At 63.2% G+C, this 57,322-nt stretch carries 54 protein-coding genes, 1 tRNA gene and 2 pseudogenes (1 of these 57 only partly in view); 35 read left to right on the top strand and 22 right to left on the bottom strand.

Annotated elements, in window-relative coordinates; genetic code table 11:
• Positions 1-16 precede the first annotated feature (16 nt).
• A pseudogene (locus H490_RS33045) lies at positions 17-166 on the bottom strand (helix-turn-helix domain-containing protein); the annotation flags it as partial.
• Positions 167-351: 185 nt separating this feature from the next.
• On the opposite strand from H490_RS33045, the gene H490_RS19220 reads away from it, so the two are divergent.
• From H490_RS19220 to H490_RS33040, 12 genes are all read left to right on the top strand, one after another.
• Positions 352-1,464, top strand: a complete 1,113-nt coding sequence (locus H490_RS19220; RefSeq protein WP_202950818.1) for a sugar ABC transporter substrate-binding protein — start codon at positions 352-354, stop codon at positions 1,462-1,464.
• A 2-nt stretch (positions 1,465-1,466) separates the two neighbouring features.
• Positions 1,467-2,294 (top strand): ATP-binding cassette domain-containing protein, encoded by an 828-nt coding sequence (locus H490_RS19215; RefSeq protein WP_238560289.1) that lies wholly within the window; start codon positions 1,467-1,469, stop codon positions 2,292-2,294.
• Entirely contained in the window at positions 2,291-3,523 is a 1,233-nt protein-coding gene (locus H490_RS19210; protein WP_017883039.1) for a sugar ABC transporter permease, read from the top strand. The genes H490_RS19215 and H490_RS19210 overlap by 4 nt, the downstream gene beginning before the upstream one ends.
• A 49-nt stretch (positions 3,524-3,572) precedes the next feature.
• A complete protein-coding gene (locus tag H490_RS19205) occupies positions 3,573-4,550 on the top strand; it encodes an aldo/keto reductase (protein WP_017883038.1) in 978 nt (325 codons plus the stop codon).
• A gap of 24 nt (positions 4,551-4,574) precedes the next feature.
• Positions 4,575-6,071 (top strand): NAD-dependent succinate-semialdehyde dehydrogenase, encoded by a 1,497-nt coding sequence (locus H490_RS19200; RefSeq protein ID WP_017883037.1) that lies wholly within the window; start codon positions 4,575-4,577, stop codon positions 6,069-6,071.
• Positions 6,072-6,105: 34 nt separating this feature from the next.
• Positions 6,106-7,263 carry a mandelate racemase/muconate lactonizing enzyme family protein gene (locus H490_RS19195; RefSeq protein ID WP_017883036.1) on the top strand — a complete coding sequence of 386 codons (1,158 nt, stop codon included), beginning with the start codon at positions 6,106-6,108 and terminating at the stop codon, positions 7,261-7,263.
• Between the two features lie 15 nt (positions 7,264-7,278).
• Entirely contained in the window at positions 7,279-8,187 is a 909-nt protein-coding gene (locus H490_RS19190; protein WP_017883035.1) for a 2-dehydro-3-deoxygalactonokinase, read from the top strand.
• On the top strand, positions 8,177-8,797 hold the full coding sequence (locus H490_RS31610) for a 2-dehydro-3-deoxy-6-phosphogalactonate aldolase (protein ID WP_202950817.1): 621 nt from the start codon (positions 8,177-8,179) through the stop codon (positions 8,795-8,797). The genes H490_RS19190 and H490_RS31610 overlap by 11 nt, the downstream gene beginning before the upstream one ends.
• 125 nt (positions 8,798-8,922) lie before the next feature.
• Positions 8,923-9,879 carry a C-terminal binding protein gene (locus tag H490_RS19185; RefSeq protein WP_017883034.1) on the top strand — a complete coding sequence of 319 codons (957 nt, stop codon included), beginning with the start codon at positions 8,923-8,925 and terminating at the stop codon, positions 9,877-9,879.
• The gene (locus H490_RS31605; RefSeq protein WP_081611593.1) at positions 9,876-10,940 is read left to right on the top strand and encodes a zinc-dependent alcohol dehydrogenase; all 1,065 of its coding nucleotides are present in this window, start codon (positions 9,876-9,878) and stop codon (positions 10,938-10,940) included. The genes H490_RS19185 and H490_RS31605 overlap by 4 nt, the downstream gene beginning before the upstream one ends.
• Complete coding sequence (locus H490_RS31600) at positions 10,933-11,700, top strand: SDR family oxidoreductase (RefSeq protein WP_081611592.1); 768 nt, start codon at positions 10,933-10,935, stop codon at positions 11,698-11,700. Before H490_RS31605 ends, H490_RS31600 begins: the two co-directional genes overlap by 8 nt.
• 251 nt (positions 11,701-11,951) lie before the next feature.
• On the top strand, positions 11,952-12,866 hold the full coding sequence (locus tag H490_RS33040) for an AraC family transcriptional regulator (protein WP_081611591.1): 915 nt from the start codon (positions 11,952-11,954) through the stop codon (positions 12,864-12,866).
• Between the two features lie 206 nt (positions 12,867-13,072).
• On the opposite strand, the gene H490_RS19180 is transcribed toward H490_RS33040, so the two are convergent.
• Both H490_RS19180 and H490_RS31590 read right to left on the bottom strand, forming a co-directional pair.
• Positions 13,073-13,849 (bottom strand): SDR family NAD(P)-dependent oxidoreductase, encoded by a 777-nt coding sequence (locus H490_RS19180; RefSeq protein ID WP_031289654.1) that lies wholly within the window; start codon positions 13,847-13,849, stop codon positions 13,073-13,075.
• Positions 13,850-14,740: an aldo/keto reductase gene (locus tag H490_RS31590; RefSeq protein WP_081611590.1), complete on the bottom strand. Its 891-nt coding sequence runs from the start codon at positions 14,738-14,740 to the stop codon at positions 13,850-13,852. It lies immediately after the preceding gene.
• A gap of 620 nt (positions 14,741-15,360) precedes the next feature.
• Here H490_RS31590 and H490_RS31585 point away from each other — a divergent pair.
• The gene (locus H490_RS31585; RefSeq protein WP_081611589.1) at positions 15,361-15,948 is read left to right on the top strand and encodes a DUF1349 domain-containing protein; all 588 of its coding nucleotides are present in this window, start codon (positions 15,361-15,363) and stop codon (positions 15,946-15,948) included.
• A gap of 271 nt (positions 15,949-16,219) precedes the next feature.
• Here H490_RS31585 and H490_RS19175 read toward each other — a convergent pair whose 3' ends face one another.
• Together H490_RS19175 and istA are read right to left on the bottom strand one after the other, a co-directional pair.
• Positions 16,220-16,987, bottom strand: a complete 768-nt coding sequence (locus tag H490_RS19175) for an ATP-binding protein (RefSeq protein WP_017883032.1) — start codon at positions 16,985-16,987, stop codon at positions 16,220-16,222.
• Between the two features lie 3 nt (positions 16,988-16,990).
• The gene (gene istA, locus H490_RS19170) at positions 16,991-18,592 is read right to left on the bottom strand and encodes an IS21 family transposase (RefSeq protein ID WP_238560288.1); all 1,602 of its coding nucleotides are present in this window, start codon (positions 18,590-18,592) and stop codon (positions 16,991-16,993) included.
• A gap of 506 nt (positions 18,593-19,098) precedes the next feature.
• Here istA and H490_RS19165 point away from each other — a divergent pair.
• The 3 genes from H490_RS19165 (at position 19,099) to H490_RS19160 (ending at position 22,350) form a co-directional block, all read left to right on the top strand.
• A complete protein-coding gene (locus H490_RS19165) occupies positions 19,099-20,247 on the top strand; it encodes a sugar ABC transporter substrate-binding protein (RefSeq protein ID WP_152424172.1) in 1,149 nt (382 codons plus the stop codon).
• A 94-nt stretch (positions 20,248-20,341) separates the two neighbouring features.
• Positions 20,342-21,127 carry an ATP-binding cassette domain-containing protein gene (locus H490_RS31580; RefSeq protein WP_081611587.1) on the top strand — a complete coding sequence of 262 codons (786 nt, stop codon included), beginning with the start codon at positions 20,342-20,344 and terminating at the stop codon, positions 21,125-21,127.
• Between the two features lie 119 nt (positions 21,128-21,246).
• Positions 21,247-22,350, top strand: coding sequence for a sugar ABC transporter permease (locus H490_RS19160; protein WP_017883029.1), 1,104 nt, complete (start codon positions 21,247-21,249; stop codon positions 22,348-22,350).
• Between the two features lie 114 nt (positions 22,351-22,464).
• On the opposite strand, the gene H490_RS31300 is transcribed toward H490_RS19160, so the two are convergent.
• From H490_RS31300 to H490_RS30995, 6 genes and pseudogenes are all read right to left on the bottom strand, one after another.
• The gene (locus H490_RS31300) at positions 22,465-23,037 is read right to left on the bottom strand and encodes an IclR family transcriptional regulator (RefSeq protein ID WP_152424170.1); all 573 of its coding nucleotides are present in this window, start codon (positions 23,035-23,037) and stop codon (positions 22,465-22,467) included.
• 39 nt (positions 23,038-23,076) lie between these two features.
• Positions 23,077-23,199 (bottom strand): annotated as a pseudogene (locus H490_RS33035) (helix-turn-helix domain-containing protein); the annotation flags it as partial.
• A gap of 1,008 nt (positions 23,200-24,207) precedes the next feature.
• Positions 24,208-24,699, bottom strand: coding sequence for a hypothetical protein (locus H490_RS33030; RefSeq protein WP_416371686.1), 492 nt, complete (start codon positions 24,697-24,699; stop codon positions 24,208-24,210).
• Between the two features lie 32 nt (positions 24,700-24,731).
• Positions 24,732-25,151 carry a hypothetical protein gene (locus tag H490_RS31950; protein WP_152424169.1) on the bottom strand — a complete coding sequence of 140 codons (420 nt, stop codon included), beginning with the start codon at positions 25,149-25,151 and terminating at the stop codon, positions 24,732-24,734.
• Positions 25,152-25,436: 285 nt separating this feature from the next.
• Positions 25,437-26,480 carry a DNA-processing protein DprA gene (locus H490_RS19150; RefSeq protein ID WP_017883026.1) on the bottom strand — a complete coding sequence of 348 codons (1,044 nt, stop codon included), beginning with the start codon at positions 26,478-26,480 and terminating at the stop codon, positions 25,437-25,439.
• 69 nt (positions 26,481-26,549) lie between these two features.
• Positions 26,550-28,133 (bottom strand): ParB/RepB/Spo0J family partition protein, encoded by a 1,584-nt coding sequence (locus tag H490_RS30995; protein ID WP_017883025.1) that lies wholly within the window; start codon positions 28,131-28,133, stop codon positions 26,550-26,552.
• Positions 28,134-28,661: 528 nt separating this feature from the next.
• On the opposite strand from H490_RS30995, the gene H490_RS19145 reads away from it, so the two are divergent.
• The 8 genes from H490_RS19145 (at position 28,662) to H490_RS19115 (ending at position 34,993) form a co-directional block, all read left to right on the top strand.
• Complete coding sequence (locus tag H490_RS19145; RefSeq protein WP_041205011.1) at positions 28,662-29,741, top strand: ArdC-like ssDNA-binding domain-containing protein; 1,080 nt, start codon at positions 28,662-28,664, stop codon at positions 29,739-29,741.
• The gene (locus H490_RS19140) at positions 29,738-30,547 is read left to right on the top strand and encodes a DUF2637 domain-containing protein (protein WP_017883023.1); all 810 of its coding nucleotides are present in this window, start codon (positions 29,738-29,740) and stop codon (positions 30,545-30,547) included. Before H490_RS19145 ends, H490_RS19140 begins: the two co-directional genes overlap by 4 nt.
• A 217-nt stretch (positions 30,548-30,764) precedes the next feature.
• Positions 30,765-30,959, top strand: coding sequence for a hypothetical protein (locus H490_RS19135; protein ID WP_017883022.1), 195 nt, complete (start codon positions 30,765-30,767; stop codon positions 30,957-30,959).
• 56 nt (positions 30,960-31,015) lie between these two features.
• Positions 31,016-31,834: a hypothetical protein gene (locus H490_RS19130; RefSeq protein WP_017883021.1), complete on the top strand. Its 819-nt coding sequence runs from the start codon at positions 31,016-31,018 to the stop codon at positions 31,832-31,834.
• Positions 31,785-32,858: a ParB/RepB/Spo0J family partition protein gene (locus tag H490_RS30990; RefSeq protein WP_152424168.1), complete on the top strand. Its 1,074-nt coding sequence runs from the start codon at positions 31,785-31,787 to the stop codon at positions 32,856-32,858. The genes H490_RS19130 and H490_RS30990 overlap by 50 nt, the downstream gene beginning before the upstream one ends.
• A 40-nt stretch (positions 32,859-32,898) precedes the next feature.
• Positions 32,899-33,558, top strand: a complete 660-nt coding sequence (locus H490_RS19125; protein WP_031289644.1) for a hypothetical protein — start codon at positions 32,899-32,901, stop codon at positions 33,556-33,558.
• Positions 33,555-34,721, top strand: coding sequence for a M23 family metallopeptidase (locus H490_RS19120; RefSeq protein ID WP_017883018.1), 1,167 nt, complete (start codon positions 33,555-33,557; stop codon positions 34,719-34,721). Before H490_RS19125 ends, H490_RS19120 begins: the two co-directional genes overlap by 4 nt.
• Positions 34,718-34,993: a DUF6112 family protein gene (locus H490_RS19115; RefSeq protein WP_041205009.1), complete on the top strand. Its 276-nt coding sequence runs from the start codon at positions 34,718-34,720 to the stop codon at positions 34,991-34,993. The genes H490_RS19120 and H490_RS19115 overlap by 4 nt, the downstream gene beginning before the upstream one ends.
• Positions 34,994-35,047: 54 nt before the next feature.
• Here H490_RS19115 and H490_RS32260 read toward each other — a convergent pair whose 3' ends face one another.
• A complete protein-coding gene (locus H490_RS32260; RefSeq protein ID WP_017883016.1) occupies positions 35,048-35,476 on the bottom strand; it encodes a DUF3846 domain-containing protein in 429 nt (142 codons plus the stop codon).
• 300 nt (positions 35,477-35,776) lie between these two features.
• Between H490_RS32260 and H490_RS19110 the strand changes: the two genes are divergently transcribed.
• The 5 genes from H490_RS19110 to H490_RS30980 all read left to right on the top strand — a co-directional run bounded on the left by H490_RS19110 (position 35,777) and on the right by H490_RS30980 (position 41,450).
• The gene (locus tag H490_RS19110; protein ID WP_017883015.1) at positions 35,777-36,094 is read left to right on the top strand and encodes a DUF6112 family protein; all 318 of its coding nucleotides are present in this window, start codon (positions 35,777-35,779) and stop codon (positions 36,092-36,094) included.
• A 27-nt stretch (positions 36,095-36,121) separates the two neighbouring features.
• Positions 36,122-37,489, top strand: coding sequence for a hypothetical protein (locus H490_RS19105; protein ID WP_017883014.1), 1,368 nt, complete (start codon positions 36,122-36,124; stop codon positions 37,487-37,489).
• Positions 37,486-38,949: an SCO6880 family protein gene (locus tag H490_RS19100; protein ID WP_031289640.1), complete on the top strand. Its 1,464-nt coding sequence runs from the start codon at positions 37,486-37,488 to the stop codon at positions 38,947-38,949. Before H490_RS19105 ends, H490_RS19100 begins: the two co-directional genes overlap by 4 nt.
• A gap of 35 nt (positions 38,950-38,984) precedes the next feature.
• Positions 38,985-40,457, top strand: a complete 1,473-nt coding sequence (locus H490_RS19095; protein ID WP_017883012.1) for a hypothetical protein — start codon at positions 38,985-38,987, stop codon at positions 40,455-40,457.
• A 147-nt stretch (positions 40,458-40,604) separates the two neighbouring features.
• On the top strand, positions 40,605-41,450 hold the full coding sequence (locus H490_RS30980) for a hypothetical protein (RefSeq protein ID WP_152424167.1): 846 nt from the start codon (positions 40,605-40,607) through the stop codon (positions 41,448-41,450).
• 3 nt (positions 41,451-41,453) lie between these two features.
• On the opposite strand, the gene H490_RS19085 is transcribed toward H490_RS30980, so the two are convergent.
• A complete protein-coding gene (locus tag H490_RS19085; protein WP_152424166.1) occupies positions 41,454-42,158 on the bottom strand; it encodes a hypothetical protein in 705 nt (234 codons plus the stop codon).
• Here H490_RS19085 and H490_RS31565 point away from each other — a divergent pair.
• From H490_RS31565 to H490_RS19070, 5 genes are all read left to right on the top strand, one after another.
• Positions 42,157-42,582 (top strand): hypothetical protein, encoded by a 426-nt coding sequence (locus tag H490_RS31565; RefSeq protein ID WP_152424165.1) that lies wholly within the window; start codon positions 42,157-42,159, stop codon positions 42,580-42,582. The two genes, H490_RS19085 and H490_RS31565, sit on opposite strands and share 2 nt — an antisense overlap.
• A gap of 117 nt (positions 42,583-42,699) precedes the next feature.
• The gene (locus H490_RS31945) at positions 42,700-43,407 is read left to right on the top strand and encodes a hypothetical protein (protein ID WP_152424164.1); all 708 of its coding nucleotides are present in this window, start codon (positions 42,700-42,702) and stop codon (positions 43,405-43,407) included.
• Positions 43,404-45,167, top strand: a complete 1,764-nt coding sequence (locus H490_RS19075; RefSeq protein ID WP_017883008.1) for a type IV secretory system conjugative DNA transfer family protein — start codon at positions 43,404-43,406, stop codon at positions 45,165-45,167. The genes H490_RS31945 and H490_RS19075 overlap by 4 nt, the downstream gene beginning before the upstream one ends.
• Before the next feature lie 83 nt (positions 45,168-45,250).
• A complete protein-coding gene (locus H490_RS30975) occupies positions 45,251-46,018 on the top strand; it encodes a single-stranded DNA-binding protein (protein ID WP_017883007.1) in 768 nt (255 codons plus the stop codon).
• 91 nt (positions 46,019-46,109) lie between these two features.
• Entirely contained in the window at positions 46,110-46,754 is a 645-nt protein-coding gene (locus H490_RS19070) for a hypothetical protein (RefSeq protein ID WP_017883006.1), read from the top strand.
• 22 nt (positions 46,755-46,776) lie between these two features.
• Here the strand turns inward: H490_RS19070 and H490_RS19065 are convergent, their stop codons facing one another.
• The 5 genes from H490_RS19065 to typA form a co-directional block, all read right to left on the bottom strand.
• Entirely contained in the window at positions 46,777-47,958 is a 1,182-nt protein-coding gene (locus H490_RS19065) for a tyrosine-type recombinase/integrase (RefSeq protein ID WP_031289637.1), read from the bottom strand.
• 4 nt (positions 47,959-47,962) lie between these two features.
• Positions 47,963-48,202, bottom strand: a complete 240-nt coding sequence (locus H490_RS19060) for a helix-turn-helix domain-containing protein (protein WP_031289635.1) — start codon at positions 48,200-48,202, stop codon at positions 47,963-47,965.
• A 191-nt stretch (positions 48,203-48,393) separates the two neighbouring features.
• Positions 48,394-48,470: transfer RNA gene (locus H490_RS19055), tRNA-Pro, on the bottom strand.
• A 340-nt stretch (positions 48,471-48,810) separates the two neighbouring features.
• Positions 48,811-49,176: a GntR family transcriptional regulator gene (locus H490_RS19050; protein ID WP_017883003.1), complete on the bottom strand. Its 366-nt coding sequence runs from the start codon at positions 49,174-49,176 to the stop codon at positions 48,811-48,813.
• Positions 49,177-49,390: 214 nt separating this feature from the next.
• Complete coding sequence (gene typA, locus H490_RS19045; RefSeq protein ID WP_017883002.1) at positions 49,391-51,295, bottom strand: translational GTPase TypA; 1,905 nt, start codon at positions 51,293-51,295, stop codon at positions 49,391-49,393.
• Between the two features lie 151 nt (positions 51,296-51,446).
• Between typA and H490_RS19040 the strand changes: the two genes are divergently transcribed.
• On the top strand, positions 51,447-52,634 hold the full coding sequence (locus tag H490_RS19040; protein WP_041205002.1) for a multidrug effflux MFS transporter: 1,188 nt from the start codon (positions 51,447-51,449) through the stop codon (positions 52,632-52,634).
• Positions 52,635-52,713: 79 nt separating this feature from the next.
• Here the strand turns inward: H490_RS19040 and H490_RS19035 are convergent, their stop codons facing one another.
• The 4 genes from H490_RS19035 to H490_RS19020 all read right to left on the bottom strand — a co-directional run.
• On the bottom strand, positions 52,714-54,435 hold the full coding sequence (locus H490_RS19035; protein WP_017883000.1) for a dipeptide ABC transporter ATP-binding protein: 1,722 nt from the start codon (positions 54,433-54,435) through the stop codon (positions 52,714-52,716).
• Positions 54,432-55,415, bottom strand: coding sequence for an ABC transporter permease (locus H490_RS19030; protein ID WP_017882999.1), 984 nt, complete (start codon positions 55,413-55,415; stop codon positions 54,432-54,434). The genes H490_RS19035 and H490_RS19030 overlap by 4 nt, the downstream gene beginning before the upstream one ends.
• Positions 55,408-56,334 (bottom strand): ABC transporter permease, encoded by a 927-nt coding sequence (locus H490_RS19025; protein ID WP_017882998.1) that lies wholly within the window; start codon positions 56,332-56,334, stop codon positions 55,408-55,410. Before H490_RS19025 ends, H490_RS19030 begins: the two co-directional genes overlap by 8 nt.
• 179 nt (positions 56,335-56,513) lie before the next feature.
• On the bottom strand, positions 56,514-57,322 hold the 3' portion of the coding sequence (locus H490_RS19020; protein ID WP_017882997.1) for a peptide ABC transporter substrate-binding protein. Its footprint extends 802 nt past the window's final position; 809 of the gene's 1,611 nt are visible here — the last part of the coding sequence; its start codon lies off the right edge, out of view — the gene reads right to left on this strand; the stop codon is at positions 56,514-56,516.

Raw genomic sequence — 57,322 nt, 5'->3', positions numbered from 1 at the left:
AGTCATCTTGCCGTCGTGCGAATCCTCGATCTTCTAGTGTCCGCAGGACACGGAGTGCCGTGGATCGATGGACCATGATCTCACGCGCTACTTCACTGATCGAGCGGGGACCGTCGGCCAGTAGAGCAAGAGCGGTGAGTGCTCGGTCGACTCCCTGTGGGCCCATTTCACTGCTGTTACGCCCCATAACCATCTCCCTGATTATCTGAAGGTTGAACCTAGCAGGCTCATTTGCTCAGCCGGTGCCCGCCAACCATGCAGTTCGTTGACGAAGCTTCGACATCATGATATTGTTGCATCTACTCAAACAGTGTTGCGGAAAATGCAACAAAATCCAACAAAGGAGTTGATGTGATTCTCAAGAACCGATCTCTTCGCCTGCTGGCGATCGTGGGTACCATCACTACGGCCGGGATGCTCTCAGCTTGCAGTGGTTTGACGACTTCAGGAGCCCCGACCGGCGGTGGCCAGGACGGTCCTCCCACTGTGGCCATGCTCCTCCCTGAGAACGTCAACCCTCGGTGGGAGAGCCAGGACGCGACCTTCTTTGAAGAGCAGCTGAAGAAGCTCGTTCCCGATGCGACCGTGGAGGTGTACAACGCCAATAACGACGCGTCGAAGCAGCAGCAGCAGGCAGAGCAGGCGCTGACAAAGGGAGCGGATGTTCTCGTTGTGATTCCTGTCGATGCAGCTGCTTCGGGCGTCATCGCAGACTCCGCGGCCAGCTCAGGCATCCCCACCGTCGCCTACGACCGCATGATCGATTCCGAAAACGTCGCTGCCTGGATTCAGGCTGACATGGTTGCTGTGGGAGAAGCGCAGGCCCAATGGCTCGTCGACCACACGGAGGATGGGGACAACCTCATCCAGATCAAGGGTTCGCCCACTGACACCAATGCTCGGCTTTTCGATGAGGGCTATCAGAACGTGCTTTCGCCGCTGTACGACAGTGGCGAGCGAGTAAAGGCCTACGATACTTGGACCCAGGGGTGGGATCCGGCGATCGCGCGCACGTCGGTAGACCAGGCCTTGACCCGGCTCAACAACAATGTCCAGGGCATCCTTGCGTCTAGCGACGGTAACGCGGCCGCCGCCATCGCGTCTCTCGAGGAGCAGAACATGGCCGGCGAAGTTCCGGTTACCGGACTGGATGGCACCGTACAGGCCCTGCAGCTCATGCTTCAGGGAAAGCAGGGCATGACCGTTTGGCGGCCTTTCGACCAGATGGGTGAGAAGACCGCAGAGGTCGTCCAGCGTCTGCTCGAAGGCAAGGACATTGACGACATCGTCACTGGCACCGTCACCAATGGCGTGGACGCTGAGGTTCCGCAGATTCAGACCGAATTCTACGTCGCAACCGACGAGGAAGGCATTCAGTACATCATCGACAAGGATCCCTCCATCGAGATGTCGGATGTATGCACTGGCGCCACCGCCTCGCTTCCCTTCTGCGCAGGGTCGTGATGATGAACAGCATCAACGACGGCAGTGAAATGCATGACGTGTCGACTTCCAAGACGGCAGAATCAGGGCCAGAACCGCTGCTGAGGGCTAGCGGCATTCGGAAGCGCTTCGGCGCGGTTCAGGCTCTGCGCGGTGTTGATTTCGAAGTTCGTGCCGGTGAGGTGATGGCTCTTCTCGGCGACAATGGCGCTGGCAAGTCGACGCTTGTCAAGACTCTTTCCGGTCACCATCAGCCCGACGAAGGCGAGCTCACCTTCGATGGGGAGAAGATCGAGTTGAAATCCCCCCATGAGGCAACGGCGCTGGGAATCGAGACCGTCTACCAGGATCTGGCATTGTGCGACAACCTTGATGTCGTCGCCAACATGTTCCTCGGCCGCGAGCGGCACTGGATGCCGGGCTTGCTCGGACCTCTTCGTGAGGTCGCTATGGAAAAGCGAGCCCGAGAGGTGCTGGCATCGCTGGGTGTCCGAACCCTACAGGATCCGCGCACGAAAGTGTCGGTCCTCTCGGGCGGCCAGAGGCAGTCGGTGGCGATCGCGCGTGCGACGATGTGGAATTCTCGCATCGTAATGCTTGACGAACCGACCGCCGCTCTGGGCGTAGAGCAAACCGCACAAGTGCTCAACCTCGTCCGCACGCTGCGCGAGAACGGACACGGCGTCGTCCTCATTACGCACAACATGGGTGATGTCTTCGCGGTGGCTGATCGAATTACCGTCCTGCGACTCGGCGCCACCGCTGATGTCTTCAACGTAAAGGATACGAACCCAGAGACGGTCGTCTCCTCCATCACTGGTGGACGAGCTCTCGCCGGAGGAATGGCATGACTACAAACGCCCGAGCCGCGAAAGAACCGGCAACCGACACGACCACCTTCCCGCTCGTGCCGGAACGTCAAGGCTTCCTGCAGAGGCAGATCACGAACATCCGTCATGGTGAGCTGGGCGCAATGCCCGTCATTCTCGCCTTGGCCGCCATCTGGATCTTCTTCTCGATCAACCAGCCTCTCTTCCTGTCCTCGCGCAACCTCACCAACCTGCTTCTCCAAGCCGCAGTGGTTGGGACGCTCGCAATGGGCCTCACCATCGTCCTACTGCTCGGCGAGATCGATCTGTCTATCGCAGCCGTCGCGGGAGTCTGTGCAGCTCTCATGGCGCAACTCCTCACTGGGGATATGCCAGTCTGGCTTGTCCTGGGTGTGACGCTGGTGACAGGTATCGCCATAGGCGCGTTTCAAGGCTTCTTCGTCTCAGTAGCCAGAGTTCCATCGTTCGTAGTCACACTGGCCGGCCTGCTGGGCTTCCAGGGACTCATGCTGATCCTGCTGGGCGACAACGGCGCTATCAACGTCGACAACCCGTTCGTGCGCTCCCTCACCACCACGTTCCTTTCGCCGGTCGCAGGATATGGACTAGCCGTTATCGTGCTGCTCGTCTACATTGGCACCAGCCTTTGGAACCGCAAGCAGCGTACAGCAGCCGATTTGCCTGTGGTCCCGCTGCAGAGCCTGTTCGTGAAGGTCATCGTGCTCGCCGTGCTCTCGTTGGCGGTCATTACTCTTCTCAATAGCTATGCGGGTCTGCCGTTGATCGTCGTACTCGTACTGGCACTCTGCGGCATCCTGACTTGGGTGCTGCAGCGCACCAAGTATGGACGGTACGTCTATGCCGTTGGCGGCAACCCCGAGGCGGCACGTCGCGCGGGCATCAACCTCATTGGTATGCGCATGAGCGCATTTATGATCCTCGGCCTTGTCATTGCCCTCGGCGGCATCTTCGGTGCTTCACGGTACGCTTCTGTCTCCTTCAACGCTTTCGCGGGAGGCTCGCTCATGCTGGAAGCGATTGGAGCAGCCGTCATCGGGGGAACGAGCCTCTTCGGAGGGCGTGGCCGCATCATGAATGCGATTCTGGGTGCCTTGGTCATCGGCAGCCTTTCCAACGGCCTGGACCTGCAGGGTGCCGGTTCGGCACAGAAGCTGATGTTCTCCGGCGGGATTCTGCTACTGGCTGTCACTCTCGACGCCGTCTCACGACGAGGTCGTAGTCGAGCCTGAGTATCGGCCATCTCACCCTGACGTCTTCCATCAGAAAGGATCACTCGTAATGCGTTACGTCACTCTCCCATCTGTTCCGGTGAAAGCATCGGTCATCGGACTCGGCACCATGATTTTTCATACGGATACCCAAGATCGAGATTTCGCCCTGCTCGATGCCTTTGTCGACGGCGGTGGCACGTATGTCGACACCGCGGAGATCTACGGTGCAGTTGAACAACTCGGTCTGTCCGAGATCGTGATCGGCCGTTGGCTTCAGGCACGCCCTGGTATGCGCGACAAGATCGTCCTCGGCAGCAAGGGACTCATCCCCGGCACCTGCGAGGAAATGCACCCGGGCGGAGCGCAGGTCACCCCGGAGTGTATTGATCAGGCGATCTTGGGATCGCTTGAGCGTCTGCAGACTGATCGTCTGGATATCTGGATGTTCCATCGGGACAATCCGGATGTACCTGTCGGTCCCCTCGTGGAAGCACTTCATCGCCACGTCGAGGCTGGACGCATTCTTAGCTATGGGGCCTCCAACTGGAGTACCGCCCGCATCGACGAAGCGATCAGGTACGCCGAAGAGAACGGACTGACCCCGATGCAGTCCGCAAGCCCCCAGTTCTCACTCGCAAAGGCCAAGGAGCCCTACTGGCCTGAGACTGTTGTAACCACGGACGACGATCAGAAGTGGTTCGCTAAGCGCAACATGCCCCTTATCGCGTGGTCAGCTCTGGGTCGGGGGTTCTTCGCCTTGGCAGATCCCGAGAATCTCACGGATCAGGATCTGGTGCGGGTCTTCTACAACGATGAGAACTTCGCACGGAAGGAGCGTGCCGAGGAACTCGGTCGCCGAAAGGGACTGTCAATGTTCGAAGTCGCCCTCGCCTACGTCACGAGCCAGAGTTTCCCAGTGATCGCTCTGAACGGTGCGGTTACTCCTGGCGAGCTGTCCACGTCGCTGAGAGCCGGCGACCTCGAGCTGACCGCGGCCGAGCGCGACTGGCTGGATCTGCACACCGACGATCAGCCGTTCAACTGACACATCCGCATACGGAGATAAGCAATGAGCAACGTGAAGCATATGTACATCGGTGGTGAGCTGGTTGAGTCCGGCGAAACCCACGACGTGATTTCGCCTGCGACGGGCAAGGTCGTCGGCACGATCGCCTGGGGCGGCGAGAAGGAGACCCTCGCGGCCCTTGATGCCGCCAAGGCTGCCCTGGATTTCTGGCCCGCAACTCCCGTTGAGGAGCGCATCTCATGGATGCTGAAGCTCCGCGACGAGGTGGTGGCTCATGCCGACCAGCTGCGCACTGCGGTCGCAAACGAGGCCGGCAAGCCTTGGGAGGAGACTGCCGAAGACGTCGACGGGGTTATCGATTCCCTCACCTACTATGCCGAGGAGATCCGCGGCTTCCTTACACCTACCGAACTCCCGGATCTTGATGGTTCTTACCGCAATGAGATGATCTACGAGCCGGTCGGTGTCGTGGGAGCGTTCCTCGCCTGGAACTTCCCGCTGCTGAACCTCGGGTACAAGCTGGGGCCCGCGATGGCCGCCGGCTGCCCCATCGTCATAAAGCCATCCAGCAAGACCCCGCTATCGGCGTACCTGGTAGGCGAACTGTGCGAGAAGATCGGCTTGCCCGCCGGCATCGTCAACATCATTTCGGGCGACAACGCCGCGGTCGGCGACACACTGTCGCGGAGCACAATCCCTTCGATGCTCACCCTCATCGGTTCTGGAAACGTCGCCCGGCGCATCATGGAACTCGGTTCCTCGTCGATCAAGCGCTACTCCATGGAGCTCGGCGGCAACGCTCCGGCCCTGGTGTTTAACGACGCCGATCTTGACCTCGCCGTTGACATCGTCGCCGGATTGAAATTCAAGAACGCCGGCCAGATCTGTGTAACGCCGAACCGCGTCTTCGTGCACACCGACATCGCCGATACCTTCACCGACATGGTCGTTCAGCGCGCCGAAACCGTCCGCATCGGCTTCGGGCCTGAAGGTACCGTTGATATGGGACCGCTGATCGAGGGCAGTGCCCTCAACCGCATCAAGGGCCTCGTTGACGACGCTGTGGCTAAGGGCGCAACGGTACTTACCGGCGGCGGCCGCGCTGAGTCCGAGAACGGTGGCACGTACTTCCAGCCAACGGTACTCCGGGATGTGACACCCGACATGCGCATCTATCGAGAAGAGATCTTCGGTCCGGTAGTCAGCATCCTCACGTTCGAGGATGAACAGGAAGCACTTTCGCAGGCCAATGACACCGACGCCGGCCTGTCATCATTCATCTTCACCCCCGATGCGGACCGCATTGATCGTGTTTCCCGAGGCCTGCGCTTTGGCGAAGTACAGGTGAACGGAGTCAAATACGGGATGGACATGCCGCACGGCGGCATCAAGCAGTCGGGACTCGGGCACGACGGTTCGCGCTACGCCCTCCACGACTACCTCGCACTCAAGCGGGTGAGCTATGGCATCACCGACGCGGCGAACCCGTTCAAGAATGCCGTATCTGCCGACGAGGCTGACGCCTCGACCATCAACTAATGAGAGGTATGAAGCACTCGCTTCTGGTCATCACATGAAAATCACCAGTGTTAAGAGCCGCATCCTTTCTTACGATCTCGACGAGGAGCTGGGCTACTCACAGCAGTATTACAACCGCCGTACGGCGCATCTGGTCGAAGTCCGCACTGACGACGGTCTCGTCGGCTGGGGTGAATGTTTTGGTGCTGGCAACTTTGCCTTGGGCAACAAGGCAATCGTCGAGCAGGTTCTCGCGCCGTTGTTTATCGGCCAGGACCCACTGGACCGCGAGGTTCTGTGGCACCGCGCCTACAAGATGATGCGCGACCATGGTCAGAAAGGCATGCCGCTGGAGTCCCTCTCCGGCATCGATATTGCCCTCTGGGACATTGCTGGCAAGGCAGCAGGTCTCCCATTGCACAAGCTGCTTGGTGGCGCGTTCCGCACCGAACTTCCGGTGTACGGCTACGGCATGATGCTCAAACGCGGCGAAGATCTTCCCCAGCGTTTCCACGATGAGGCGCTGGAGCTGAAGGACCGTGGGTATGCGGGTCTGAAGATGAAAGTTGGTATTGGGCCGCGGGAAGACATCAAGCTCGTAGAGGCTGTGCGTGACGCGCTGGGGCCAGATGGCATGCTCATGGTCGATGCGAATCACGCCTACACGGCGACGGAGGCCTTCGTCGTGGGCAAAGCCCTCGGTGACCTCAACGTGGAATGGTTCGAGGAGCCTGTAGCTCCTGAAGACCGTGACGGCTATCGCTTCCTCACTTCCAAGCTGGATGTGAAGATCGCCGGCGGCGAGGTTGAGTTCTCCCGATGGGGATGGCGCGACCTCTTGGAAGGGCGTGGCGTCGACATTGCTCAGCCTGAAGTTTGCGCCGTCGGAGGCGTCAGCGAGTATCTGAAGGTCCTCACCTTGGCACACACGAACTTCATCCCAGTGATCAACCATGTCTGGGGATCAGGGATCGCGATCGCCACAAACTTGCATCTGCTGGCGGCAATGCCGGATCTGCCTGGCGCAATGAGTGCCGTACAGCCCATGCTCGAGTGCGACACCACTCCGCACTTGTTCCAAGACGAGATCCTCACCGAACCGCTGGACGTGCATGGGCAAGTCGCAAGACGAGGGACAGCGCGCGTGCCTGACAAGCCCGGGATCGGCGTCGAGATCGATCTCGACGCTATCAAGCGGTTTGAGATTTCGTGAGGAAGGGCAGGGGCCATGAGCTTCGTCGGCGTTGACTGGGGCACCAGCTCGCTCCGCGCTTACCTGATCGATGACACGGGTGCGATTCTCGACCAACGCTCCGGGCGCGACGGGATATCCAAGACCTCTGGACAGTGGGAGCAGACCCTGCTGCGTTACATCGGCGACTGGGTCGATACCGGAGTTCACGATGTCGTCCTATCAGGGATGATCACTAGCCGCCAGGGGTGGGTCGAGACCCCGTATGTGTCCCTCCCGGCCGACGCGATGCGTATCGCCGAGGAGATGGTGCACCGTCGAGTTGCTGGGCTCGACCTCTGGTTCGCGCCAGGCCTGGCATTCGAGCGCGACGCTTCAACAGTGGATGTGATTCGCGGCGAGGAAACTCAGATACTTGGCCAACTCGCTGAGGACAGCTCCGGCACCTCCCTGATCATCCTCCCCGGCAGCCATTCAAAATGGGTGCTCATCGATGGCGGCACAGTGACCTGGTTCTCAACCTTCTTGACCGGGGAACTGTTCAATGCGATCGCCGAGCATACTCTGTTGCGGACGACACTGAGCGACAAATCTAGCAAGAAGGCATTCGTCGAAGGTGTGACGCTGGGATCAGCATCGGAAACCGGCGAGGGAGGCATACTGCACAAGCTCTTCTCCCTGCGGGTGCGCGCTCTTGACAATCCCAATGGGGCGGTCTCAAAGGACCTCCTCGCCGGGCTTATCCTCGGTACGGAGATTCGTGAGGCCACCCAACAGCTAGCAAGGTTGCCGAGCGCCTATGTGATCGGTAATTCCGTCCTTGCTCGGCAGTACATCACAGCGATGGAGACTAGCGGTCTCGCTGTCGAACTCGGCAACGAGGATGCAGCAGCAGCCGGACTCTTCAAACTTTTCCAAGATCGGAAGGTACCCAGTGGACTTTGAAACCGCTTTTGCAGAACTACCCCTTGTGGCCATCCTGCGCGGCCTCACCCCAGTCGATGCCCTTGAGGTCGCAGAAGGGCTCATTAGCACCGGATTTCGCGCGATCGAGGTACCGCTGAACTCCCCAGATCCGCTACGCAGCATCCACGATATCGCTGCAGCGTTTGGCGAAACGATCGCAATAGGTGCGGGGACGGTATATACCAGCGACGAGGTTCGTGCCGTGCAGCAAGCAGGCGGGACCTTCATTGTTTCCCCGCACCTTTCGCCCGAGGTTATGTCCGCCGCGAATGAACTGGGTATGCAGACGTGCCCCGGTGCTCAGACAATGACCGAGATCACCAACGCAACTGCAGCCGGCGCAACTGTCGTCAAGCTCTTCCCCTCTCAAGTGCTCTCGCTCGGCGCGTTCAAGGCGATGATCGAGGTCACCCCGCCAACCACAAGGCTGGTCCCAGTTGGTGGAATTGATGTCACCAATATTGGCGAATACAAGCGAGCTGGCGCCGCCGGAATCGGTTTGGGTTCGTCAATCTACAAGGCCGGTCGATCCGCCGACGAAGTCGTCCGACGCGGCAACGACCTCGTTCATGCCTGGAATGCGGCGTAACCCGCCCATTCAGTGCTTCTGGTTCTTGCCGAAATCGCTACCCAAACATGACATGCGAAGTTACCCATAGCTAGCCAGCTTCGATTTGAGAACTTATCCGCAGCGCCCCCAAGAGGAGAACGACCGTGCACACCATCGTCATCACCGACGCAGATTATGAATCACTCGAACCTGAGTTCGATGAGGCCCGATCCGCTGGGGTGCAGCTTGAGGTCCGCTCATGCCGCACCGAGGACGACGTCATCCGGGCCGGACAGAGTGCTGATGCACTCATCGTTCAGTACGCCCCGATCACTGCCCGCGTGCTCGATGCGTTGCCGAACGTACGAGCAATCGGAAGGTATGGCGTCGGTCTCGACATGATCGACCTCGAGGCTGCCGCCGCTCGCGGTGTGCAAGTTCGTGGAGTACCTGACTACGGCGTGGAGGAGGTCAGCGATCACGCAATCGCACTGACTCTGGCAACGGTTCGGGGTATCGCACAGTTGGACAGGGCAATGCGGCTTGGGGAGTACGACGTAACCGCCGTAAAGCCTCTCTATCGCATCCAGGGTCGAACGTTCGTCGTGCTGGGCCTAGGCCGTATCGGTGCGGCCACCGCTCGGAAAGCACTTGGCCTCGGCTACCACGTCAGAGCTCACGACCCCAACATCTCAAGTAGTACCTTGCAGGGTCCGCTCGCAGGCATCGAGCTGGTTTCTTTCGACGAAGCCATAGAGTCCGCACACGTGCTATCGCTTCACCTTCCGCTAAGCGCGGATACAGCCCACCTGATCGATGCGGCCGTACTGAAACGAATGCGCTCAGACTCAGTTCTGGTTAACACCTGCCGCGGAGGCGTCGTCGACACCGATGCGCTTGTGACGGCGCTGAGTGATCGAACGATCGCAGGAGCTGGCATCGATGTCTTCGAGGAGGAGCCTGTGCCCGCCGCGCACCCACTGCTCGCCCTCGACAACGTCGTGCTCACACCGCATGCCGCATGGTACTCCGAACAGTCGTTCGAGACGCTCAAACGACGCACGGTGCAGAACACCATTAGCGCTCTCCGTGAGGTCCTCCAGGAAGAGGTAACGGCATGAACCCGATCATCGGTCAAACTGGCACAAGTACCCTTCCGAGTACGATGCGCGCCGCAGTTTGGTACGGGCCGGGAGATGTGCGAGTGGCCGATGCCCCGACGCCCATACGCGAAACAGGTGAGACGCTGATCCAGGTCGAACGTGTTGGACTCTGCGGAACCGACATTGGAATCGTCGGCGGGACACATCCACGGGCTCAGGCCCCCCTCATCTTCGGCCACGAGATAGTCGGGCGAGTCGCTGAGTCTGACGACCCGCGATTGCCCGTCGGCACTCGTGTTGTCCCAGAACCGCTGATCAGTTGTGGCCGGTGCCGCGCCTGCCGCACTGGAGATGCACACGTGTGCCGACAATTGACCATGTACGGCATTGACCAGCCTGGCGGACTGGCGAGATACGCCTCTTTCCCCTCAGAGTTGCTTCATGTCGTTCCTGCTCATCTGGCACCAGAGATTGCGGTGCTTGCCGAACCTCTCGCCGTTGCTCTGCATTCTGTTGCCGACATAGATGAGCGTAGTGGGGTCGTTGCGGTCGTTGGCGGTGGACCGATCGGCCTACTGACAGCTATTGCGGCCCGGGCCCGCGGCCTCGGAGAGGTGATCATTGCCGAACCTAATGAGAGCCGACGACAGACGGCTCAATCCTTGGGATTCACTAGTGTTGAATCTACTGACGACCTACACTCGCTACTTCTCGACCGCACAGGCGGGGAGGGAGCCGATGTCACGTTCGACTGCGCTGGGCACCCGTCTGTTGCCCTTGAGTTGAGCGCACTAACGCGGGTACGTGGCGTCATTGTCCTGGTCGCTGTGTACAAGAAGCCCGCAGCCCTCGATCTCCGGGCTATTAACTTCGCTGAACAGCGTCTGCTCGGCACTCGAGTTTACCGTTCAGCCGATATCGACGAGGCCATCGACTTGCTTGCGAGCGCGAGCGTCGACTGGACCAATTTCGGAGTAGTCGAGTTCGCCTTGGCGGATGTGGAGAATGCAATCAACGCCGCATCGACCGGATCCGTTGGAACAAAGATCATTGTGGACTGCGGAGGCAACGATGACTAAGACCTTGAATCTTCCATACCAACTGATTGGTTCAGAAGCGCTTGTCACTGGTGGCAATACCGGTCTCGGCGCAGGAGTCACAGCCGGACTTCTACAGGCCGGGGCGAACGTGACAGTCCTGAGCCGATCCGCGCCTGGAGCCGAGCTCTACCAGGCTGCCGATTCGGTGAGGAGCACCCTGCGTCATATCGCCGTTGACCTCTCCGATGCTGAACAGACCAGGCGCGAACTCGACAAGTTGCTCCTAGAACGCGAAGTGCACATTCTCGTCAATAACGCTGGCGTTCAACGCCGCTACCCTGCTGAGGAATTTCCCATGGCAGAGTTCGACGCTGTGCTGGATGTCAATCTACGTGCCGTATTTCAGGTCTCTCAGCTCGTCGCCCAACAGATGCTGAAGCGTGGAAGCGGGCGCATAATTTCGATTGCGTCGCTTCTCAGCTATCAAGGAGGGATCAACGTTGCGGCGTACGCAGCAAGCAAAGGTGCGGTTGCTCAACTCACAAAGGCGCTATCCAACGAATGGTCGGGGCGCGGCGTGAACGTCAACGCTATCGCACCTGGCTACATGGATACCGCCCTCAACGAACAGCTGATCTCGGATCCCGTCAGATCAAGGCAGATTTCCGAAAGGATCCCTATCGGCCGTTGGGGGCAATCAGAAGACGTAGCTGGAGCGGCGTGCTTTCTGGCCTCGACTGCAGCAGACTACGTCACTGGGATCGTCCTGCCCGTCGACGGAGGATGGCTCGCCCGTTAGTACTCAGTATGCCTGCCCTCCTGCGTTGGTTTTTTCGCTGGGGCCAGTGTGAACCGCGTCAGACACGCAGGAATCCAGGCGGTAAGCGGCACCGGTAGGGCTAGCTGCTGCGGGCGATGCTGCTGGCATGTGACAAATTGCTTGGACGGCCGGGCGCAAAGCGTGAAAGAGCTCTAGATGTACTTCCACCTATCTCTTAAGTGGTCACCAGACGAGAAGTGGCGGCGCTGACCTAGCCGCTACTATCCACCATGTCGCTGCCCTCCTACGTCCCACTAATGCGAATGCCCAACCCTGTCGAAGCGTTCGAAGCGGGTATCTCGACCGGGGTGCCGGACTTTCTCGTGACTAGTTTCAAGGCAACACTGATTCGGGAGGGGTCGGCGTTGATAGAAGGCAACTTTTCACCGATGACCGTTTCTGCTGGTGATTTGGTACTAATGCGGCCAGGCACGCGATGCTCGAGCGTGTCGATCAGCCCATTGGAGATCGCAGCACTGCACATACACCCATCATTTCTCGTCGATCAAGTGCGATGGGCGAGACCATCTGAGCACCGCGCAAAACGGGTCATATATCAGAGCCTCTTGGGCCGCTCTCATAGGCCGCGGCGGATAGGGCTTGCCGAGCCAGATTTCTTTCGTCTATCTGAGCTGTTCGGACAGCTGGTGCACCTCTCGGAGAGACCTCCTGCGTTGGGGAGGATGATCACCCGGTCAACGGAATTGATCTGGGAGATCGAAGACCTGCTCCAGATTTCTCGTTCTGCGGCTGCTCGCTTGGAGCTCGCTCGAAAGGTGCCTTCGGCGCGGGAGGAAGTGTTGATCGCAGTTGAGGCCATGCATGAGCGGTACGCCTCGGATCTGTCAATAGGCACTCTGGCTCGAGAAGTATCTCTTTCTGAGTCAGCTTTCCGACGTGCCATTTCGGCGGCCACCGGTCTTTCGCCCCGCGCGTATCTGCATCGAATCCGGCTCCTTCGATTCGAGCAACTCGTCGCGGACACAGATCTGCCCCTTGCTGAGATAACGCGTTTGGTAGGTTGGTCTTCGACCTCATATGCGCGCACTGTGTTCGCCCGCTCGCAGGGGATATCCCCGAGCGCATTCCGCGCCGAAGCCCAGCTTGCGCGTCAGGCCGACTGGCTTCACGAACTCGGGAGATGAACCGAACTGCAGAGGAATCGAAAGAAGTTTCAGTCTGCGGAGTTCAGCTTCATTCGTAAATAGCCGGCTGTGTCTGACGTGACGAAAATGACAAAAAGAAAGGAAAGTGGCGAGACATAGTGGGCAACTATGTCTCGCCACGTTGTGTCCGGAACTCCGCAGTTTGAGCACACATTCTGCTTCAAGGAGACCCGTCAGCTAGGCGTCTACCACAATGTGTATCCCGCGTCAGCCATGACGATAGATCCCGTCATAAGGCTGGCAGCGTCACTAGCAAGGAAGAGGACCACAGAAGCAATTTCATCTGGTTGACCGACTCGCCCCATTGGCGTCATATCTAGCCAAACTTCTGCCATCTCTGGGTTCTCGGTCATGCCGAAAGCCGTGAGCTTCGTCTCAATGTATGTCGGGGCCACGCAGTTGACGCGTACGCCCTCCGCCGCCCATTCTGCCGCTAGCGACTTCGTCAGGTGGTGGACGCCCGCCTTGGAGATGTTATAGGGACTATGGTCCTGCGGGATATTGCTGATAACCCCAGACATCGAGCCGATGTTGACGATTGACCCAGTTCCGCGCTTCAGCATTGCGGCGCCGAAGCTTCGACTGCACCAGAAAACGCCGTTGAGGTTGACGTCCAGAACCTTTAGGTAGAGTTCGTCAGGTGTGCTTTCGGCCCCGATGAACGCCGGCGAGATTGCTGCATTGTTCACGAGAATGTCAACCGCGCCGACTTCACTTTCGATCTGAGCAGCCATGTCGGCCACCGCAGTTGAGTTCGTGACGTCGAGAACTCTCGCTTCATACTCGTAGCCCAGTTCAGTCATTCGTTCTGTCGCAGAAGGAATCTGATCTTGATCATTGGTTAGGGCCACGACTCGCGATCCCGCCTCGGCTAAAGCCTCTGCGATGGCGAGCCCGATGCCCTGGGTTCCTCCTGTCACTACCGAGATTTTGCCATCAAGGTTGTACTTTTCGAGATACATTCATACTCCTTTGGATGATGCTGCCGGTCGCGTAAACGAGGCTGCCGGTCGATTTTCACGTGGTGTCGGGGTGTCCCAGCGCGGAGCCCACGGAGCCTCCTCCAGGGAGATGACTCGGTAGTTTTCAGCACGCATGGCCTCGATCTTCTCGACATCTGAATGGGACAACTCAAAGTCGACGATGTCGAAATTGGATTTGATGTTCTTGTAGCTGGTCGACATCGTGATTACCGGAATCCCCTTTTGCAAGATCCATCTGAGCGCTACCTGCGTGCCAGTCTTGCCATAGGCTCGCCCGATCTCTTCGAACTCTGGCCTGCCTGCGATAGCTCCTCGGGCGAGGGAGCAATATGAAGATAGCGGGATGCCCGTTTCTAGGGCGCCAGCCTCCAGCGGCGACTGATCGATGAGCGGATGGAATTCAACTTGATTCACTGCAAGCGGTACCTCCACGGCAGCTGCCGCTGTATGCATCATCTGACGCGTGTAGTTGGAGATACCAATATGCTCAGCAAATCCGCGCTGAAGTGCCTGTTGCAAGTAGTCAAGCGATGGGAGGATATCCTCCCCAATGGGGGGCCAATGCACAAGGAGTACATTTACTCGCTCGACGCGCAATCTTTCGAGACTCTTTTCTACCGAGGAGAGGAACTCTGTCGCGCTTCCGAAATTGGCCGGCATCACCTTGGTCGTTAGGTGCGCCCCATCTGCTTCAGGCCCCACGGAAGCAAGGAAGTCACCAATCACCGACTCATTCTCGTACTCCTGAGCGGTATCAAACGCCCGATACCCCACGGCGTAGGCATCTTCAAGCGCGCTTCGGAGCGTGTCTCCGGTGAGCGGGTAGGTTCCAAAAATACGTTCGTGGCTGCTATCCGTGTAGACGTTCATTGGCGGGTCTCCTTTCCAGGGAGATCGTTAGTTGCTTCTCGAGAAGAGCAGTTCCCGAGGACACCGTAATAAAAAGACTCAGGTCAATCCGAAGACGCATGATGCGTCTCATGCAACAATGTTGATCTAACAGCAACAACCTTAGGGTCCGCGAACGAACATTGTCAATGAATTGCTCCGCCCCGCCTGAGATGGAAGCGCAGGGGCGCCTCGAGTTGCTCATTCGATTTGGCGCACAGCGCGGGCGAGCACCCATGTGCGTGAATATGCAGGTGCTCAAGAGCCCCAGCTGCAGCGGCAGCTACATGACTCCCCCAGACTCGCCCCGTTTGGTTCGGAACGAATCGATCACAGTTTGTTGGCTCGAGCCTCAACCTTTAACCGTCTCAGCTAGAAGTTGGCGAGGAACTCGCACGTTCTACAACATCGCTCGGCGCGGGAGCCTGCCGTTTCCGGCATACGGACCGCTGAATTCCTGTCTAGTGCGAGGTCTCATTCAAGGTGACCTTAATGACCAGATGCGCCTTGTCAGCGTCTAAGGTTGGTGGAGATTTCTCTGACGAAGAGAGACCTTCCAGACTTGCAGTTGACCGTGGGACCAGATAGCGGTGCGTGATCGAATGAGCAGTATTGAGAACATTCAATGGGTGGACGGGACATGGACCCACCCACCAGCACGGATCAGCAAGAGCGACGTCGGTCTATGCATTACCGCGAAAAAAGGAAGTGACGCTTGGCGAAACACCTCTTACGGATTCATACACGACAGTGAGCACGCACTCGTTGTTGAGTTTGCGAACAATACCGCGATGGAAGTTGAGTTCACCGCCAACTTTGCCGAAGAGTTCGACCAAGCAGGAATTTTCATCAAGTCAACACCCGCAAACTGGATCAAGGCGGGTGTTGAGTACGCAGACGGGCAGGCGCAGCTCGGCGCCGTCGTCACCAATCCAAACTCCGATTGGTCACTTGCCCCAGTACCTGACTGGAACCAGCAACGTATTCTGATCCGAGCGAGTCGAGTCGGGGGCGCAATAACCATTCGAGCGTGTATCAATGGAAATGAGCTTCAGCTCGTTCGCGTTATCCCGTTCAGCTCGGATTTAAACGCGCAAGCTGGGCCGTTTGTCTGCGCACCAACCCGGGCAGGGTTGACAGTCCCATTCCACACGTGGCAAGTCGTCGCGCCGGACAGTTCTCTTCACTGACCACGCAACAGCGTTAGTGAAGGATACGGTCGTTGGGGGGGGTCGGCAGCTAACCCTGGCGACTGCCCTACGGAGCACCTTCATGTCCCGAGACGGGGCATATATCTCTAGCGATCGACCGACGTGACACCGTGGGGTCGGGAGCAGTATTCCTTTGCTAGCCCAAAGACGGCCACCATGGCGAGTAGGGGTTTCGGGAAGTGGTAGTCCACCTATCGGGAAGCACGGTTCTGGCGACCGTGAAGCGCCCGGCCGCCAGAACCTCTGACTGCTACTCCCAGTAGCCCTCGCTATGCCTCGCTCGCTCGGCGAGTTCGGCCCGCATATCGACCTCGCCGAGAGTGATCTTCTTGGCGTGGTTCACGAGCCGGTTCACGATTGAGTCCGCAGCGACTTTGTCGGGCAGTACATCAACCCAATAGTCCGGCCCTGACTGCGACGCGATCACGGTCGCGGTCCGGTGCTCCCGGTTTGCGAGGATCGTGAAGAGATCCGCTGCCGCGTCGGGATCGATACCGACGGTCAGGAAGTCATCAATGATGAGCAGGTCCGTGTTCGAGTAGTCGTTCAGCAGGGCCTGATGCTTGATACTGTCTCCTCGGGCGATGACGAGCGCTCGGGCAAGGTCGTCCATGCGGGTGTAGATCACGGTGTGCCCGTTCTGGCAGGCAGCGATACCGAGAGCGCATACGAGATACGTTTTCCCGCCGCCCGACGGCGAGGTCACGATGACGTTCAACGTCTCACTACTCCAGTCATGCGCGGCGTAGCGGCGCATCCTCACTTTCGTGATGCCTCGCCCTTCCCGGTAGTCAATCTCCGCGACCGATGCCTGAGGCAATGGGAACCCGGCTTTCTTGATCAGCCCGGTGACCTGGTTCTCGCGTCGCAACTCGAGGGCGTCGTCTGCGGCAGTGAGGAACAGCTGCTCCGGCGTGAGGTCATCATTTGCTTCGTCGCTGATGAGCGCGGCGAATCTCGTGGCGAGATGAGTGACGCGCAGTTCACGGAACTTCTCGTAATCAGTGCTAGTGAACATGTTTCACTGCTCCCGCTGCGCATCAAGACGACGGTAATAGTCCGCTCCGCGCACCAACGCACCCGCAGGCACCCCTGAGGCGCTGTCGGCGTCGTGTGTTTCTTCGAACCTGACATTGCTCTTCCGAGTAGACGCTGCTGGCCTGGATTTAGCGGGCTTCTTCGTATCGGAATCGATCGCCGCCATCACACGCTTGATCGTCGTGTATGACGGCGTCACCCTGGTGTCGATGATCTGCTGGCAGGCAGCCTCCAACCGCTGCTTGTTGTGTTTGCCGAGCCCGTCGAGCACGTTCCGGCAGTCCAAAAACCCTTGCGCTTCAAGCGTCCGCTGATCGATGAGCTGCTCGATCACGCTCACTGTCGCCGGCCCGTAAGCCTGCGCCCTCCGGATGAACCATTGCCTCGACCAGAGCCCGTCAATGTTTCGGTACTCGTCAGGCAGATGCGCGCCCTCGGTCGAGTACCCACCCTTCCGCCCGGTGAGCCTCACGTGCTCACACACGATCTGCTGCCCATCAAACACCGTCACCCGGCTACTGGTGAGTCTCACCCGGAGGAGCTTCCCAACATGCTCGTGCGGGACCGAGTAGTGCTGCGAATCGCAGGTGACATGCGAGTTCCGTTGCACTTTCACCTCGCGCCAGTCGACCTCTTCGAAGCTGTCGGACGGGAGCGGGCCGAGCAGCCCGGCTTCCTCTTGGCTGAACCGTTCCCACCTCGTCGATCCATCTACCCGGCGAATATCGTGGTTGATCTCCCGCACCCGTTCACCGATCGCAGCGTTGAGGTCATCGAGGCGGGTCCACACGTCTTCGGCGAGGTAGCCAATCACGCGCAGGTTCACGACGTTCACGCCCGACTCGACGGCGGCTTTCTCTTTCGGTGATCTCACGTTCGTGGGCAGCACCGAAGTGCCGTAATGATCAGCGAGCTGCTGATACCTGCCCGTCACCCACCTGACCGTATCCCCACGTTCTCTGCGCTGCGACGCGGTCAACGCGTTATCCGGGATCAAGAGTTGCGGCACCCCGCCATAGAACTCAAACGCTGCAACGTGAGCAGCAAGCCACGACGGCATTCGCATGTCAGTGAACGCCTGACACCAGAGATACCCCGAATACGGGAGCACCGTCACGAACAAGTAGGCCCTCGTTACCTCACCGGTGACCTCGTCGACGAGATCGATCGTGTCGCCAGCCCAGTCGATGAACATCGTCTTCCCTGGCTCATGATGGAGCACCGCCGTCAAATCATGCGACTGCACATACCTGTTGAACAGTGCGCAATACTGCGAATACCCATACTTCCGCAGGCTCGACGGTCTTGACGTGTACATGCGCCAGCCCTGCAGCAGGGTGTAGTGGCGGTTCTTCTTGAACGACGCCACGACCTTCGCATAGTCAGGGTCGTCATACTCGCTCTTCACCCGGGAACGCCCATCAGGGAACAATTCAGCCAGAGCAGTATCGCTCAGCTGCGCCAGACGATCACTCGTGAGCGCCTCTGCCTTGATCACACGCCTGGCCGCAGCGATACTTTTCGGCGCGCACTCCAGCATGGCGCTGATCTCTCGGTAGCTGCGACTTTCGAGCAGCAGGCTCATGATTCTCCGGTAGTCCGTGTGCAACACGACCACCCCTCTCAAACTCGAAATGGTGGCCGTCACGGACATGACGACCACCACCCAGCCGAGCAGAGATCACCCGAGCACTTCCCGATAGGCAGAACTATGCTTCCCGATAGGTGGACTAGCACTTCCCAATAGAGCTACACGCCACACCATGGGCTACCAAGCGACGGCAAGGCGATTTCGATTCCTCTCAGAAACCTGGCGATCAGTTAGCCCTATAGGCCGACAGCCTGGTCGGTAGATGCAATTCCGTAGCGCTCGAACCTCGTACACCGACCAGCCGAGCTTCATCACAGCGGGTTCATCGGGCCCGGAGGGCGCTTCTCTTCGGCGGTAAGTTGCGCTATTTCACTCGGGCGCGGAGGCGGCGTAGAGACATTGACATATTCGCGACCTTAATTGTAAAGTGTTGCCTACCCCCCAGCAGCGTTGCTGTGACTGCAACATCTATTGATCATCACTGTTTGATAGTCGCGGCCATGGGTGACGTTGATTCAACAAAAACGCGGAGCCCAATTGAGCTACGCATCACATGGAAAGGCCTCAGTTCGATGAAGCACAGAGGAAAGTTGTTCGCAGCGGCGTTAGTGCCACTTGCTCTAGTCATCTCCGGTTGCGGAGCCAATGCTGATGCAGCCGATGGAGAAGAATCATTCAAGTTCGGCTTCATCATGCCGGATCACGGTTCCCCTCGCTACACCCAGTTCGACTATCCGGGCTTCGAGACAGAGATCCTGCGACAGTGCCCTTCGTGCGAGGTTCTTTTTGCGGACTCCAATCATGACCCTTCCGAGCAACAGCGACAGGTAGAGTCGATGCTCACACAGGGTATCGATGTACTGGTCCTTGATCCGGTCGACAGCAAAGGCGCCGCTTCCTTCGTTAACAGCGCAGATCGCGCGGGTGTCCCAGTGATCGCGTACGACCGTACGATCGAGAGTGACAAAGTCTCCTTCGCTGTGGGAGTCAACTGGCCCGAGGTCGGCAAGGTGCAAGCCGAATCACTTGTGGCTGCGCTCGAGGCCAAGGATGTTCCTAAAGACTCCGATGCGGGGATCGCCGTAATTTGGGGTGACCTGCAGTCTGAGGCGGGATTTGGAATGAAGGAGGGCGCCCTTCCAGTTCTCGAAGCTAGCGGATACCCTCTCCTCGGTGAGACCGATACTTGGGACGGGCCGACGGTACAGAGCTTCGTCTCGAGCCAGATCTCCCGGGTTGGAGCGGATCAGATCGTGGGTGTCTTCGCGGCAAATGACGGGAATGCCGGGGCCACGATTGCTGCGTTCCGGAGTAGCGGTTTCGACGGCACTCTGCCGCCGATCACCGGCCTGGACGCTACGTTGGCCGGTGTGCAACAGGTGATCGAGGGCAATCAATACATGACCACCTATACCGACCCGCTTGGCGAAGGTGCCATTGCCGCAGACGTTGCGCTCAAACTCGCCAAGGGTGAGCCAATCGACTACCCGGAGGTCGACGGTGTTCCTACTCAGTTGGTCGAACCCGTTGCCGTAACCGTCGACAAGATTCAATCTGAGCTTATCGATTCAGGTGCTTACACGGCTGAAGACCTCTGCTCCGCTGAGAAGGACCTCGTCGCGGAATGCGAGGCGGCAGGGATCAAATGAGCCGTCCGCTACGCGCGGTACCAAACCTCGTCGGTGACCAGTTGCCACGCAACTGGTCACCGACCATCCGTCAGCTTCGCCAAGGAGAGTCCTTGTGGAAAATGAACCACTACTGCAGTTGAGCAACGTCTTCAAGCGCTACGGCGCTGTTCAGGCGCTTAACAATGTTTCCATTGAACTTCGAAAGGGAGAAGTCACAGCGCTTCTCGGTGACAACGGCGCAGGGAAATCCACCCTAGTCAAGGTGTTGTCAGGTGCGATCTCCCCCGATTCGGGTGACTTCCGGATGAGGGGCGAGAAAGTACATGTCAGCTCACCCGCGGAAGCGCAGGCACATGGAATTGCGACCGTCTACCAGGACCTAGCGCTGTGCGACAATCTCGATGTCGTCGGCAACCTATTTCTCGGCAGGCCAAGGGGCCGATTCGTGCTTGACGAAGAGACAATGGAGAAAGAGTCGTATGCGCTCCTGGAACGACTCGCTGTGCGCCTACCCTCGGCTCGCGTGAAAGTTGCATCAATGTCGGGTGGACAACGGCAAAGCATCGCGATCACCCGCTCACTGTTGGGCGATCCTTCAGTTGTCCTCCTCGATGAGCCGACGGCCGCCCTCGGGGTGTCTCAAACAAAGCAGGTTCTAGATCTCATCCTGCAGTTAAAAGACCATGGCTACGCCGTCGTTCTCATTACACACAATATGTTGGATGCAAAGTCGGTAGCCGACCGAGCAGTCGTGCTTCGGCTCGGACAGAACAACGGCGTCTTCCGAATGAGTGATGTCACTGGTGCTGACCTCGTCGCGGCGATTACCGGTGCTTCGACGCAGGATTCGGACACATCCGCGAAAGATAAGCACGGCGCTGAGAGGCTTTCAAAATGACGTCAGATAGCGGGAATCAGACAACCCTGGAAGTTTCAGGTTCAATAGCCGAGGATCCGACACCCCCGCCTCCGAGGTCACTCAAACAGTTGCTCCGCCGTGACTATGGCGTGCTTCCGATGCTGCTCGGCTTCGTTATTATCGGTGTGATCTTCCAGAGCATGTCACCGACTTTCCTTACTAGTCGGAACCTTGCGAATCTCGGAACTGAAGCCGCGGCAGTCGGCATCATCGCGCTGGGTATGGTGTTTGTCCTGCTTGTAGCTCAGATCGACCTTTCAGTGGGCTCAATGGCCGGAGTATCGTCCGCGATCATTGGCGTATTGATTGTCCAACAAGGATGGTCGCTTGGAATCGCTTTCCTGGTTGTTGTGGCCACTGCGCTGTTGACCGGAGCCACCTATGGGTTCCTGTACGTTCGGTTTCGAGTTGCAAGCTTTGTTAGCAGTATGGCCGGGCTCCTTGTTTTGGCTGGAATCCATCTCCTGCTCCTCAAGGACGGATCCATCAATCTGCCGTACGACAGCCTGCTTGTAGAAGCATCGCAGGACTGGTACTTGCCTGCTTGGCTCTCCTACGGCTTGGTAGCCGTCGGCGTGCTTGTCTGGACTATCTCAACGTTGGCGCGTCGGCACCGGCGCATCGCAATGGGCTTGAAGTCGATTTCACTAGTCTTGGCCATTGTGCGCGCGGTCATCGTGCTGCTCGTACTCGAGCTAGTTGTTTGGTATCTCAACCTCAGTATGGGAGTCAGCTTTCAGTTCACTCTCTTGATCGTGGCTATCCTCGGCGCAAACTTCTTTCTCGTTCGCACTCGCTGGGGACGCGATCTCTATGCCGTCGGCGGTAACGCCGAAGCTGCCCGACGAGCAGGTATCAACACCAGCATGGTCACGATGGGCGCTTTCATGACTTGCTCAGTGTTGGCAGCAATAGGCGGCATGATGATCGCTGGTCGCCTCGCGTCCTCGAGTCTTACGCTTGGCGCCGGCGACCTAAATCTGCAAGCGATTGCAGCTGCGGTGATCGGAGGGACAAGTCTCTTTGGCGGCCGCGGCAACGCGCTGACAGCCTTGCTCGGAGTCATGATTATCACCTCAATCTCAAGCGGATTGAACCTGCTCAGTCTTGGTGCACCGATTCAGAACATCGTCACCGGCACTGTCCTGGTACTCGCAGTCGTGGCAGACGCTGTAGCCAACAAGTCGCGGGAAAGATCTTAGCGATTACAGAAGACTGACCGCCCTGAGCCGGCTTTGGTTTGGGGCGGTTGGTCTTTTCTTCAGAAAGAGCATGAGGCAAGACACCGGTCAGTGACCAGCAATCATGGCTTTGGGTCAAGTAGGAAGCGCGTCGGTGAAGGGCTCCCCGCCGAGATCTCGCGTGATTGCTTCAGCAGCGGCCAGCATCTGCGGGGCGTACGCAATCAGCTCATCCAGCGGGGTGACGGGCGATGCGATGGAGATAGCAGAGACGACGCCGTCCGCTTGTCGGATTGGTGCTGCGATGCAGTGGACCATCGCTTCGTGCTCGGCATCATCGACGACCCAGCCCCGCTCGCGATTCTCATCAGCGTCCAATAAGAATGCGTCGAGATCGCTCAAGGTAGTTTCCGTGAACTGCTCGAACTGCGTGTGCGCCAACAACTCCTTTAGCTCGTCGCGCGGCATAAACGCGCTGATTGCCTTACCGAGGCCGGTGGCATAGATTGGTGCCCTCTTGCCGATCCTCGACCGCATCCGCACTGCGGCAAGCCCATCGATTTTGTCAAGGTAAACGACCGCATCATCATCAATCGTGCCCAAGTGGATCGTGTCGCGTGTGAGATCATGCAAATGTTCCAGATGAGGGCGGGCTATTCCTCGGATTTCGCTAAGCTCAAGTGCTTTTTGCCCCAGTGACAGGAACATAGAACCAGGCCAGTATCGCAATTCACGATCTCGCCGAGCGAATCTTCGCTCTTCGAGCGCTCTCAGCAGGCGCAACGCTGTCGACCGGTGTACCCCGAGAGCGCGCGCTACTTCACTGATGGATTTCGGGCCATCGGTTAGTAGCGTGAGAGCCGCCAGCACCCTATCAAGAGCCTGAGAGCCACTTTCTGCACGATCTGCAGGCACGATGATAAACCTCTTTCCATTGGGGTGGGACTGGTCATAGCTACGCGGATGCCTGCGCCAAGACCGGAGTGGCAGTCTGACTCGACGCTACTGACCGTGGCAAGCATTCCGAGACACCTTGGCTATGCGTCCCAGTAACAGTGTTGCACAGAGTGCGTCGATTGATCTATCAGCCTACGCGTAGGATCGCGACCTCATCGATGCGTCGCCTTCAGCCCACTTCACTCGCCGGTAACCAGTCGGGTGGAAGTTAACGTGTTCGGATGCGCTTGCCCAGCATGTCAACCCAGGGTCTACCCGCGGCCTTTCTCGCCCAACTGCAAGAGGTGTCTAACGGGTTTTGAGAGACGTTGGATCTAGCATCTCGGGCCCCTCGGGCGGTGGGATGAAGCAGAATACGATGCACTGACGGTTGCTCTTCGGACAATGACTTCAGCAGCAATGCAAATGGTCTTGAGAAGGCGCGAGGCGAGAGACAGACGTTCGTCCAGGCAGCGGGGTTCGAACGGTTGCGTTCAACCCGTCTGGCGAAGATGCCTGCACAGACCGTTGGGAAGCGCCCATTGGCGCATCGGGACATCGCATTGCGCCACAAAATGCGCCAAAGAGCAACGCGCCAAACTAGTGCGCCAATCGCACCGCGCAACTTCGGCGCGTCATTCGGCGCATAGGTGGCGGGGCAAGTGCACCGATGACTGCGGTGATTCTTGAAAACGCAGCAGCACCTCGCATCGCTCCGAAACATAGGGTGAGCTCTCAAGGCTGACGAGTTCTCCGCTACCGGGAAAATAGCCAACCGCCTCATAAAACGGGTAGGTACATCGTCCGATTCGGTGTGGCCGCAAGTAGCCGATCGGTTCGCCCTTGAACAACACCTCCCATCGAATCGGATCCTTTCGGAAATTGCGCGGCATTTCTCGTAGTTCGAATCCCTCAGGCAGGTCTCCCTCGGTTGGCCTAGTCTCAAACACAGCACACCCTCCATCCACGATCTTCAACTCGGAGCAGGTCAAAGACGCGAGTCTCGCCGCGGGCAGGACGCGCAGTAAAGCGCCAGCCGATCCGCAGAGTCGGTGGATGAGTGATGAGCGGATGTAGCCACTCCGGTTCGCCCAGAAGCACAGTCGGCTCGTCAATCACCTCCCAGCACTGCCCTTCCCACTCGAGTACGCTCGGGATCTCATGCTCGAACTGGATTGCTACCACGTCATCATCCACTCGCATCCCCACACCTCGCATTCGAACAAACTTTCGAATAGATGGTATGTCGGCGGTCCTTGAGGCGCAAGCCACCGCCCGGAAGGTGGGCCTCTGGTCGGGGTGAGGCGGGCCGAGATACCGTTTTCGAAGCGCTTTTGCCTTCGGCGTNCGCTCGTAGTCGAGCAGCAGGGCCTCGTGGCTCACGTAGAACTCGGTCTGCTTGAGCTCGCTGTGGTCGACTCCGCACGCGTCCATGAAAAACACGTTCGAAAAGCCCCGATCTCCTCTTAGGGTTCGTCGATACCCCAAGGGATATCGGCATACCCCAGCAGGGAGTGGATCATCTCGATTCGGAGCTGGCGGCAAAAGTCGTGAGCTTCGGTTTCTGCCCAATCGACGCTTTCGCAGGTCTGATACTCGTAGCAGGCGATCGCTTTGAGTATCTCGGTGGGGCTTCTCCTACTGGACGGTCCGTGGGTGTAGACCGTTTCAATCTCGTCTTCGTCGTAGCGGTAGTTCACGGATCGCATGTTCTCTGCGAGCAGCATTGCCCCGGTTCGTTCTGCGGTTTCGGGTGTCAGCGTCATTCGGACATTGCTGCCGGCTCCGGCCGACCAGGACAGAGGCCCCCAGCCGTTTGCGGGCGTCGCAAGGCCTGCGTTTACAAGAGCTCGGATGTGGTGAATGCTGACGAGGTAGGCGCTCATGATGACTGCCCCTTTCTGCCGGCCCCGTGTGGGCGTTTCGGCGCCAGGCGGCCACGGGGCGAGCGGCGTCGGAGGCAAGCGACGCGCCGACCTTGGGCGGGCGCGGCGATGGCCGGAGGCGATGCTCGTCCCGTAGCCTGCGAAGCCGAGACGTCTGCACGGGGCCGGTCGGAAAAGGCAGCAGAACCTCCCAATGGCATCGAAGGCCCACCGTAAGGCGCCGATGAGTGAGGAGAGTTTTCGTCTGCCCTCCCGTCGCCGAAGCATGACGACTGGACCTTCGGCCTATCTGGTCAGGCCGCTCGTCCCTTGGTCTCTCGATTGGGCGTTTCCGAAGCTTCGAACGTCCGCCAAGGGAGCCTGACGACGCGCGCTTCGCGCGTCGCGCTGCAGGGCGGGTGGGCGGGATGTCCCCGTCTCGATCAGGCGGCGGACGTCTGCGCCGGAGGTCACGAGCGAAGCTCTGCCGTCTCGAATGAGGAGGTGGGGGCCATTGCTCGTGGCGCTGGTCACGGGGCCCGGAACGGCACCGATCGGACGGTGGAGCGCTTCCGCTGCATCGACGACGAAGAACGTGCTCGAGCGTGAACCCGCTTCGACAACGACGACGGCCGAGGAGATCGCGGCCATGAGCCGGTGTCTCTCCTCGAGGCGGTGCCTGGTAGGCACCATTCCCGGCGGCGTTTCGCTGAGAAGGAGCTGCCCGCTGTGGCCGAGCCGTGACAGGAGTTCGCGGTTGCCCTGAGGGTAGGGACGATCAATTCCTGAAGGAAGCACGGCGATGGTGTGCGTTCGTGCTGCTATCGCGGCCTGATGAGCGGATCGGTCGATGCCGTAAGCGCCGCCGGCGACGATGACGTAGTTTTCATCATCGGCGGCAAGTTCTTGGATGATGGTGTCGGTGGCGTGCTGGCCGTATGAGGTGTTGGCGCGAGCACCAGTGACGGTGAGTCGTTGCTGACGTGGGCGGTCGAGAAGACTCTCGTCTCCTTGCGTCCAGAGCGCGAGCGGTGCTCTGCTTCCCAGATCAGCAATTCCAGAGTTCTGCCAGGCCGGATCGTCCGGGGTGAGCATCGTGAGTCGGTGTTCCTCGCCCAAGGCGATGGCCTGTTGCACAACGTAGGGATTGTGCCGGGCGAGGATTTGGGTGCGCCAGGAGTCGAAGCCGCTGCGAGTGAGGCCTGATGGAACGGTGCCGCGCTGCGCCAGATCGAGGGCACCCGATGGACCGTACCGGGCGACGATTCGGTGGGTGTACTGGTCTCCGATATCGGTGGCGGCGGCCAGCGCGATGCGTGCGGTGAGGTCGTCGGATAGGTCCTGGGTCATGTCGGTGCTCCGTTCGCATGAAAGTGCGGGGGCCGGAAGTTCCGGCCCCCGCATGTCAGGCGGTCGCTGCTATACCGTCACGGTTGCGCCTTCGTCGGGGTGTCCCGCTGACGCGGCCTCGCTCTTGTCGCTCGCCTCATCTGCCGCTTCGGCGGGTGCGCCCTCCTCCTCGGGCGGTTCGCCCTCACCGCTGGCCTTCTTCTGCTCGCGGCTGGTCACGTCGCCCGCGGCGGTACTCGAATCGTCAGCCTCGCTGTTCTCATCGGCGCTGGGCGCTTCCTCCTCCTGGTCGTTCTCCGTGTCGGCCTCGGGTTCGATGCCGATCACGATGTTCTCCACGTCAGAGAGGGGGTATCCCCATCCGGCGAGTGCCCGGAAGTAGTGCTCCATCTCCGCGCCGGGCCTGCGCCAGGTGTGGGTGCCGGTCGCGGCCTCGTGGGCGGCGACGGAGACGGCGAGGAGCGCCATCGTCGTGCGAGCGGGCTGCTTCTCGATGTGCGAGAGGATCGGATTGGGCTGGCCCCACTGGAACTTCGGCAGGCCGAGCAGGTCGCTCGCGAGGGCGTGATGGTCGCTGATGGCGTTGTTGAGGATGCCACGGCCGTCGATGAAGGTGGCGGCGACGAACGCGGTAGCGTTCTTGGGGGCGGTCTTGCGGCTCAGGAAGTTCCGCAGCCAGGTGCGGCGCACGGTTTCTGCCGACTTCCAGAGGCGGTTGTTGGTGATGACGCGGCGGCGTTCGGCCTTCTCTTCGTCGCTCATCGGGAGCGAGGGGGTGCCGTCGGCCTTGCGCTTCTTGAGGCCCCACTTGCGCCAGTCGGTGACGAAGTGCCCGACCTCGATGCCGTTCCAGGCCTGGCGTACGGCGAAGCGGTGGCCGTTCCCGCCGAGGTAGTTGTCCTCGGCGATCGGGGTACCGTCCTTCTTGGTGAGGTCGCGGAACGGGAGGGTGGCCTTGTCGTCGTAGCGGGGCCAGTCGATCTGCTGGAAGCCCTGCTCGGCGTAGGCCTTGATGAGGGCTTCGGCCTCCTCGCGTTCGGCGCGGCGGTCGCGCAGCCGCTGGGCTTCGTGCTCGAACTGTTCGGGATCGTACTGGGCCGTGCGGCGGAGACGCTTCGTGGCCTCGGGGTCGTCCTCGAATTCTGCGATAGCGAGGGCCTGGTCGAGCGTGACCTGATGCTCGATCACCTCCTTCGTGGCGCTCTCGCTCGCGGCTACGGCGAGACCGGCCTTGACGCGCTTGGGCTTCTCGCCCACGGCGCGGGCGATGGCGGTAACGCTCATGCCTTCGAGTTCGAGCTGCCGCCAGGCGGCGACGCGCTCGGTTTCGTCCAAGTCGGCGCGGTGCTCGTTGGCGATGAGCTGCCTCACGATCCGCATGGCGTCGTTGTCGTTCTCGGGCACGATATAGGCGGGCACGTCGTAGCGCTCCGCTTCGATGGCGGCGAGGATGCGGCGCTGCCCGTCCTCGATCCGCACACGGCCTCCGTCTGCGGGGTGCCCGATGACGGGGGCGATGACGCCGTGCCGCTTGACCGATGCGACGAACGGGCGGTCGAGCTTGACGTTCGTGCGGATGTTCGCGTCGATCACGACTTCGCGGGCATCCACGATCTGCAGGGTGACGGCCTGGGCTTCGGTGGTGGTGGACATGGTTTCGTTCCTTCCGGTGAGTAGCGCGCGGGGGCGTCCGAGGTCGGGCACCCTCCAACTCGCAATTGCCTTTCGGCACTCGCCGAAAGACGGGACCGGCGCAGCCGGGTCAAGGCCGCAGAGCAAAAGTTTTCGGCCGAAATAAGCGCAGCGCGGCCGAAAAGTTTTGCGTGCCTTGACGCGGCGAAGCGGTCCCGTATCATCTCGGGGCCGGAAGGCAATCCGAGAGGATTGCCTCAGCCGAGACCAGGTCTCGATGTATCGATCAGGACGTATCGAAGCCTCCGTGTCACGTTGGGCGCTGACAGAGCGTTGGTCAGCGTTCAGAAACCGACGGTGAGCGCGCAGATTCACGCCCGTTTCGGGCGTGGCGCAGCATCATATGACCATTGAGGGCTACCCCTCACCCTCGTCGCCCCTGGGGGAGCGATCCGGAAGGATCAGCAGTATCGGGTGAACGCGGATCGGCACCTCATGGCTAAGCGCCGCCTTGCGGCGCGAACGTCGTCGTGCGAGGAGGTGGGAGCCGTGGCCTGGAAGCCGTACACGCCCGAAGAAGCGCGAGCCGTGCGCGAAGCGAATCTCGAGCAGATGGAATCGCAGCTCACCCGCCGCGTCGATGAGCTGGTGACCGGGGATCAGTGGCTGGAAGCGATGCGCTTCGCCGCCCAGTTCCGTGGCCGGAGCTTCTTGAACACGCTCCTGATCCAGGTGCAGCATCTCAACGCCTATTCGGAAGGGCGCGTGCCCACCCCGTATCCGAGCTATGTTGCGGGGCGCTCGGATTGGCGCAAACTCGGGAGATGGCCGGCGAAAGAGCAGACCGGATACCTGGTGCGCAAACCGGTGGTCGAACGCTACGCCGCGACGAACCCCGCCTCGGGCCGGTGGCGCAAGCTTGGGTCGCGCGAGAAGCCCCGACCCGGGGAAACCGTCCGGGAGAAGATGGTCAATGTCACCTATGGGAAGGTCTGGGATGTGTCTCAGACCGATGGAGAGCCGGTGCCGGAACGGCCGCGGCCCGCAGTGCTCGTGGGTGCCGCGCCGGCCGGGCTCTGGGATGGCCTCGCTGCCGAGGTCGGACAGCAAGGCTTCACGCTCCGCAACGCGCCGAACGTCCTCGCGTTGGATGGCGCCGACGGGGTCACCGATTACACGACGCGGGAGACGATCATACGCGCCGACGCCGAGGACGCTGAGCGCGTCGCAGTGCTCGCCCACGAGGTCGGGCACATCCTCATGCACGACCCCGAAGCCGAGGGGCGCGAGCCGCATCGCGGGATTCGCGAGGTCGAGGCCGAGTCTGCGGCCGCGATGGTCTGCGCGATCTATGGCCTCGACAGTGGCCCCTCCTCCGTGCCATATGTCGCCGGTTGGGCATCGACAGTCAAAGACGTGGAGCCTGCAGAGGTGATCCGGCGTACCGGGGAACGAGTCCGAAGAATCGTCCTGAAACTGCTCGACCGACTTCCCGAGCCAGTCGGCGGAGACGGCAGTCCACCACCTCCAAGTCCAACCAACGAAGCGCCCCAGACGAGAACCTGCGCGCAGCAGAGCCGTCCAGCCGCTCGGCCGACTCTGGCGGAAACCGAGGCGGTGCGGCTATGAGCGAGAAGGACGCGCCGCGAAGAAAATGGGTCGCGGCAGACGCGATCGCAGGCACGGTCGTCATCGGCGTGGGGGCCTTCGTGCTCTCCTTCGGTGCGCTCACCGATCTGGCGGGCCTCGCGGGAGTGCCCGAAGAGCAGGCCTGGATTTGGGCGGTCATCGTCGACGGAATGATCGTGATGGCGACCCGCGCCGCCTTCGCCCTCGACCAATACGGCCGACGGGCCGCAGCCTACCCCTGGGTATTGCTCGCGGCCTCGGCAGGAGTCTCCGTGATCGCCAACATCGCGCACGCAGTGGTGCGGGCACCCGATACCGTCGCCCCGGCCCTCGCGGGCGCGATCGCTGCGGTGCCGCCCTTGATCCTCATCTCGGTCACCCACCTGACCGTGCTCCTGATCCGGCGCACCATGCCTGCGCGACCGGATCCAGCGACGTCCAGGGCCCCCGAACTGAGTGCAACCGCGTCGCATACCTCAACAGAACCGCGCGCCTCGGTGACCGGGCCGCCGCGGCTCGCGGCGACGCGGCCCGAAGTCACCCGCCTTGAAGACGCTGGGCGCCCGGTCGGGCGCGAGGTCGTATTGCGCCCGACATCTTCGTCGCATTCTGGGCGGTCGAGGAATCCAGGCCAGCGCGCCGAGGCGTTGCGCCTGCACCGGGAAGGATTCACGAGTCGGCAGATCGCCGACCGGCTCGACGGCCCTCACCGCGCCACAGTGAGCCGATGGATCGCCGACGCGGAGCGGCGCCCGACGACCACCGGCCCCGAACCATCGACCGAAAGCGAGAACGCCAATGCCTGACGAATACACTTCAACTCCCCTCTCCTGGGCTGACCGACTCACGGCGGCCCCGAAGGAGCAATCTCCCGCGCCCGCATCGACCTCCGCTGCTACTGCGAGCGAAGAACTGTTCGAACTGGGCGACCCCTCGATACAGCGGGACGAGTCCGCGACGAATCGCGAAAGCGGAGACGCCGGCAAGCTCCAGGTGCGATGGGAGCGTCCCACGGATCTGGCCATGCGCGCCGCGAGCGTCAGCTTCCGCGGAAGCGCCCAGCTGCACATGCTCATGCACGACCGTTACCGCACCATGCTCCGCACCGTGCGCACCCAGGCGGCGCAACAGCTGCGCCGTCTCCCGGATCCGCGCTCCTTCGGACGCCGCGCTCCGGCTCCCACTTCTCCCGAGGCTCAGACCCCGGGCCTTCCCTAATCCGGCCCGGCGTCCCGGGTGACGTCGGGCCGGCGCCTCTGATTCAAGGAGGAATCATGTACCCGAGCCAGACCCATCCCGCAGACGACGCCTTCACCACGGACGAAGGGCTGCGCAAGCTGCTCGGCCGCCTGGCCGAGCGTCCGGAACTGTGGCAGCGCGACCCCGAAGCACGCGCCCTCATCGAATACACCATGCGACGCTACGAGCGTCTCGCCCGCAAATGGAATCGCGACCCCGGCGAAGCCGCAGCGGCCGCCTTCGTCGTGATGCGCCGCGACTACATTCTCAGCGCGGAGAAGCCGTGGGCGATCGTGACCGTCGCCGTGCGGGCCGCGATGATCGCCGAAAGCCAAGCGGAACGGCTCCTCATCTCCCCGACGCGCGCTCAGAAGGAGGATGTCACCGACCTCGATCGGCCCATCCGCGCCGGAGAACACGAGGACTACCTCTACAGCGTCCTCTCCCCGGGTCCCGAGACGGAGCCCGACAGCTCGCCGCTCCTGGCGCAGGTCCAGTTCACGATCGTCGGGCTCTTCGCCTGCCTGAGCTGGGATCGGAAACTCGCACAGGCCGCGACGGAATACGTGCTGGCCCGGATGATGACCGCGATGGACGCCGGCCGGGCCTATCAGTACCTGCGTCGCGACCAGGCCGCCCCGGTCCTGCTCGATCTCGATCTCGCTACCTGGCGCGGCCTCGCCCGGATCCTGGTGGGAACGCCCGGCGGCCCCGGCCTACCCGGCCGCCGCGGCCTCATCGCTCGCATCGTGCTCGAGCTCGAGCGAGGCCTGACGCCGGTCGACGTCATCGACGAGCTCCTCCGTGACGATCGGCTCATCATCGACATCTTCGATCTTCGGCCCCGGAAATGAGCGCAGCAGCATGGAAGGAATGGTGGAAGTCGAACGTGCTGTCGATTCGATTCGCGTCGCCGACCGGCTGCGGCAGGATCTCGGCGACCTCACCGAACTCTGCGACTCGATCTCGGAACTCGGCCTCTTGCAACCCGTCACCATCACCCCAGACGGCGACCTCATCTGCGGATGGCGTCGACTCGAGGCCTGCCGCCGCCTCGGGAAGAGGCGCATCCGCGTCTGGGTGCGATCGGGCCTGTCCACCGAACTGCAGCGTGCGCTGGCGCAGCAGCACGAGAACGCGGTCCGCAAGTCCTACTCGCCGATCGAGGCCGCACGCATCTACGAGGAGCTCAAGAAGCTCTACCAGGAGGAGGCCCAGCGCAATATGGCGGTCACCCGCTTCGGGGCCTCCCCCGGCCTGCCAACCGTTGGCACCCCGGTCGGGAACGCGGGCAAGCGCGCTGCGCTTGCAGTCACCGGCTCCCGTTCCGACCTCACCCTCGAGCGGGTACTCGAGGTTCAGCGGCTCAGCGAGGACCCCGCGATCCCCGAGACGTTGCGGAACATAGCGCGCGAACAACTCGAAGTCATTGAGTCGGAGCGCACCGTCACCGGCCCCTACGCGCAGGTCAAGGCGGCCGAGGCCGAACACCTCCTCGAAGCGGTGATCGCCGAGCCCGAATTGCCCACCTCCCTGCGAGAAGAGACCGCGCGCGCCCTCTCCCGTCTGGCGGCGGCCGAGAACAACCATGAGCGCATTGCCCGTGCCCGAGACGCACTGCGGCACGCGAAAGCGGCCCGGTCTCGTCCTGCGAAGCCTCCGAAAGACGTGACGCTGCGCGCCGCGCCTGCCGAGCCCCGTCGGTACTCGCCGCGCGCGCTCGCGATGATGCTCCACGAGACCGACTACTGGTGGCTGCACTACGATCCGTCTGAGGTCGGTGCCGCCTTCACCGATGAGCAATGGCAGCTGTTCGAGGAATGGATCGCCCAGACGACGGCCTTCTACGAAACCGTTCGCGAGGCACGCGTCCGGTGAGCGCTCCCGACGGGTGGCCGCCTCGTGGCGCTTCACTGGCATGAAGGTCACTCGCCGCTCCCTCGCCATCCTCATTGCCCTCGGCCTCATCGTCACCGCCTGTGCGGCCGTCGGCGTCTACGGTCTCCTCGCCGGACCGCCGAAGCCCGAACATACCGAGCAGACGGCCGCGATCGATTCGCCGGGCCGCGCCGACGAGGACGTCACCAGCGGTCCGAAGCTGCAACCACTCGCGGAGACCCGAGACCCCGTCGCCTTCGCACGCAGCATCGCCGACGCGCTCTTCACGTGGGATACTCAGCAGCTTCCCGGCCCCGATCCCGTCATCGAGCACATCTCCGCGGTCGGCGACCCCACCGGCTACGAGTCACCGGGGCTCTACCAGGATCTACAGCACTACCTCCCCACCACCGATCAATGGGGGCAGCTCCGCGACTACCGCACTCGGCAGAGCCTCGACATCGGGACCGCGCGAGTGCCCGACGGCTGGAACAAGATCGCGTCCGAATCCGCGGACGAGCTTCCTGGCGGTGCCGTCGCCGTCACCGTCGACGCGACCCGAATCCGCTCGGGCGTCTGGCAGGGTGAGCCCACTCGGGCGACCGAAGAGGTCGCGTTCACGCTGTTCCTCGCCTGCCCCGAGCAGACCGGCAGCTGCCATCTCCTACGCCTATCGGCGCTCGGGAGCCCGCTCCGATGAAACGGATCATCGCGCTGCTCGCGGTCGCCGCTCTCCTCCTCACCCCGGCGGCAGCTACCCTCTCGGTCGCGGTATTCCTCAACCCCGCAACGACCGCCTGCTCGACCGGTTCGCTCACCGTCGGGGAGATTCCCGACTCGCTCACTGCGACGACGAAGAACGGCGAACAGATCACGTTGACGCGGGCACAGCTCACGCACGCGGCGACTATCATCGCCGTCGGCGGGCAAACCGACGGTGTCGAACGGGCGGGCGTCACCGTCGCGCTCATGGCAGCCCTCACCGAGTCCTCACTGCGGATGCTCGCGAACACCGGCACCTATCCCGAGTCGGGGGACTACCCTCACGACGGCGACGCCTCCGACCACGATTCTCTCGGACTGTTCCAGATGCGTCCGCAATCGGGATGGGGCACCGTGGCGCAGCTGATGGATCCGCGCTATCAAGCGCGCGCCTTCTACGGCGGGCCGCAGGGACCCAACGGTGGGAGCCCGCGGGGCCTCTTGGACATCCCCGGGTGGAAGCAGATGGACCCGGGCACCGCCGCCCAGTCGGTCGAGGTCTCCGCCTTCCCCACTCGATACCAGAACTACGAGCCCGTCGCCGAGACGATCCTCACGACCCTCACGCGGCCTCGACCCGGCACCGGCAAACCAGGCAGCGGCACGACCACGGTAGCCGAGACCTCACGGGTGGTCGCCCCCATGCCCGCCGGAGTCGGGGAGCTCACCTCACGATTCGGATGGCGGACCGACCCGGTGACCGGGGCACGCCAGGACTTCCATACCGGCACGGACTTCGCCGCCCCGGACGGAACCGGGTTCCTCGCCGTCGCCGACGGCGTCGTGACCGTCGGCGGCTATCTGCCCGGCTGGGGCAACGCGATCGTCATCGAGCACACCGTCGGCGGCCAGCGCGTCGCGTCTGCCTACTTCCACATGTGGGATCACGGCATCCACGTCACCCCGGGCCAGCACGTGACCGCCGGGCAGCACATCGGCGATGTCGGGTCGTCTGGTTGGAGTACGGGGCCGCACCTCCATTTCGAGATCCATCCCGGCGGATGGGGGCAGCCCGCCGTCGACTCACTGGTCTGGCTCCAAGAGCACGGTGCCGTCGGGGTGGAGGCCGGCGAGCACTCCGGCGCGAGGTGCGGCGCGTGAACGGCCCAGAGGTCGAACCCGACTTCGGAGCCGTGTCCCAAGCCGGGGGTCTGGGGCACGCCATCGGGGCGCTGATGACGTTCGTGCTCGTGCTCGCAGTGCTCATGCTCATCATCTCCGCGATCGCCTGGGCGATCGCTTCGGCGATCGGAAACTACCAGGGAGCGGCGCGAGCTCGCGCGGGCCTCTGGGTCGCCGTCGCCGCCTCCGTCATCTGCGGCGGCGGCATCGCATGGCTGAACTTCCTCATCACCACCGGCCACAGCCTCTGAGGAACAGCGGTGGAGGCAGGGCCGAACGGCCCCGCCTCCACGAGGTGCTACCCGTCAACCATGCGCGCGCAGCAGCTGCACCACCGATTCGAATGGTGCCAAGCTCTCGCACAACCGCTCCAACACCTCACGACTCGGCTTGGTCCGCATCGCGTCCAAAACCCTGCGCATCTGCTCCGCCGTCAAGCCGACCGTCTCCCCGCTCTCAGCATCGACTCCGACTGCGACTACCGAGCCGAACAGCACCGACTGCGCCCCGAGCTGATGGGCGACCACCGTCGCCGCGAGATTGAGCTCCGGCTGCTCCTCGAGCAGCCCCTCATCATCGACGAACAGATCGATCCCTTCCTCGAGGCCGACGACATCGAACACATCGCAGCCGATCAAGTAGCGGATACGCTCTCCGACTTCGAGGACCGGGATCGAAACAGGTCGCGTCCTTCCCGGGGTGATCAGGATCGCGTTCAGAGTGCTGGTGGACATGAGGATGCTCCGTTCTGCGACGGCCGGGTGCCGGTCGCTCGCGAAGCGCGGCAGCGGAGTGGACGACGCGGGAGTGCCGGACGGAGGGCCTGTAATGGGGGGTCCCGCTTGCGGGGGGCACCGTTCATGCCCGTTTTCGAACTGCTTTTTTGCCACCGCGCNTTCCAGGCCGATAAAAAGGGTTCGAAAACGCCCAGGCCCGCCCGAGCAACACATCGACATGACGGGTGGCCCGCAACCGGCGCTTCCAGAGAGACCCCTCCGCACCAACGCGGACGCAGAAAGCATCTGGAGGCCGCCTTGCCGATCATCGACCTACTCTCCACCCTCGTCACAATCACTCCGGGAGAGGTCAACATCTCCCCGAACGACAACGGCCTGCCCGGCATCGAAGCGCTCAAGAAGATCGTCGGCGCGACGATGACGATCGCACTGATCCTCTCCGTCATGGCGCTCCTGGTTTCTGCCGTGATCTGGGGTTTTGGTGCGAATTCGGCAAATCCTCACATGGCGGCGAGAGGCAAACTCGGCGTGCTGATCTCCTGCGCCGCTGCTCTTCTCTCGGGAGCGGCCGTCGCGTTGATCAATTTCGCGTGGGGAATCGGGCAAACGATCTAGGCCAGGCAAGCGGAAGCGAGGACGACGATGGCGATCTGCGACATTCCCGGCATCTCGGACGTGTGCGAGGCGGTCGGCGACACCCAGGCGCGCGTGATGCTTGCCCCGTTCGACATGCTCGGGCAAGGGGCGGCCGGCGCCGCGAAGTGGATGGTCGAGGCGGTCTGGCTTGTCATGGACTCCACCACTGCGGTGGACGTCACCACCCCGACCTTCGTCTCGGTCTACGAACTGCTCTTCGGAATCGGGATCACCGTCGCCCTGCTGTTCTTCTTCCTGCAGCTCGCCACCGGCCTCATTCGACGCGACCCGCACGCACTGTCGTACGCGCTGATCGGGCTGGCCCGCGCCGTACTCGGCGGCTTCCTGGTTCTCACCCTGACGGCGATGGTGTTGGAGGTTGTCGATCAGCTCTCGATCGGGATCGTCCACGCCACCGGCAACACGATGGAGACGCTTGCAGACAAGGCCTCGTTGATGATGGTCGGCCTCGTCGGGCTCCTCACGGTCGGAGGACCCGGCGTGGGCATTCTGCTGCTGATCTTCGTGTCCTTCTTCGCGATGGCCGCCGCATTCATCCTCTGGATGAGCATGTTGACTCGAAAAGTGCTTCTGCTGGTGAGCATCGTGCTGGCTCCGCTCGCGCTGTCGGGAACCGTATGGGAGGCCACCAAGGGCTGGGTCGGAAAATGGGCCGCCTTCGTGCTCGCGCTCGCGATCTCGAAGCTCGTGGTCGTGGTGATCTTCCTCGTCGCGACCGCGCAGATGGCCGCGCCGATCACCCTCGACCTGGGGGCGATCACCGAACCCCTCTCCGGGATCGTCCTGATGCTCGTCGCAGGTTTTGCGCCGTTCATTGTCTATAAACTGATCAGCTTCATCGGCCTGGACCTCTACCTGGCGATGAGCGCCGAGCAGGAAGCCAAGGATGCGGCGAACCGCCCTCTGCCGATCATCACCCGCCCGCCGAGCGCCGACACCGCCAAGAAGGTTCTCGACAGCAAAAGCAGCGGCGAGTCCTCGCCCAACCCGCCTGCCACAGGACCGGGCGATACCGGATCGCCCACCGGCGAGGACGCCCCGGTCCCGGGGAATAGCGGGGCGGTCGCGCCGACCGAGGGCATGGCCGAGGCCGGCACGGAATCCGGGATGGCCGAGGCCGGCATCGGGGCGGAGGCGGGCAGTGCAGGAGTGGCCGCGCCCGTCCTGGTAGTCGCTGAAGTGGTGAAGGAGACCGCCGAGGCGGGACCGGCCATCGGCAACGCGGTGGGCCAAGGGGCCGAAGGGCATGTCTCGGCCGCGCAGTCCGATCCGCCCCCGGCTTCCCAGCAAACCGCCCCTCCGCCTACGGTCGTCTCCCCGTCCGCGCCGGCTTCGGGGGCGAGCGAATCATGAGCCCACGCGCACTTCACGCCGGGCCGGCATTGCGGCCGGTGAAGTTCTCGCGTCTCTCCCAACGCGGAATTCTGCTGTCTCTCACCGCCGGGCAGTTGGCCTCTGCCGGCACCGCAGTGGCGACATTCATCCTGACGCTCTACACGATCGGCGCGAACGCCCTGATCTGGACGCTGCCGATCTGGGGTGGAGGCCTCGCGGCAACGTGGATGCGAATCGGTGGACGGCCGGCGATCTCTTGGGTGCCGTTGGTATGGGAATGGTCGCGGCGAAGCCTCGGAGGTCAACTCATGTACCGTGCACGAGTCAGCAAGCCGCGCCCCGCCGGAAGCCTCGCGCTGCCCGGCGATGCGGCGAGGCTTCGTCAGTACCTCGACCCCGAATCGCACGCTGTCATGATCCATGACCCGCACGCGGCGACGCTGACGGTGTGCTGCGAAGTACGGCATCCCGCGTTCGTACTCCTCGATCCCGGTGAGCAGGAGCGCCGGGTGCTCGGATGGGGGCGCGTGCTCTCCACGATCTGCCGATCCGGGCGCATCGCTCGCCTGCAGATCCTCGAGCAGACGCTGCCCGACGGGGGTTCTGGTCTCAGCGAGTGGTGGCGCGAACGCGGCACGCATGACGACTCCTGGGTCTCACGGGTTTACGACGAGTTGATCCAGCAGGCCGGTCCTTCCGGGGAGCGCCACCTCACGACCGTCTCGCTGTCGCTCGACATGCGGGCCGCGCACCAGGCGATCCGCCGGGCCGGGGGCGGAATGGCGGGAGCAGCCTCGGTCCTCCGGCAAGAGATGGCGACCGTCTCGAATGCGCTGCGCGCCGCCGACCTGCAGCCCTCGCCATGGCTCGACGAGGGCAAGGTCGCGGTGATGCTCCGCTCCGCCTACGACCCGGGGATCGCGGCCACCCTCGAGAGGAACAAGACGATGGGCCGATCGCTCGCTACCGCAGGTCCCGTCGCCGTCGAAGAGCATTGGGACCGCATCCGAACAGACTCCGCATTCCATCGAGTGCTGTGGGTGTCGGAATGGCCGCGTTCCGAGGTCTACCCGGGGTTTCTCTCGCCCCTGCTGCTCACCGGCGGCGCGCGACGAGCATTCACGGTGCTCTACGAACCGATCCGCCCTGATGTCGCTGCCCGACAGATCCGGAAGCAGAAGGTCGAGCACATCTCCGACTCCGCCCAACGAAAGCGCATGGGGCAGATCGAGGACGCCAGTCAATCCGCCGAGCTACGAGACGTGCTGCAACAAGAGCAGGACCTCGTCACCGGTCATGGCGTCCTGCGATATACCGGACTCGTCTCGGTGAGCGCACCGACCGAGGCTGAACTCGACGCGGCGGTCTCGAGCCTGGAACAGGCGGCGATCCAGTCCGCGCTCGAGACACGGGTGCTCGCAGCGCAGCAGGCCCAAGCCTTCGCTGCCGCCGCACTCCCGCTCGCGCGCCGTCTCTGATCCCCAGGTAGCCGCAGGCGGAGCACCTCGTCTGTATGCGCGAGAAACTGCACACCACGCCGCTGGTTACTCCCGAGTTCGAGTCGTACCGGGACCGGAAGGCTCGGTTGCGTGCGGCCGCGCTCATCCGGAAGCAGGACGCCACCGCGAGGCGGGCGCAGGAGCGCGAGAAACAGCACGCGCTTCGCGCCGAGGCGCATCAGGCGCCGCTGATTCCCGCTCCCGGAGAAGCCGGCCCAGCAGCGTTGAGGCAGCATCTCCGGCTGCGAGTCCCGCAGCATCAGGACACCTCGGCAGTGCTGCAAGGCCTGTACCCGTTCCTCGCCGAGGGCGGCCTAGGCGCCAACGGCGTCTTCGTCGGCCAGGATCTGTATTCTGGCGCTTCGTTCTCATACGATCCCTGGGAGCTCTATGCCCGCGGCATCATCACAGCCCCCAACATCATCCTTTCGGGCATCGTCGGCTCAGGGAAGAGTTCGCTCGCGAAGTCCCTCTACACTCGCTCTCTCGCCTTCGGGAGGAAGGTCTATGTCGTGGGCGATCCGAAAGGCGAGCATTCCCATATCGCGCGGCTCGTCGGCGGCCATGCGATCGAGCTCGGTCATGGGCGGCGTGCGAGATTGAATCCTCTCGATGAGGGATACCGAGCGGGAGGCCTCTCCGAGTCAGAATGGCAGGCTCAGGTGAACGCGCGCCGTCGCGACCTGCTCGGCGCGCTCGCGGAGACGATGCTCGCGCGGCCGCTCAGTCCCGTCGAGCACACTGCCATCGACGTCGGGCTGCGGGCTGCGGTCGCGGAGAACTCCGTGCCGATCCTGCCGCAGGTGGTCGATCGGATACTCCACCCTGGCACGGAGGACGATCGCCGGCTCGAGGAGGACGGCCGCCAGGTGGGCCATGGGCTCAGGCGCCTGGTCAACGGAGATCTCGCCGGCCTCTTCGATGGACCGTCGACGGTCGCCTTCGACCCGAATGCCCCCATGGTGTCCATCGACCTGTCGCAGGTTGCCGAGAACTCCGCTCTGCTCTCCGTGCTGATGACGTGCTCATCGTCCTGGATGGAGAGCTGCCTGCTCGACCCTGCCGGCGGCAGGAGATATCTGATCTATGACGAGGCGTGGCGCCTGATGTCCTATCCAAGTTTGTTGAAAAGGATGGATTCACATTGGCGACTTGCTCGCGCGCTCGGCATCGCGAATCTCCTGATCTTCCACAAGGCGTCCGACCTGGACAACGTGGGCGATGCGGGATCGCAGATGCGTGCGCTTGCCTCGTCACTACTCGCCAATGCCGAGACGACCATCACCTATCGTCAATCGTCAGACCAGCTCGACATCACCGGGGAACTGCTCGGCCTGACGGGGACCGAGCGCGCTCTGCTTCCCACCCTCGGGGTAGGCCAAGGTCTCTGGCGGATCAAGCAGAGATCTTTCGTCGTGCAATCGCAGCTTCACCCCGACGAATTCCGCATGTTCCAGACCGACAACCGTCTTCTCGGAAAAACCTAGAAGTTCGCGTGAATGCGTCCGGAAATCCAGGGAACCTGAGTGCTCACCGCCGCTTTCAGACTCGCTTGTCCACGGGAAATGGTCCTGTGCTGAATCGACATCTTGATCCGAAGTGTAGTGTCCTATGTTTGCGCCAAGATGAAGAGCGTGGTGAAGCGCAAGAAGAAGCCGACTGAGCAGTCCCTCGAACAATCCACTGAGTGGTCGCGACGGCTGGGGCGGATCTCCTCAGTCGTTGCAGCCTGGCGGGAACGCGCCGAGAACCCAGTGCCGGTCGAAGACGGAAGCTCATTAGCTGTTGACGCAATGGACGGTCTGACCGTCGAGAGCTCGATCTGGTACTCCATGTGCATCTCCTCCGAGCATCTGGATTTCGCCCTCGACGCGATGCGGGCAACCGGCACTATGTACCCGACCGCCTACATGACCGTGACACGCACCGCGTTCGTCGCTGCGGTCAACGCGGTATGGCTGCTCGCCGGGAAGAGCCGCCAGGAGCGTCGTGAGCGGGCGCTGAAGCTGCGAGCTGATGAGATTCGAATCCAGATCGTTGCGCTCCGAGAGATGACGATCCCCGATGGGAAACCGGACGCCGCTCGCAACGAACTCATCGGGCAGTTGCGCGAACGGCAGACCACGCTCCAAGAAGCAGCAGCCCTGATCGGTGTCGATGAGGACGTCACAAAGATGCGCTTCAATCAGACGAAGGCAATCGACTGGGTGGCCAAACATATGCATGGCCTCGCCGATCCACTGCTCATCGGCGCTACGCAGAGCATCTGGCGGTCGGGCAGTGCCGCGGCTCACGCACAGATGCAGTTCGGGATCATGCGCATGAGCCAGAACGAGGTCGTGACCGACGTGGCTGGCGGCCGGATCATGCAACTGCGCGGCAACCTTGAAACCGATGTCGGCCCAGCGATCGTCGGTGCGACGTTGACGCTCAATGAAGCGTTCCGGCTATACGACCTCCGCCGAGCGAAGCAGATCTGAGGGCTACCGTGCTCGCGCGACAATCAGATCCAGCGACCGTCCGGCGCGGATGTCAGCGGCAATGATCTTCGCCCGAGCGGCAAGGTCCTGGCGGGCAGCCTCGTAGGCGGGAATCAGAGCGCGGTTCTCTTCGTCCAGAATGTAGAGCAGTTGGAGCCCCTGCCATTCAAAGGGCCACTCACCTGACTCAGGATCGACGCTTTTCACCCGAATCATGATGCTGGGTGCTTTCACGCCGTAGCTTTCCAGCTGTCGCATGTTGGGGTCGAGCAACCGCAGGTGCTCGGTGGAGGTTACGACGAGGTGCCCGGTATCCCGGCCTTCAGGACGTCGGTCTTCCATTCTCGCCCGGGCTTCAGCGGAAAACTTGCCATTCGCCTTCGGCCCCATTGTGAGCAGTGTGTTACTTGATTTCTCAACCGCGACAACCGAGACCGGACGGGGTTGGAGGTCGTAGCTGAGGTTCGCCCCAATCTCTGTCGTGAGGGCTGCGGCCGCCGCGCAGTTCGGCTGGATGCCGAAAAGGAGGCCGACGACCTCGGTGACGATCGCCAACTCTTCGTCAGGCGTTCTACTCGGTTCGTTACTGTCGGATCGTCCTGCCTTGCGGCGGCTCGCCTTGCCCACATGTACCTGCTCTCTACTCAGCTTGATGCTATCGAGCACCGTGCACATGGCAATATAGGCCGCCTGAGATAATCCGGGCATGGACCTGTCTTCTGAGAGCTACGTCGATTCGATGCCCTGCGACCCAGACCTGCTAGAAGAACTGGGTCGGGTCGTCTGGGCTGCTGCTCGCCTGCACTTCGGCATCCGTGATGCGATCAACCGGATCGTAGGCGAATCGTCGGATGCGCCGTTCGGCACAACTCTCGGCGGCGCACTCAGCCAGTTGACAGGGGAAGCCAAGACCGCAGGCAGGCTTGACATCATCGAGTGGGTCGAGACCATCGGGCGCCCGGCAAAGAACAAACGGGACGGGGTGCTACACGCTGTAACCTTCACGGCGGAAGATAATCAGCAGGCAATCGGCGCTCCCTCCTCTGAAAAGGGGCCGCACCGCTACGGCGTTGCCGAACTTCGTGAAGTTTCGTACCAACTGATCCACGCATCGCGTACGCTGCCGAGATAGGTGTGCACTGCCTATCACGAGTATCGACAAATGAATTCGTAAATCTCGGGTTCCTGCGCCCTCACAACACGTTCTGAGTAGACCCAATCTCCCTAACCAAGGTTCTATTCGCCGCGAGTGGGCATCATTCAGAACATCGCGGGCGGATCACATTCGTGGTGTTGGACCCCTACCCAGGTTCCCAACTCAAGGGATGCCCAGCACTGGCGAGGTCGCTCCGAGGAGGACTATCGTCGGCGCTTTCTCCGTGTGAACCATCTACATCTGACTCCTCCCGTTTCTCCGTCGACGTCCCACCGCACTGGCAGCCGCGCGGTCACAGACAATCCGGTTCCGCCGGTCCTTCCACTCGTCTCGGTCACCGTCGAGGAGAACGACAATCTCTCGATCTCGGTCGACGGCAAGAACTGGATGTCGGGCCCGATCGCGCGAACGGCGCTCGGCGGAGTCCTGGACGCAATCCTCGAAGACCAGGCGACCCCCATCCGGGTCGAGCTCACTGAGGCGGACGGCCGCAAGTACGTCGACATCCTCAGCCCGGTGCAGCATCTGGCACGGTCGACGAGTGCAGTCTCTCCACCCACCGGCGAGCGTGCGGAGAGAGCCACGACGGCCGCGGCACAGCAGTTGCGACAGGTCTGGGGGCACGGGTTTGTTCCAGGCGAGGAAGTCGCAATCGCGGTCGTCACCCATACGGTGACAGCCGATGAGGAAGGGCGAGCGAGCACTCTCGTTGATCGGCGGGGCCTGCCCGCGCATCAAGAGGGAATCCTCCTCTTCGGTCGGATCTCGGGCACGCTCCTGCACGACGAACTCCGCTCATGACTGCGAGCTCGCCCCGCCCGGTCAACGACCATCTGGTCAACGTGAGCCTCGGCCTTCTCGCCGTGATGGCGGCCCTTTCGGGATTGCTGAGACTCGCGGCCACGATCGCGGCATGGCTGGTGGGAACGCCACGGCCGCGCGCCGGGATGCTCGCGGGGCTCGCCGCTGTCGTCGACCCGCTCCATCCTGCCCGTGCGCTCGAAGCTCCCGGCCTCAATGCCCCGCTCTACTGGACGATCGCCGTCGTGCTGTTGACCGTAGTTTCGGTTCCTGCGGTCTGGGCCGTGATGAAGTGGTTCGGCCGCTCGACCCGTCCGAACATTCGGCGGATTGCGGGTACTGCGACGGGCGGCGAGATCGCCGCGGCCGCTTCTGCGAAGCAGCTCCTTCGTCGCGCGTCTACGCTCCGGCCTTCGCTCCCCCGAGGCTCGGCGAAGCCGAGCGATGTCGGCTACTTCCTCGGCCGCGCCCGCGGCCATGATGTCTGGGCGACGGTCGAAGATTCGATCCTGCTCATTGGACCGCCGAGAAGCGGCAAGGGCAGGTTCGTCGCCGTGAACGCGATCCTCGACGCGCCGGGATCGTGCATCGTGACGTCGACCAGACCAGACAACCTGACCATCACGCTCGAGGCACGGCGCAAGATCGGCCCCGTCGCCGTGTTCGATCCGCAGAATCTTGCGCCGGGGCTTCCCAGTGGGTTGCGCTGGTCGCCGGTCCGAGGGTGTCGGGACCCGCAGGTCGCGATGATCCGGGCCGCGGGACTCGCAGCTAGTAGCGGCTTCGGCGATGTCGAAGGCGGAGGTTTCTGGGAGGGGAAGACTCGTGCCGCGATCCAGGCCATGCTCCACGCCGCCGCGATCGACGGTCGGGATGCACGCACGCTCTACCAGTGGGCGCTTTCGCCGACCGCAGCCATGGACGCCGTGCGCGTCCTGCAAGGCTCAGCCGAAGCGGCAGAAGGGTGGGCCGATTCCCTCGAATCCATGGCGACCTCAGACCCCAGGACTCGAGACAGCATATGGCAAGGCGTGGGTTTGGCCTTCCAGTCGCTCGCCGATCCTCGCGTGCTGGACGCGGTCTGCCCCGACGAGGACGAAGCGTTCGACCCCGAGACGTTCATCGCCGCGAGGGGAACGCTCTATCTGCTCGCGACCGGTGCCGGCTCGTCATCTTCCGCGGCGCTCGTCGCGGCGCTCATCGAGGACATCGTGGAGGTAGCCAGGCGCATGGCGGCACGGGGGCCGGGTGCGCGCCTGGATCCTCCGCTGCTGATGTGCTTGGACGAGATCGGCAATTTGGCCCCTCTGCCTTCCTTGCCCGTTCTCATGGCGGAAGGCGGCGGCACGGGCATCACGCCGCTGCCGGTCCTGCAGTCGCTGGCGCAAGCTCGCGAGAAGTGGGGCGAAAACGCAGCGCAGGCGATCTGGGATGCCTCGATCGTGAAGATCGTCCTCGGAGGGGGTTCGAACACCCGGGATTTGCAGGACCTCAGCGCGCTCTTCGGTGAGAGAGACGAGGATACCGATGCTGTCACCGCTGACCAGTACGGCGGTCGGTCCCTGCAGCGCTCGATACGCCGGGTCCCGATCTTGCCAGCCGACCTTATCCGATCGCTCCCGTTCGGCACCGGCGCGATCGTGCTGCGTTCCGCCCGACCCATCATCGCGAACTTGCGCTCCTGGACCGACCGAACGGAATCGCGCGAGCTGCAAAACGCCCGCGCAGAGATCGAGAACCAGATCCGAGCCGCGCAGTAAGAAACGCTCGGGAGACCGCACCTCGGCGCCTCCTCTACGATCCCGAATGCCACATCCTCGACGACCAAGGAGACCAGCACACCATGAGCATCAAGACCCAGCAGTCGCTATCCGGCTTCTTCATCAAGGACCTCAACCTGCGCAAGTCGAACAGCGGCACCCCGTACTTCACGGCTCGCGTCGGGCAGCACCAGTTCGCTTCCGACGGGCACGGCGGCTTCACGCAGACCGGCACGGAGCGGTTCAACATCGTCCAGTTCGGCAAGGCCGCGGAACGAAGCTTCAGCCAGTTCCGCTCAGGCGACAAGTTCGTTGCCGAGGGGTACGTCCGCGATACCGAATACACCAAGCGCAACGGAGAGACGGTCTCGGCCCAGGAATTCGTCGTCAAGAAGATCGGGCACGACACCGGCTGGACCAAGTACAGTGTCGAGCGCCCCGAACCCCAGAGTCCCGCAGTCGAAGAAGAGGCCGTCGGCACCGGCATCGAACCCGACGCCTCCGCCGACCTCGGTGCGGCGATCGACGCCGCGGAGCCGGGGCCTGGCCTCGGCGACCCGGACGGCGCCTTCGTGCCGGATCAGGAGCCGCAGACGCTCGAGGGGAACGGCGCGGCACCGCAGCCCGAAGACCGACTCTCGCTGCCGCCTGCACCGCCGGAAGGGCCGCAGCCGCAGGCAAGCCCAGTGCAGCAGCAGCCCCAGCAGCAGACGAGCCCGGTGCCGCATCAGCAGCAGCCCGCCGAAGTGGCTACCGCTGCGCCTGCCGGCCCTCAGCTCGCGTCGATCCCTTCGAACGGCCTCGCGGCCCGGCCCGATCCGGCGATGGCCGCACCGCACCTCGCGCGGTGAAGCGATCCCCCCCCCAGCTGTCGGCGGTGGCCGCCATTCCTCCCTTCGGCCACCGCCGACAATCATTTCCGTCATCGATGAGGAGTTCTTCATGAGTGCCGATCCAGAACAAACGTGGGAACCGATTGCGCTCGACGACGAGCCAGATCCGGAGGACCTGGCCTTCGAAGCCGAGCTAGCGAAGGACCCCGCCGAAGACGACTCGGAACCCGACGATACCTCCGAGTCCGCCGACCCAGCCGACAATGTCCCCGATCCTCCCGCGCCGATCAACTGGGACCATCTCACGCCCGAACAGGCGAGGGCGGAATGGAATGCTCTGAACGAATGGGTCCACGGTCTCCGTATCCGGTTCGCTCTGCCGCCGGCGGTGATCCCACCTTTCTGGCACCGTCACGAGGAGATGCTCTGGCAAATTTCTGCGCTTCACACGCACTATCTCGGCGCCTACCATCCGCATCAGGATGGATCGGCCCCGATGGGATGGCTCGCCGATTTCGAGACGTTCAAGGAGCGGATGCGAGAACTCGTTGCCGTCAGCGGCACGAGAATCGACCGGGATCGCCCCACGAGGCAGACGGTCTGGCCGGGCGAGCCTCCGATCGATGAAGCAAGCGAGATTCGCATCGCTGACCGTGAGGCCGACTTCAAGGCGTGGGTCGAGGCCGATGTCGCTCGACGCACTGCGCTGGAAGAGGAGTTCCTGCCGCACGAGGGCGAAGGCGCCGAGTGGTGATCTGTCCCTGGCCGCCGCGTTCTCACGGCGTCCCCCCGAACACCTGCTCCAACAGTTCCGCGGTGCGGGGATTGACCATCTCGTTCCGGCGGATGTAGTGCTGGATCGTGATTCGCGGATCGGTGTGGCCGAGCAGCTCCGCCGCGAGTTCGACGCTCGCCTGCTCGTTGATCGCCGTGGCAACCGTTCGTCGGAACATGTGCGGAGTCACGCCGTCGATTCCGGCCATGGACAGTACATGTCGAAGCTGGCGCCTGACGTTGTTCGTGGTGAGCGGCGTTCCTTCCCGGCTCCGGAAGAGCAGAGCGTCGGGCGAGGGGTCATCGAGACGCGCGAGGCGGCGGCGCACGGCTTCCGCTGCGAATGCGGGGATCGCCACGGTGCGACTGGATCGTGCGGTCTTGGGGTGGTCTTGCCGCATGGTGGGCTCGCCTCGATGGCTCACAATGGTGCCGGAGATCCGGATCGAGGGCACGGCACTCGTGACGTCGATATCTCGACGTCGGATCGCAAGAACCTCGCCGATGCGGGCGGAAGTCCCGAGCATGACCTCGACGATGGTGCTGAGTTGCCCATCCGGCTTGGGACCGGGGACCGGCCTTCCCGATTCCCAGAACGCGATCGCGATGCGGATCACGTTCACTTCGGCGGGCGTCAGCGCGTTCGGGGCGGATTCCGGCTTACGCAGCTGGGAAACATGATCCATGGGGTTGCGAGGCAGCACCTCGTGGCGCACAGCCAGGCCGAGCGCGAGTCTCAGGACTACCCGTGCCTGCCTGGCGCGGTTGTAGCTCTGCCTCGAGAGCTGCTTCAGGAAGTGATCGCAGCGAGCAACTCCGATCTCGCGCAGGGTGAGACTTTCAAACGCCGGAAGCACCAGCGTGCGCATGTTCCGTTCGTACAGCTGCATCGTGCGCTTGGAGACCCGCCCTTCGAGTTCGAGATCTTCGAGCCAGTAGGCGACGAGGTCCGGAAAGGGGCTGTCGGGAGTGAGGATGGAGGACGTCGGCTGGAAGAGGCTCCGCTCGGCGAGCTTCGCTTTCAGTGCCCGCTCGGCCGCTCTGCGTCCTTCGCCTGTTGCTTGGACGAGGCGGGATTTGCCGTCCCAGTCGCGATAGCGAGCGCGGGCGACGGTACGCCCGCTCGGGCTCGAGAGGAAGCCGATCTCACCGAAGGTACCGATGGTCAATCGCTGGCGGCTCATCGCTTCACCGCCCCTCTGCGGCGGTCGGCGCTTCGGTGTCGCGCTGCTCCTCGGTCCACTTGCGCACATCGGAGACGGCGAACTTGAGGTGTTTGCCGAAGCGATAGGCTCGCGGGCCGAGGCCGCGGGTGCGCCAGTCGTAGATCGTGGAGACGGGCACACCGAGATAGGTCGCCAGTTCCTGCACGTCCATCAGGGGCTCCAAGCCCCAGGGGTTGTCCGCGGTCAAGTGTTCGTTGTCCATGCCAGAGAGGCGGCCCGACGACGTCACACGGATCGGCAATGATCGGGAGGAACCTCTGCGGGATCGTCGGTTCGAGCTGGCGTAGCTCGTGCAATGCCGCACGTTCGAGGTCAATGTGATGGGTTATTGATGACTGGATCAATTTGCACAACCTAAAAAGTCGTGGAAACTCTAGAGTTTCCACGACTTCTTGGTCGGGATGACAGGATTTGAACCTGCGACCCCGTCGTCCCGAACGACGTGCGCTACCAAGCTGCGCCACATCCCGATTTGCGTTTTCACGCGAGCTTTACTCTAGCGTGTTTCGGCGTCGGGCGAAAATCGGCGCGACCCGTGACCTGCCCGCGCAAGCCGGCACCCCGGCGGGCCGGGCCGATGTCTCACTCACTCATCCACTATCGCGTCGGGCGCGTCTTCACCGCCGATGACGCGCAGCCCTGGGTCGAGTCGCTGCTGGTGCACGACGGGAGGATCTCCGCACCGGCCTGCGTATGGGGCGCAACGCGAAGCGTACGGGCGGCGGGGCCCCGAGCCGGCTTCGCGGTTCTCGAAGTCGACCCGGTCGCCGACAGGCCCGGGGCTCGGTCATCGGAGCGCGCGAAGCGCGCTCATCCCAGCGCCCGGCGCACCTCGCCCACGATCGCCTCGGATCCGAACCCGAGCGCCCGCATCCCCGCCACGTACGCCGACACCAGTTCGGCCGCCTGCGCCTGCACTGCGTCGTCGGCGGGCGCGACCGGGGCCACGATCGTGCCGTTGCGCCCCCGCGTGATGAGGTATCCCTCGGTCTCGAGCTCACGGTAGGCGCGCGCCACGGTGTTCGGCGCGAGCTCGAGATCCGCCGCGAGCCGCCGCACCGGCGGCAGCTTGGCGCCCGCGGGCAGCCGCCGGGTCATGATCCGGTCGATCAGCTGCCGTCGCAGCTGCTCGAACGGCGGGCGCGGATCCGCGGGATCGATGCTCAACTCGCTCACGCCGGCTCCTCCGATTCGGGCGACACGACGGTGATCCGGATCACGATGCCCATCGCCGCCCCCTTCGTCGCGCCGTCATCCACACGGTAGTGACGCGACCGGGCGACGTCAATCCCGAGCCCGCGCCGCCACACCAACCCCGGACATGCGCGAGGGCCGCCGCCCTCCCCGGATCGGGGAACGGGCGGCGGCCCTCAGACGCGAACCGCGGCGGCTACTTCTGGTTCTTGAGGCGCGACGCCGCGCGAGCGCGCAGCGAGGCCTCGAGCTCGACCTTGCGGATGCGCACGTTCTCGGGCGTCACCTCGACGCACTCGTCCTCGCGCGCGAACTCGAGGCACTCCTCGAGCGTGAGCCGGCGCGGCGGGGTCATCGACTCGAACGTGTCGGCCGTGGAGGAGCGCATGTTGGTGAGCTTCTTCTCCTTGGTGATGTTCACGTCCATGTCTTCGGAGCGCGAGTTCTCACCGATGACCATGCCCTCGTAGACCTCTTCGGTCGGCTGCACGAAGAAGCTCATGCGCTCCTGCAGGTTGATGATCGAGAACGGCGTCGCTACGCCCGCGCGGTCGGCCACGATCGAGCCGTTGTTGCGGGTGGTGATCACACCGGCCCACTCGTCGTAGCCGTGGGCGATCGCGTTCGCGATGCCGGTGCCACGGGTGATGGTCATGAACTCCGAGCGGAACCCGATGAGGCCGCGCGACGGCACGATGAACTCCATGCGCACCCAGCCGGTGCCGTTGTTCACCATGTTCTCCATGCGGCCCTTGCGCGCCGCGAGCAGCTGCGTGATGGCGCCGAGGTGCTCCTCGGGGGTGTCGATCGTGAGGTGCTCGTAGGGCTCGTGCTTCTTGCCGTCGATCTCGCGCGTGACCACCTGCGGCTTGCCGACGGTGAGCTCGAAGCCCTCGCGGCGCATGTTCTCGACGAGGATCGCGAGCGCGAGCTCGCCGCGGCCCTGCACCTCCCAGGCGTCGGGGCGTCCCGTGTCGACGACGCGCAGCGACACGTTGCCGATGAGCTCGCGGTCGAGGCGGTCCTTGATCATGCGGGCGGTGAGCTTGTGGCCCTTGACCTTGCCGACGAGCGGCGACGTATTGGCGCCGATGGTCATCGAGATGGCGGGCTCGTCGACCGTGATGGTCGGCAGCGGACGCACGTCCTCGGCGTCGGCGATGGTCTCGCCGATCGTGATGTCCTCGATGCCGGCGATCGCGACGATGTCGCCGGGGCCGGCCTTCTCGGCCGGGAAGCGGGTGAGCGCCTTGGTGAGCATGAGCTCGGTGATGCGCACGTTCTGCACGGAGCCGTCGTGCTTCACCCAGGCGACGGTCTCGCCCTTCTTGATCCAGCCGTGGTGCACGCGCAGCAGCGCGATGCGGCCGAGGAACGGCGAGGAGTCGAGGTTCGTGACGTGGGCCTGCAGCGGGTGCTCGTCGTCGTACTGCGGGGCGGGCACGCGCTCGAGGATCGTCTCGAAGAGCGGCTCGAGGTCGGGGTTGTCGGGCAGCGAGCCGTCGGCGGGGCGGCTGTGGCTCGCCGCGCCGGCGCGGCCCGAGAGGTAGACGGTCGGCACGTCGAGCACGGCGTCGACGTCGATGTCGGGGTGGTCCTCGGAGAGGTCGGATGCGAGGCCGAGCAGCAGGTCCTGCGCCTCGCCCTCGACCTCCTCGATGCGCGCATCGGGGCGGTCGGTCTTGTTCACCGCGAGGATCACGGGCAGGTGGGCCTCGAGCGCCTTGCGCAGCACGAAGCGGGTCTGCGGCAGCGGGCCCTCGGAGGCGTCGACGAGCAGCACGACGCCGTCGACCATCGACAGGGCGCGCTCGACCTCGCCGCCGAAGTCGGCGTGTCCGGGGGTGTCGACCACGTTGATGACGATGGGGCCGTTCTTCGCGTGGGCGCCCTCGTAGGTGATCGCCGTGTTCTTGGCGAGAATGGTGATGCCCTTCTCGCGCTCGAGGTCGTTGGAGTCCATGACCCGGTCGTCGACCTCGGCGTGGGCGTCGAAGGAGTTGGTCTGACGCAGCATGGCGTCGACGAGGGTGGTCTTGCCGTGGTCGACGTGTGCGACGATGGCGACGTTGCGGAGGTCTTCGCGGGTGGCGAGAGCCATAGAGGTGTGGTCCTAACGAGACGAGCTGAGCGTCGGCACGGCAGGAGGCCGGGTGGGGCGCGATTCGCGGGGTCACCGATATAAAGCCGACGTATTATTTTATCTGATCGCAGGCGGTTGCAGAACACCTAGATCGTATATGATCGACAAGATGACCGCTCGCGACCGACTCACCCCCGGGCTGCTCGCGGTGCTGTCGTTCCTGGCCGCGGTCGGCCCCTTCGCCACCGACATGTATCTCGCGTCGTTCACGTCGATCGCGGCGAGTCTCGGCGCCGCCCCCTCGTCGGTGCAGCTCACCCTCACCGCGTTCCTGCTCGGCATGGGTCTCGGGCAGCTGCTGCTCGGCCCGCTCTCGGACCAGTGCGGGCGCCGCCCGGTGCTCGTCATCGCTCTCGCGGTCTTCGCCGCCTCGAGCGTCGCGATGGTGTTCTCGCCGAACATCGCCGTCTTCGTGGCGCTGCGCGGCCTGCAGGGCGTCTCGGGTGCGGCCGGCGTGGTCGTCTCGCGCGCCATCGCCGTCGACCTCGCGAAAGGCGCCGACGCGATCCGCGCCATCAGCCTCATCGCGATGTTCGTCGGCCTCGGCCCGCTCCTCGCGCCCCCGATCGGCGGCGCGATCCTCACGGTCGGCGACTGGCGCGCGGTGCTCGCATCGCTCGCCGCCATCGCCACCGCGATGTTCGCGCTCGCGCTGATCCTCGTGCCCGAGTCGCTGCCGCGCGAGAAGCGCGCCGCCTCCGGCGTGCGCACCGCCGTGCACCACTTCGGCATGCTGCTCGGCAACCCGCGCTTCCTGCTGCTCACCTGCGTCTTCGGTCTGGGCTTCGGCAGCATGATGGCCTACATCTCGGCGTCGCCCTTCGTGGGGCAGACCATGCTCGGCATGCCCCCGTTCCTCTACTCGCTCGCCTTCGCTGCGGGTGCGCTCGCGATGATCCTCGCGAACATGACGAACGCTCGTCTCGCCGGCAAGGTGCCGGCCGCGCGCATGCTGCTCATCGGCAGCACGCTCTCGCTCGCGGCGGGAGTCACCCTCACCGCCTCGGCGGCCACCGGGACGATGACGCCGCCCCTCTTCATCGTGTGCGCCTTCGCCCTGACCGGTGGCACGGGGCTCATCATGTCGAACACGAGTGCGCTCGCCCTCGGCCTCGCCGACGCGGCCCGGGGCGCCGGATCCGCGCTGCTCGGGGCGAGCCAGTTCGCCGTGGGCGGCCTCGCGTCCCCGCTCGTCGGCGCGTGGGGCGAGCACACCGCGCTGCCGATGGCGGTGTTCGTGCTGGCGGCGTCGGTCCTCGGCGGCATCGGCGTGCTCGTCTACCGCCGCGGCGCCTGAGCGGCCCGCCGCGCGCCGGGTACGACGAAGGGGCGGATCGGCTCCGGCCGACCCGCCCCTCGCTCCGCGGAACCCGAACTCAGCTGACGCCGAGCTCGATGTGCGCGCCCGGGATCGCGGCGAGCAGGTTCTTCGTGTACTCCTGCTGCGGGTTCTCGAAGACCTCCTCGGTCGTCGCCTGCTCGACGATGCGCCCCTGCTGCATCACGCACACGCGGTCGGCGATGAGCCGCACCACCGCGAGATCATGCGTGATGAACAGGTAGGTGAGTCCCAGCTCCTGCTGCAGCTCGGCGAGCAGGTCGAGGATCTGCGCCTGCACCAGCACGTCGAGCGCCGAGACCGCCTCGTCGAGCACGAGCACGTCGGGCTTGAGAGCGAGGCCGCGCGCGACCGCGACGCGCTGCCGCTGTCCGCCCGAGAGCTCGTTCGGGTAGCGCGTTGCGAGCTCGCGCGGCAGCGCCACCTGGTCGAGCAGTTCGAGCATGCGCGCCCGCCGGCTCTCGGCGTCGCCCACGCCGTGGATCTTCAGCGGCTCCATGATCGTGTTGCCGATGTTGTGCAGGGGATCGAGGGAGCCGTACGGATCCTGGAAGACCGGCTGCAGGGTGCGGCGCAGATCGAACAGCCTGCGCCCCGAGATGCCCGCGACGTTCTGGCCGGCGATCCGGATCTCTCCGGAGCTCGGCTTCTCGAGCTGCAGCACCATCTTCGCGATCGTCGACTTGCCCGATCCCGACTCCCCCACGAGCGCCAGGGTCTCGCCGCGGTTCACGGTGAACGAGGCGTCGGACACGGCGTGGAAGTCTTCGAAGCCGAAGCTGCCCTTGCGGATCTTGTAGACCTTGCCGAGCCCCTGCACCTCGATCATCGGCTCGCCGTGCTTGACGGCCGGCTTCTCCTCTTCGGCGAGCGCCGCGAGGTCGAATGACTCGGTGGGCGCCGGCGGCAGGTCGGCGTCGGAGCCGATGCGTCGCGACGCGAGGCTCGGGGCCGCCGACACGAGGCGCTTCGTGTACGGGTGCTGGGGCCGCTGCAGGATCTCGCGGCTCGGACCCGACTCGACGATATTGCCCTTGTACATGACGATCAGCTTCTCGGCGCGCTCGGCGGCGAGACCCAGGTCGTGGGTGATGAACACCACGGCCGTGCCGAGCTGCTCGGTCATCGAGGCGAGATGGTCGAGCACCACGCGCTGCACGGTCACGTCGAGCGCCGAGGTCGGCTCGTCGGCGATCAGCAGCTGCGGGTTGGCCGAGAGGCCGATGCCGATGAGCGCGCGCTGCTTCATACCGCCCGAGAACTGGTGGGGGTACTGCTTCATGCGCTGCTCGGCGTTCTGCAGGCCGGCCTGCTCGAGCACCTCGATGGCGCGCTGCTTGACCTCTTTGCGCCCCTTGGCGAGCCCGTTGGCGCGGATCGCCTCCTCGACCTGGAACCCGACCGACCAGACGGGGTTGAGGTTCGACATCGGATCCTGGGGCACGAGACCGATCTCGCGGCCGCGGATGGTCTCCATCTCGCGTCGGCCGATGCCCACGAGCTCGCGCCCGTTCCACGTCACGGAGCCGCCCGTGGTGCGGCCGGTGCCCGGGAGCAGGTTGATGACGGCGTGCATCGTGGTCGATTTGCCCGACCCCGACTCGCCGACGATCGCGACGGTCTCGCCCGGGTAGACGTCGAAGGAGATGCCGTGCAGCACCTCGTTCGGCTGCTTCTTCGTGCCGAATGCGACCTGCAGGTCGCGCACGCTCAGCAGCGGCTGCGCGCTCTGCGCGCTCTGGTGGCTGGCTGCGCTCATCGACGGGCCCTCGCCTTCGGGTCAAGCGCGTCGCGCACGACCTCGCCGAGCAGGATGAACCCCAGCACGGTGACCGTGAGCGCGAGCGACGGGTAGATGAGGGGCATCGGATCGGTGCGCAGCGAGAGCTGCGCAGCGCTGATGTCGTTGCCCCAGCTGATGAACTGCCCGGGAGGCAGGCCGACGCCGAGGAACGACAGCGTCGCCTCGGCCACGATGGCCGACGACAGCGAGAGCGTGGTGACCACGATCGCGGGAGCGAGCGCGTTCGGCAGCACGTGGCGCACGAGCGTCGCGAAGCGCGAGAGGCCGAGCGACTCGGCCGCCATCACGAAGTCGGCGTTCTTCACGCGCAGGATCTCGCTGCGCACGATGCGCGCCGTGATGGGCCACGAGAACCCGCCGATCGCGAAGGCGATCACGAGCGGGTTGCGGTAGTCGGCCATCACGCTCATCACCACGACGGCGGCGAGGATGTAGGGGATCGAGAAGAAGATGTCGCCGACGCGCGAGAGCACGGTGTCGACCATTCCGCCGAAGAACCCGGCGAGCGCTCCCATCACGGTGCCGACCACGAAGGTGATCGCGATCACGATGAGGCCCACCGACACCGAGGTCGATGCTCCGTAGATGATGCGCGCGTAGACGTCGTAGCCCTGCTTGGTGAAGCCGAGCGGGTGACCGGCGGTGGGCGCGCCGTTCGAGTTGGCGAGCGAGCTCGCACGCGGATCCACCGGGGTGAACATGCCGGGGAAGAGCGAGACGAGCGCGACCACCAGGATGATCACGACCGAGATCCAGAACATGGGTCGGCGGCGCATGTCGCGCCAGGCGTCGAGCCACAGGTTCGACTTCTTCTCCTTGATGCGCACGGCGTCGACGGGCACCACGGGGGTCTCGTCGACGGGAGCCACGAAGTGCTCGATCGGCGGGCGCGCGGCGCGCGCGGGCTGGGGCGACTGGTTCTGCGGCTCAGGCATAGCGGATCCTCGGATCGAGCGCGGCGTAGAGCAGGTCGACGACCAGGTTCACGCCGAGGTAGATGAGCACCATCACGGTGACGAACGAGACCACGGTCGCGTTCTCGCCCTTCAGGATGGCGTTGAAGAGCACGTTGCCGACGCCGGGCACGTTGAAGATGCCCTCGGTGACGGTCGCGCCGACCATCAGCGTGCCGAAGTCGGTGGCCGTGTTGGTGATCGTCGGGATGAGCGAGTTGCGCAGCACGTGCACGGGAACCACGCGGTTGCGGCTGAGGCCCTTCGCGTACGCGGTGCGCACGAAGTCCTGGTTGAGGGTGTCGATCACCGACGACCGGGTGAGGCGCATGCTCGTGGCGTACAGGCTGACGCCGAGCACGATCGCCGGCAGCAGCAGATCCTGCACCGGCGCGCCGGCGCCCACGGTGGGGCTGAACCAGCCGAGCTTCAGGCCGAGGCCGAACTGCGCGATGAAGGCGATCACGAAGATCGGAATGCTCATGAAGAGCAGGCCGATGATCAGGTTGATGTTGTCGAACATCTTGCCCTTGCGCAGGCCCGAGAAGAGGCCGATGACCACGGCGAGCACGAGCTCGATGACGATCGCCATCGCGGCGAGCTTGATGGTGACCGGGAACGTGCGGGCGAGGATCTGCGAGACCGGCTCCCCCGAGAAGCTGATGCCGAAGTCGCCGATGAAGATGCCCTTGAGGTAGAGCAGGTACTGCACGAGGAACGGCTGGTCGAGGTTGTACTGCTCGCGCACGCGCTCGAGCACCGCCTCGCTCGGCTGCTTGTCGCCGAACATCGCCGCGACCGGGTCGCCCGGCATCGCGAAGACCATGAAGTAGATCAGGAAGGTGGTTCCCAGCAGTACCGGGATCACCTGCAGCAGTCGGAAGAGGATGTATCTCAGCATGAACTGGCTCCTCCCCGCTCAGAGTGGGTTGACATGTTGCGTATTCTCTCGCAATTGTGTTGAAACGCGAAGCCGGGCACGACGGCGTGCCCGCTTCGAAGAGCTGTGGGCGCCCCGGCGGTCGGCGCCGAGACGAGACGAGGGCCCCGGGCCTGCAGCCCGGGGCCCTCGCCGAGAGGTTAGTTCTTGGTGATCTCGTTGAAGATCGGCACCGAGTTCCAGCCGAAGACGACGTTGTCGACGCCCTCGCTGTAACCGCCGGTGGTGCCCTGGTACCACAGCGGGATCGAGGGCATGTCCTCGAGCAGGATCTCCTGCGCCTCGTTCAGCTTCTCGTTGCGCTCCTCGTGGCTCGCGGCGTTGATCGCCTCATCGAGCTTCGCGTCGAACGCGGGGTTCGCGTAGAAGCCGTGGTTCGAGCTGGCGCCGGTGTAGTAGAGGGGCTGCATGTAGTTGTACGCACCCGGGTAGTCGCCCTGCCAGCCGGCACGGAACGGACCGCCCACCACGTCGGCCTCGCGGTCGTCGAGGAAGGCCGCGAAGGTCGGGTAGAGCTTCGGCGCGGCCGAGATGCCCAGGTTGGTGGCCCACTGGTTGGCCACAGCTTCGATCCACACCTGGTGCGGGCCGTCCGAGTTGGTCGCGACCTCGACGGTGCCCTCGAAGGGGCTGATGGCGTCGGCCTCGGCCCACAGCTTCTTGGCCTCGTCGAGGTTGAACTCGAGCTTCTCCTTGCCGGCGAGGTCGTCGGCGAAGCCGTCGACCACGGGCGAGGTGAAGTCGACCGCGGGCACGTTGGTGCCCTCGAAGATCACGTCGATGATCTCTTCGCGATCGACGGCCATCGAGAGCGCGGCGCGGCGCAGCTTGCCCTCTTCGTCCATGCCGAAGTGCGGCAGGCTGGTCGAGATGGCGAGGGTGGTGGTCAGCGCGCCGGCCTGGTTGATGGCGCGGTCGCCCAGCTCGTCCTCGAACACCGCGAACGAGG

Source organism: Leucobacter sp. UCD-THU, assembly GCF_000349545.1.
Taxonomy (GTDB): Bacteria; Actinomycetota; Actinomycetes; order Actinomycetales; family Microbacteriaceae; genus Leucobacter; species Leucobacter muris.
Note: the sequence above shows the minus strand (reverse complement) of the source record. Positions and strands in the feature narration are given on the sequence as shown.

Excerpts from the sequence above, each read along its gene's own strand:
- istA (WP_238560288.1), bottom strand. The coding sequence starts at position 18,592 with ATGAGCCTGCTGCTCGAAAGTCGCAGCTACCGAGAGATCAGCGCCATG.
- H490_RS19075 (WP_017883008.1), top strand. The coding sequence starts at position 43,404 with ATGACTGCGAGCTCGCCCCGCCCGGTCAACGACCATCTGGTCAACGTG.
- H490_RS31300 (WP_152424170.1), bottom strand. The coding sequence starts at position 23,037 with ATGTTCCTGTCACTGGGGCAAAAAGCACTTGAGCTTAGCGAAATCCGA.
- H490_RS30975 (WP_017883007.1), top strand. The coding sequence starts at position 45,251 with ATGAGCATCAAGACCCAGCAGTCGCTATCCGGCTTCTTCATCAAGGAC.
- H490_RS19100 (WP_031289640.1), top strand. The coding sequence starts at position 37,486 with ATGAGCCCACGCGCACTTCACGCCGGGCCGGCATTGCGGCCGGTGAAG.
- H490_RS19125 (WP_031289644.1), top strand. The coding sequence starts at position 32,899 with ATGAAGGTCACTCGCCGCTCCCTCGCCATCCTCATTGCCCTCGGCCTC.
- H490_RS19165 (WP_152424172.1), top strand. The coding sequence starts at position 19,099 with ATGGGTGACGTTGATTCAACAAAAACGCGGAGCCCAATTGAGCTACGC.
- H490_RS31600 (WP_081611592.1), top strand. The coding sequence starts at position 10,933 with ATGACTAAGACCTTGAATCTTCCATACCAACTGATTGGTTCAGAAGCG.
- H490_RS19060 (WP_031289635.1), bottom strand. The coding sequence starts at position 48,202 with ATGGACAACGAACACTTGACCGCGGACAACCCCTGGGGCTTGGAGCCC.
- H490_RS31590 (WP_081611590.1), bottom strand. The coding sequence starts at position 14,740 with ATGAACGTCTACACGGATAGCAGCCACGAACGTATTTTTGGAACCTAC.
- H490_RS19065 (WP_031289637.1), bottom strand. The coding sequence starts at position 47,958 with ATGAGCCGCCAGCGATTGACCATCGGTACCTTCGGTGAGATCGGCTTC.
- H490_RS30995 (WP_017883025.1), bottom strand. The coding sequence starts at position 28,133 with ATGTCCACCACCACCGAAGCCCAGGCCGTCACCCTGCAGATCGTGGAT.
- H490_RS19085 (WP_152424166.1), bottom strand. The coding sequence starts at position 42,158 with ATGCCCGGATTATCTCAGGCGGCCTATATTGCCATGTGCACGGTGCTC.
- H490_RS31565 (WP_152424165.1), top strand. The coding sequence starts at position 42,157 with ATGGACCTGTCTTCTGAGAGCTACGTCGATTCGATGCCCTGCGACCCA.
- H490_RS19035 (WP_017883000.1), bottom strand. The coding sequence starts at position 54,435 with ATGAGCGCAGCCAGCCACCAGAGCGCGCAGAGCGCGCAGCCGCTGCTG.
- H490_RS19070 (WP_017883006.1), top strand. The coding sequence starts at position 46,110 with ATGAGTGCCGATCCAGAACAAACGTGGGAACCGATTGCGCTCGACGAC.
- H490_RS19160 (WP_017883029.1), top strand. The coding sequence starts at position 21,247 with ATGCTGCTCGGCTTCGTTATTATCGGTGTGATCTTCCAGAGCATGTCA.
- H490_RS19180 (WP_031289654.1), bottom strand. The coding sequence starts at position 13,849 with ATGTATCTCGAAAAGTACAACCTTGATGGCAAAATCTCGGTAGTGACA.
- H490_RS19150 (WP_017883026.1), bottom strand. The coding sequence starts at position 26,480 with ATGACCCAGGACCTATCCGACGACCTCACCGCACGCATCGCGCTGGCC.
- H490_RS19205 (WP_017883038.1), top strand. The coding sequence starts at position 3,573 with ATGCGTTACGTCACTCTCCCATCTGTTCCGGTGAAAGCATCGGTCATC.
- H490_RS19120 (WP_017883018.1), top strand. The coding sequence starts at position 33,555 with ATGAAACGGATCATCGCGCTGCTCGCGGTCGCCGCTCTCCTCCTCACC.
- H490_RS19030 (WP_017882999.1), bottom strand. The coding sequence starts at position 55,415 with ATGCCTGAGCCGCAGAACCAGTCGCCCCAGCCCGCGCGCGCCGCGCGC.
- H490_RS31585 (WP_081611589.1), top strand. The coding sequence starts at position 15,361 with ATGAGCAGTATTGAGAACATTCAATGGGTGGACGGGACATGGACCCAC.
- H490_RS19040 (WP_041205002.1), top strand. The coding sequence starts at position 51,447 with ATGACCGCTCGCGACCGACTCACCCCCGGGCTGCTCGCGGTGCTGTCG.
- H490_RS19175 (WP_017883032.1), bottom strand. The coding sequence starts at position 16,987 with ATGTTCACTAGCACTGATTACGAGAAGTTCCGTGAACTGCGCGTCACT.
- H490_RS19025 (WP_017882998.1), bottom strand. The coding sequence starts at position 56,334 with ATGCTGAGATACATCCTCTTCCGACTGCTGCAGGTGATCCCGGTACTG.
- H490_RS19200 (WP_017883037.1), top strand. The coding sequence starts at position 4,575 with ATGAGCAACGTGAAGCATATGTACATCGGTGGTGAGCTGGTTGAGTCC.
- H490_RS19210 (WP_017883039.1), top strand. The coding sequence starts at position 2,291 with ATGACTACAAACGCCCGAGCCGCGAAAGAACCGGCAACCGACACGACC.
- H490_RS33040 (WP_081611591.1), top strand. The coding sequence starts at position 11,952 with ATGTCGCTGCCCTCCTACGTCCCACTAATGCGAATGCCCAACCCTGTC.
- H490_RS19190 (WP_017883035.1), top strand. The coding sequence starts at position 7,279 with ATGAGCTTCGTCGGCGTTGACTGGGGCACCAGCTCGCTCCGCGCTTAC.
- H490_RS19215 (WP_238560289.1), top strand. The coding sequence starts at position 1,467 with ATGAACAGCATCAACGACGGCAGTGAAATGCATGACGTGTCGACTTCC.
- H490_RS31950 (WP_152424169.1), bottom strand. The coding sequence starts at position 25,151 with ATGAGCGCCTACCTCGTCAGCATTCACCACATCCGAGCTCTTGTAAAC.
- typA (WP_017883002.1), bottom strand. The coding sequence starts at position 51,295 with ATGGCTCTCGCCACCCGCGAAGACCTCCGCAACGTCGCCATCGTCGCA.
- H490_RS19140 (WP_017883023.1), top strand. The coding sequence starts at position 29,738 with ATGAGCGAGAAGGACGCGCCGCGAAGAAAATGGGTCGCGGCAGACGCG.
- H490_RS32260 (WP_017883016.1), bottom strand. The coding sequence starts at position 35,476 with ATGTCCACCAGCACTCTGAACGCGATCCTGATCACCCCGGGAAGGACG.
- H490_RS19105 (WP_017883014.1), top strand. The coding sequence starts at position 36,122 with ATGGCGATCTGCGACATTCCCGGCATCTCGGACGTGTGCGAGGCGGTC.
- H490_RS19195 (WP_017883036.1), top strand. The coding sequence starts at position 6,106 with ATGAAAATCACCAGTGTTAAGAGCCGCATCCTTTCTTACGATCTCGAC.
- H490_RS31605 (WP_081611593.1), top strand. The coding sequence starts at position 9,876 with ATGAACCCGATCATCGGTCAAACTGGCACAAGTACCCTTCCGAGTACG.
- H490_RS19095 (WP_017883012.1), top strand. The coding sequence starts at position 38,985 with ATGCGCGAGAAACTGCACACCACGCCGCTGGTTACTCCCGAGTTCGAG.
- H490_RS19135 (WP_017883022.1), top strand. The coding sequence starts at position 30,765 with ATGCGCGCCGCGAGCGTCAGCTTCCGCGGAAGCGCCCAGCTGCACATG.
- H490_RS19130 (WP_017883021.1), top strand. The coding sequence starts at position 31,016 with ATGTACCCGAGCCAGACCCATCCCGCAGACGACGCCTTCACCACGGAC.